46 protein-coding genes (1 of these 46 running past the window's edge) are annotated in these 57,671 nt (G+C 54.2%); 32 read left to right on the forward strand and 14 right to left on the reverse strand.

Annotated elements, in window-relative coordinates; translation table 11 throughout:
• Positions 1-382 precede the first annotated feature (382 nt).
• The 13 genes from LF95_RS22095 to LF95_RS22155 all read left to right on the forward strand — a co-directional run bounded on the left by LF95_RS22095 (position 383) and on the right by LF95_RS22155 (position 16,553).
• The gene (locus LF95_RS22095; protein WP_073957383.1) at positions 383-1,117 is read left to right on the forward strand and encodes a DUF4396 domain-containing protein; all 735 of its coding nucleotides are present in this window, start codon (positions 383-385) and stop codon (positions 1,115-1,117) included.
• A gap of 130 nt (positions 1,118-1,247) precedes the next feature.
• Positions 1,248-2,768 (forward strand): sigma-54-dependent transcriptional regulator, encoded by a 1,521-nt coding sequence (locus tag LF95_RS22100; RefSeq protein ID WP_083607899.1) that lies wholly within the window; start codon positions 1,248-1,250, stop codon positions 2,766-2,768.
• On the forward strand, positions 2,761-4,800 hold the full coding sequence (locus tag LF95_RS22105; RefSeq protein ID WP_073957384.1) for a sensor histidine kinase: 2,040 nt from the start codon (positions 2,761-2,763) through the stop codon (positions 4,798-4,800). The genes LF95_RS22100 and LF95_RS22105 overlap by 8 nt, the downstream gene beginning before the upstream one ends.
• A 165-nt stretch (positions 4,801-4,965) precedes the next feature.
• Positions 4,966-5,844 (forward strand): LysR family transcriptional regulator, encoded by an 879-nt coding sequence (locus LF95_RS22110; RefSeq protein WP_083607900.1) that lies wholly within the window; start codon positions 4,966-4,968, stop codon positions 5,842-5,844.
• A 121-nt stretch (positions 5,845-5,965) separates the two neighbouring features.
• Positions 5,966-7,120 (forward strand): TIGR03364 family FAD-dependent oxidoreductase, encoded by a 1,155-nt coding sequence (locus LF95_RS22115; protein ID WP_073957386.1) that lies wholly within the window; start codon positions 5,966-5,968, stop codon positions 7,118-7,120.
• Positions 7,117-7,935, forward strand: coding sequence for a phosphonoacetaldehyde hydrolase (gene phnX / locus LF95_RS22120; RefSeq protein ID WP_073957387.1), 819 nt, complete (start codon positions 7,117-7,119; stop codon positions 7,933-7,935). Before LF95_RS22115 ends, phnX begins: the two co-directional genes overlap by 4 nt.
• A gap of 36 nt (positions 7,936-7,971) precedes the next feature.
• Complete coding sequence (locus LF95_RS22125) at positions 7,972-9,105, forward strand: extracellular solute-binding protein (protein WP_073957388.1); 1,134 nt, start codon at positions 7,972-7,974, stop codon at positions 9,103-9,105.
• A 2-nt stretch (positions 9,106-9,107) separates the two neighbouring features.
• On the forward strand, positions 9,108-10,016 hold the full coding sequence (locus tag LF95_RS22130) for a hypothetical protein (RefSeq protein WP_083607901.1): 909 nt from the start codon (positions 9,108-9,110) through the stop codon (positions 10,014-10,016).
• Positions 10,007-10,873: an ABC transporter permease gene (locus LF95_RS22135; RefSeq protein WP_073957389.1), complete on the forward strand. Its 867-nt coding sequence runs from the start codon at positions 10,007-10,009 to the stop codon at positions 10,871-10,873. Before LF95_RS22130 ends, LF95_RS22135 begins: the two co-directional genes overlap by 10 nt.
• 4 nt (positions 10,874-10,877) lie before the next feature.
• Positions 10,878-11,918: an ABC transporter ATP-binding protein gene (locus tag LF95_RS22140; protein ID WP_073957390.1), complete on the forward strand. Its 1,041-nt coding sequence runs from the start codon at positions 10,878-10,880 to the stop codon at positions 11,916-11,918.
• The gene (locus LF95_RS22145) at positions 11,908-13,485 is read left to right on the forward strand and encodes a sulfatase-like hydrolase/transferase (protein WP_168173744.1); all 1,578 of its coding nucleotides are present in this window, start codon (positions 11,908-11,910) and stop codon (positions 13,483-13,485) included. The genes LF95_RS22140 and LF95_RS22145 overlap by 11 nt, the downstream gene beginning before the upstream one ends.
• A gap of 267 nt (positions 13,486-13,752) precedes the next feature.
• Complete coding sequence (locus tag LF95_RS22150) at positions 13,753-15,483, forward strand: OFA family MFS transporter (protein WP_083607909.1); 1,731 nt, start codon at positions 13,753-13,755, stop codon at positions 15,481-15,483.
• Positions 15,484-15,665: 182 nt separating this feature from the next.
• Positions 15,666-16,553, forward strand: coding sequence for a LysR family transcriptional regulator (locus tag LF95_RS22155; RefSeq protein WP_073957393.1), 888 nt, complete (start codon positions 15,666-15,668; stop codon positions 16,551-16,553).
• Between the two features lie 23 nt (positions 16,554-16,576).
• On the opposite strand, the gene LF95_RS22160 is transcribed toward LF95_RS22155, so the two are convergent.
• Positions 16,577-17,458 (reverse strand): LysR family transcriptional regulator, encoded by an 882-nt coding sequence (locus LF95_RS22160; protein ID WP_073957394.1) that lies wholly within the window; start codon positions 17,456-17,458, stop codon positions 16,577-16,579.
• A 101-nt stretch (positions 17,459-17,559) separates the two neighbouring features.
• On the opposite strand from LF95_RS22160, the gene gstA reads away from it, so the two are divergent.
• From gstA to pelG, 14 genes are all read left to right on the forward strand, one after another.
• Positions 17,560-18,174 (forward strand): glutathione transferase GstA, encoded by a 615-nt coding sequence (gene gstA / locus LF95_RS22165; RefSeq protein ID WP_073957395.1) that lies wholly within the window; start codon positions 17,560-17,562, stop codon positions 18,172-18,174.
• A gap of 218 nt (positions 18,175-18,392) precedes the next feature.
• Entirely contained in the window at positions 18,393-18,872 is a 480-nt protein-coding gene (locus LF95_RS22170) for a formate dehydrogenase subunit gamma (RefSeq protein ID WP_073957396.1), read from the forward strand.
• The gene (locus LF95_RS22175) at positions 18,869-20,425 is read left to right on the forward strand and encodes a formate dehydrogenase beta subunit (protein WP_073957397.1); all 1,557 of its coding nucleotides are present in this window, start codon (positions 18,869-18,871) and stop codon (positions 20,423-20,425) included. Before LF95_RS22170 ends, LF95_RS22175 begins: the two co-directional genes overlap by 4 nt.
• A 4-nt stretch (positions 20,426-20,429) precedes the next feature.
• Entirely contained in the window at positions 20,430-23,309 is a 2,880-nt protein-coding gene (gene fdhF / locus LF95_RS22180) for a formate dehydrogenase subunit alpha (RefSeq protein WP_073957398.1), read from the forward strand.
• Between the two features lie 157 nt (positions 23,310-23,466).
• Positions 23,467-23,691, forward strand: a complete 225-nt coding sequence (locus LF95_RS22185) for a formate dehydrogenase subunit delta (RefSeq protein ID WP_073957399.1) — start codon at positions 23,467-23,469, stop codon at positions 23,689-23,691.
• A 26-nt stretch (positions 23,692-23,717) separates the two neighbouring features.
• Positions 23,718-24,539: a formate dehydrogenase accessory sulfurtransferase FdhD gene (gene fdhD, locus LF95_RS22190; RefSeq protein ID WP_083607903.1), complete on the forward strand. Its 822-nt coding sequence runs from the start codon at positions 23,718-23,720 to the stop codon at positions 24,537-24,539.
• A 685-nt stretch (positions 24,540-25,224) separates the two neighbouring features.
• A complete protein-coding gene (locus LF95_RS22195) occupies positions 25,225-27,465 on the forward strand; it encodes a polysaccharide deacetylase family protein (protein WP_143182150.1) in 2,241 nt (746 codons plus the stop codon).
• 58 nt (positions 27,466-27,523) lie between these two features.
• Entirely contained in the window at positions 27,524-31,504 is a 3,981-nt protein-coding gene (locus tag LF95_RS22200; protein ID WP_073957401.1) for a tetratricopeptide repeat protein, read from the forward strand.
• A 96-nt stretch (positions 31,505-31,600) separates the two neighbouring features.
• Positions 31,601-33,154: a porin family protein gene (locus LF95_RS22205; protein WP_073957402.1), complete on the forward strand. Its 1,554-nt coding sequence runs from the start codon at positions 31,601-31,603 to the stop codon at positions 33,152-33,154.
• Between the two features lie 16 nt (positions 33,155-33,170).
• Positions 33,171-33,773, forward strand: a complete 603-nt coding sequence (locus tag LF95_RS22210) for a GNA1162 family protein (RefSeq protein WP_168173745.1) — start codon at positions 33,171-33,173, stop codon at positions 33,771-33,773.
• A 24-nt stretch (positions 33,774-33,797) separates the two neighbouring features.
• Positions 33,798-35,204 carry a hypothetical protein gene (locus LF95_RS22215; RefSeq protein ID WP_073957404.1) on the forward strand — a complete coding sequence of 469 codons (1,407 nt, stop codon included), beginning with the start codon at positions 33,798-33,800 and terminating at the stop codon, positions 35,202-35,204.
• Positions 35,201-36,319, forward strand: coding sequence for a tetratricopeptide repeat protein (locus LF95_RS22220; protein WP_073957405.1), 1,119 nt, complete (start codon positions 35,201-35,203; stop codon positions 36,317-36,319). The genes LF95_RS22215 and LF95_RS22220 overlap by 4 nt, the downstream gene beginning before the upstream one ends.
• Positions 36,316-37,839 carry a GT4 family glycosyltransferase PelF gene (gene pelF, locus LF95_RS22225; protein WP_073957406.1) on the forward strand — a complete coding sequence of 508 codons (1,524 nt, stop codon included), beginning with the start codon at positions 36,316-36,318 and terminating at the stop codon, positions 37,837-37,839. The genes LF95_RS22220 and pelF overlap by 4 nt, the downstream gene beginning before the upstream one ends.
• Complete coding sequence (gene pelG / locus LF95_RS22230; RefSeq protein ID WP_073957407.1) at positions 37,839-39,215, forward strand: exopolysaccharide Pel transporter PelG; 1,377 nt, start codon at positions 37,839-37,841, stop codon at positions 39,213-39,215. The genes pelF and pelG overlap by 1 nt, the downstream gene beginning before the upstream one ends.
• Before the next feature lie 84 nt (positions 39,216-39,299).
• On the opposite strand, the gene LF95_RS22235 is transcribed toward pelG, so the two are convergent.
• From LF95_RS22235 to LF95_RS22250, 4 genes are all read right to left on the reverse strand, one after another.
• Entirely contained in the window at positions 39,300-40,166 is an 867-nt protein-coding gene (locus LF95_RS22235) for an endo alpha-1,4 polygalactosaminidase (protein WP_215905738.1), read from the reverse strand.
• Positions 40,167-40,343: 177 nt separating this feature from the next.
• Positions 40,344-40,727: a response regulator gene (locus LF95_RS22240; protein WP_073957408.1), complete on the reverse strand. Its 384-nt coding sequence runs from the start codon at positions 40,725-40,727 to the stop codon at positions 40,344-40,346.
• Positions 40,728-40,863: 136 nt separating this feature from the next.
• Positions 40,864-41,790 (reverse strand): diguanylate cyclase, encoded by a 927-nt coding sequence (locus LF95_RS22245; RefSeq protein ID WP_073957409.1) that lies wholly within the window; start codon positions 41,788-41,790, stop codon positions 40,864-40,866.
• A 9-nt stretch (positions 41,791-41,799) separates the two neighbouring features.
• Positions 41,800-45,183 (reverse strand): response regulator, encoded by a 3,384-nt coding sequence (locus tag LF95_RS22250; protein WP_073957410.1) that lies wholly within the window; start codon positions 45,181-45,183, stop codon positions 41,800-41,802.
• Positions 45,184-45,370: 187 nt separating this feature from the next.
• On the opposite strand from LF95_RS22250, the gene LF95_RS22255 reads away from it, so the two are divergent.
• Positions 45,371-46,321: an NAD-dependent epimerase/dehydratase family protein gene (locus tag LF95_RS22255; RefSeq protein ID WP_073957411.1), complete on the forward strand. Its 951-nt coding sequence runs from the start codon at positions 45,371-45,373 to the stop codon at positions 46,319-46,321.
• A gap of 87 nt (positions 46,322-46,408) precedes the next feature.
• Positions 46,409-47,095, forward strand: a complete 687-nt coding sequence (locus LF95_RS22260; protein WP_073957412.1) for a molybdenum cofactor guanylyltransferase — start codon at positions 46,409-46,411, stop codon at positions 47,093-47,095.
• A gap of 209 nt (positions 47,096-47,304) precedes the next feature.
• Here LF95_RS22260 and LF95_RS22265 read toward each other — a convergent pair whose 3' ends face one another.
• The 6 genes from LF95_RS22265 to LF95_RS22690 all read right to left on the reverse strand — a co-directional run bounded on the left by LF95_RS22265 (position 47,305) and on the right by LF95_RS22690 (position 52,334).
• Entirely contained in the window at positions 47,305-47,823 is a 519-nt protein-coding gene (locus LF95_RS22265) for a DUF2478 domain-containing protein (RefSeq protein WP_073957413.1), read from the reverse strand.
• Positions 47,824-47,911: 88 nt separating this feature from the next.
• Positions 47,912-49,096 carry an AI-2E family transporter gene (locus tag LF95_RS22270; protein ID WP_083607910.1) on the reverse strand — a complete coding sequence of 395 codons (1,185 nt, stop codon included), beginning with the start codon at positions 49,094-49,096 and terminating at the stop codon, positions 47,912-47,914.
• Positions 49,097-49,287: 191 nt separating this feature from the next.
• Positions 49,288-50,010: an acetoacetyl-CoA reductase gene (gene phbB / locus LF95_RS22275; RefSeq protein WP_073957414.1), complete on the reverse strand. Its 723-nt coding sequence runs from the start codon at positions 50,008-50,010 to the stop codon at positions 49,288-49,290.
• Positions 50,011-50,269: 259 nt separating this feature from the next.
• Entirely contained in the window at positions 50,270-51,442 is a 1,173-nt protein-coding gene (locus tag LF95_RS22280) for an acetyl-CoA C-acetyltransferase (RefSeq protein ID WP_073957415.1), read from the reverse strand.
• 203 nt (positions 51,443-51,645) lie between these two features.
• Positions 51,646-52,104 (reverse strand): Lrp/AsnC family transcriptional regulator, encoded by a 459-nt coding sequence (locus tag LF95_RS22285; protein ID WP_073957416.1) that lies wholly within the window; start codon positions 52,102-52,104, stop codon positions 51,646-51,648.
• A 44-nt stretch (positions 52,105-52,148) separates the two neighbouring features.
• On the reverse strand, positions 52,149-52,334 hold the full coding sequence (locus LF95_RS22690) for a hypothetical protein (RefSeq protein WP_083607907.1): 186 nt from the start codon (positions 52,332-52,334) through the stop codon (positions 52,149-52,151).
• Here LF95_RS22690 and LF95_RS22290 point away from each other — a divergent pair.
• On the forward strand, positions 52,333-53,316 hold the full coding sequence (locus tag LF95_RS22290) for a hypothetical protein (RefSeq protein ID WP_083607908.1): 984 nt from the start codon (positions 52,333-52,335) through the stop codon (positions 53,314-53,316). The genes LF95_RS22690 and LF95_RS22290 overlap by 2 nt on opposite strands.
• A gap of 6 nt (positions 53,317-53,322) precedes the next feature.
• Here the strand turns inward: LF95_RS22290 and LF95_RS22295 are convergent, their stop codons facing one another.
• Entirely contained in the window at positions 53,323-54,414 is a 1,092-nt protein-coding gene (locus LF95_RS22295; RefSeq protein WP_252509861.1) for an alpha/beta fold hydrolase, read from the reverse strand.
• The gene (locus LF95_RS23070) at positions 54,374-55,606 is read right to left on the reverse strand and encodes a hypothetical protein (RefSeq protein ID WP_174561018.1); all 1,233 of its coding nucleotides are present in this window, start codon (positions 55,604-55,606) and stop codon (positions 54,374-54,376) included. Before LF95_RS23070 ends, LF95_RS22295 begins: the two co-directional genes overlap by 41 nt.
• Before the next feature lie 320 nt (positions 55,607-55,926).
• Between LF95_RS23070 and phaR the strand changes: the two genes are divergently transcribed.
• Positions 55,927-56,559, forward strand: coding sequence for a polyhydroxyalkanoate synthesis repressor PhaR (gene phaR / locus LF95_RS22305; protein WP_073957420.1), 633 nt, complete (start codon positions 55,927-55,929; stop codon positions 56,557-56,559).
• A gap of 160 nt (positions 56,560-56,719) precedes the next feature.
• Here phaR and LF95_RS22310 read toward each other — a convergent pair whose 3' ends face one another.
• Positions 56,720-57,049, reverse strand: coding sequence for a hypothetical protein (locus LF95_RS22310; protein ID WP_143182151.1), 330 nt, complete (start codon positions 57,047-57,049; stop codon positions 56,720-56,722).
• A 432-nt stretch (positions 57,050-57,481) separates the two neighbouring features.
• Here LF95_RS22310 and LF95_RS22320 point away from each other — a divergent pair, with 432 nt between their 5' ends.
• A protein-coding gene (locus LF95_RS22320; protein ID WP_073957428.1) for a helix-turn-helix domain-containing protein crosses the window boundary here: on the forward strand, positions 57,482-57,671 show its beginning. The gene runs 206 nt beyond the window's last position; the window shows 190 of its 396 coding nt (coding positions 1-190); it begins with the start codon at positions 57,482-57,484; the stop codon falls past the right edge of the window.

Below are 57,671 nucleotides of genomic sequence, written 5' to 3' on the forward strand. Positions count from 1 at the left end.
TCCACCTGTAAACACCTTTTTTGAAGAAATTTCGTTTTAATGACACTTTTTATAAAAATACAATATTATCAATAACTTAAAAATAGACAACATGGAGAGAAACCAGAGGCGCCACAGAAAAGCGCGAATGTTTGCAGGTGCTTGGCAATCAGAGGGTGAGGACTCTTATTTCAAGGTGATTCCCCTAGCCCCTTCATGGCCCAAAACAGCGTTTCAGCCCCTCCCGCAGGAACAACGCGCGCCGAATAGTCGTTATCAAATAATACGCCCCTTCAAACGTCCCCTGCTCCTGTACCGCCCTCACACGCATCCTCTGTTCTGCCATCACACCCCGCACCCGCTTCGACCTTGTCTTTATTTTTCCTGCCCCAAGGAGCCTGTCATGATTCCTGTCTGGCTACATATTATAGCCGCCCTTTCATTGGGGATGGGGCTGGTCAGTGCCCTTGTCATTATCGTCGCGGAAATACGTGATCCGCAGCATATGTGGATCATGAATGTTGTCTGGCCGCTTTTTGCCCTGTTTGCCTCGGTCGCGGCACTTTGGCTTTATTTCCGCTATGGGGTTCTGGCCTCGCATGGGGCCATGATGCCAGCGATGAAAAACAATGAAACACCACCCAACAAACGCTTAACCCCGTTTGGCATTATGGTGGCAAAGGGCACGGCCCATTGTGGCAGTGGCTGTGCGCTGGGCGACATCATCGCCGAATGGTTGGTGTTTTTTGTGCCCGCCATTGCAGTATGGCTGGGTTATCCGTCGTTCTTTTCAGAAAAAATGTATGCCACCTGGATTCTCGATTTCATTTTGGCTTTCGGTTTTGGTGTGGTGTTTCAGTATTTCACCATTAAACCCATGCGCGACCTGAGTGTATGTCAGGGCATTCTTCAGGCCATTAAAGCAGATACCCTGTCGCTGATTTCGTGGCAGGTTGGCATGTATGGCTTTATGGCCATCGCCCATTTCGTGATTTTCAAGGACCTGTTGGGGGCGGAACTGACGGTCGCCAGTTTTGAATTCTGGTTCATGATGCAAATTGCCATGTGGTGTGGTTTTGCCACCTCCTATCCGGTTAATATGTGGCTGATCAAAACCGGCGTGAAGGAGAAGATGTAGGGTATTCCCCACAGGCAGATAGGCCAGGATATACTTTGGCCGTTACACCCTATTCACTTGCCGGTTTTGCTTTTCCCTGCCGACTGATCTAGTCTGAAAAAAAACAAGATAAAATCAGCGGAGGAACGCCATGAGATCGACTGCGAAATGTGGCCCGGACAAGTCCGCGCATGTCTATACGCCGCTGCCCCCGGTCAGCCGGTCCCCGTCCGTTGAAAATCCGGCCCCGGTCCTGACAGGCGACACCACAGTCGCTTCACCTGATTCGACGGCCGATACGGATATCGCCAGCGGCCCCGGGCCGGAATTTGGCCCGTGGCTGGCACAGGCATCAATTTTGGTGGTTGATGATGAACCGGGCATGCGGAATTTTCTCGCCCGCACCCTGGGCCCGCGTTGCAAACGGCTGGAAGAGGCCGCCGACTGTAATGAAGCCTCGCGCAAATTGGACGAACATCATTTTGACGTGGTGATCCTTGATAATATCATGCCGGGCAAAAGCGGGGTGGAATGGCTGACCGAGCAGCGCGAGATCGGCTTTTTTGCCGATGCCATTTTAATGACCGCCTATGCCGACCTTGATACCGCGATCAAGGCGCTGCGCGCCGGTGCGGTTGATTTTGTCTTAAAACCCTTTCGGTCCAACCAGATATTAAACGCCGTTGCCCGCTGCCTGGACCGCATGCGCCTGCGCCGGGAAAACTATGTGCTGCGCCATGAATTGCGATCAACATCGGAACATGTGTTGTTGCGCGACAAATTAATTGGCTATTCCCCGGAAATTCAGGACATTCGCGATACCATTGCCCGTGTCGCCCCCTTGCCAACATCGATTTTAATTTCCGGTGAAAGCGGTACGGGCAAGGAAGTGACGGCACGTTCCATCCATGCCCTGTCAGACCGGGCGGACAAGCCCTTTGTCCCGGTGAATTGTGCCGCCATTCCAACCGACATGATTGAAGCCGAGCTTTTTGGCCATTTAAAGGGCGCCTTTACCGGGGCCAACCATGCCCGCGACGGCCTGTTTTTGCATGCCCAGGGCGGCACCCTGTTTTTGGATGAAATTGGCGAATTGCCGCTGGCGACCCAAAGCAAGCTGTTGCGCGCCATTGAAGACCGGCGCATTCGCCCGGTCGGGTCCGAACGCGAGGCTCCGGTTGATTTGCGCTTTATCTTTGCCACCAATGCCGACCTGGAAGCCGAGGTAGAGGCCGGGCGGTTTCGCGCCGATCTGTTTTATCGCATCAATGTCATGCAGATGCACATGCCCCCCTTGCGCCAGCGCGGCGATGATGTGCTGGAACTGGCTGCCCTGTTTATGAACAAGCTGGGCAAACAACTGGGCATGCCATTGGTGGCCATAGATGGTGCGGTGCGTGCAGGCCTGACCCGTTATAACTGGCCGGGCAATGTGCGCGAATTACGCAATCTGATTGAACGGTCATTAATATTGGGGCGTTTCCCGGCGGAATTTCGCAATAATGATTTACCACAAACCGATACGGGCGAAGATGAAACGCTGGACGAACTGGAACGCCGCCACATCATGACGATGCTGCACAAAACCGGGGGTAATCGTAACGAGGCCGCGCGCAGGCTGGGCGTTTCGCGCAAAACCATCGACCGTAAATGCGCCGCCTGGAATGACTAGGACCACCGCACCTTCCTCCCCCTCCCCGCCCGGATCAACGGGAGGGCGGTCTGTCCGGTTTCGGCTTTTGGCAATTGCCCTGCTGCCAACCCTGGTGATTTTGCCCCTGTTGCTGGGTTTCATGATGGCGCGCTGGAATGGCAAATTTGATGCCCTGCTAAGCGCCAAGGTGCATGGTGATCTAACCATCGCGCATCAATATTTCAGCCATATTCTGGAAAATACCGGCAAACAGATCGACGCATTGGGACAATCGGTTGCTTTTCGCGATGCCCTTTCAGGGCCGGACGAATCCCGGCATCTATCCTCTCTGCTTGATAAAAAACGTACAGAGATGGGGCTGGATTTCCTGTATCTTGTCACAACCGATGGCAAGCTGGATGGTGCCTCCCCCGCAACGGTCAGCCCCACAACCAACCTGAACTGGCCGGTGATCCAAACGGCACTGGCCGGTGGATCGCGCACGGCGGTTGATATTTTCCCCAATAGCGACCTTGCCGCCCTGTCGCCCGGCATGGCACAGCGGGCCCGCCTGAATTTGGTCGATACGCCCAACGCCGCGCCCACCAAGCGGAATATTGAAAGCCGGGGCATGGTCGTGCACTCGGCCAGCCATATTGAGACGGGCAACGGTGTGCAAGGCGCGCTTGTCGGCGGCATATTGCTTAACCAAAATCTGGTTTTCATCGATACCATCAATGATCTGGTTTACCGCAGCAGCAGCCTGCCCGACGGCAGCCAGGGCACCGCGACCCTGTTTTTGGATGATGTTCGCATATCCACCAATGTGCGCCTGTTTGAAAACCGCCGTGCTTTGGGAACACGGGTTTCAAAGGCCGTAAGATCCGCCGTGCTGGGGGACGGAAAAGTATGGCTGGATCGCGCCTTTGTCGTCAATGACTGGTATATTTCGGCGTACGAACCGATTACCGACAGTTTTGGCAAACGGGTCGGCATGCTGTATGTGGGTTTTTTGGAACAACCCTTTGCCCGCACCAAATATGAAAGCCTGATCCTGATTATTGTTGCCTTTTTGGCTGTGGCGACCATTACCGTGCCGGTGTTTTTGCGCTGGGCGCGGGGCATTTTCAAACCCCTGGAACGCATGACCCGCACCATTGCCCGGGTGGAAAATGGCGATTTGGGCGCACGGACAAACCTGCCCGCCGCGCGTGATGAAATATCGCATGTTGCCATGCACCTCGATGATTTGCTTGATCAGGTGCAGGAGCGCGACCGCCAGCTTCGCGACTGGAATGACGAGCTAAATGCGCGGGTGGATAAGCGTACCGCCGAACTGCAACAGGCCAACCAGCAGCTTGAGGCCACCACCAAACAATTGATCATGTCGGAAAAGCTGGCCGCCATTGGCGAAATTACCGCAGGCGTTGCCCACGAGATCAACAACCCCGTCGCCGTGTTGCAGGGCAACCTTGATGTAATGCGTAGCCTGCTGGGCGAACAGGCCGATATTGCCAAAACCGAAATCCGCCTGATGGATGAACAGGTTAGCCGTATTAATCAGATCGTCACCAAGCTGTTGCAATTCGCCAAGCCCGAGGAATATGCCGGTTTTGTTGAACGCCACGATGCCGGATCGGTGATTGATGACTGCCTGCCGCTGGTGCAACATTTGCTGAACCGCGCCGCCATCGAGGTCAAACTGACCCATACCGCCACCCGCCTGATTGTGATGAACCGGACAGAATTACAACAGGTGATTGTCAACCTGCTTGTCAATGCCATCCATGCGATGCCAGGCGGCGGCACCCTGTCCCTGATGGATCAGGATATGGCCCGGGATGATGAACCCGGCATCCTGATCACCATTGCCGATACCGGCACTGGCATGAGCACCGATGTGATCGAGCGCATCTTTGATCCGTTCTTTACCACCAAACGGCGTGAGGGCACGGGACTTGGCCTGTCAATCAGCAAAACCCTGATCGACCGACAGGGCGGCAGCCTTGATGTGGAGAGCACGCCGGCTGAGGGCACAACTTTCTATATCTGGCTGCCCGAGGCAAACTGACCGATACCCGCCATACATATACGGTCAGGCAGACTGAAGCAGACTCATAAAATTTTTGATAAAAAATACATCATTACCCACACGCCAAAGGCGTATTACGGCGTGCCCGCTTGCATAGCACGAAAACGCTGCCGATAATCGGGCTTACTATTATTATAAGAGGTTATGATGTCCCTTTCTCTGGCTCAGTTACGCGCTGTAGATGCTGTTGTACGGCATGGGCAAATATCACGCGCCGCCCAAAGTCTTGGTGTTTCACAGCCATCGGTCTCGAACTTAATCCAGGCCTTTGAAACCACCTGGAAGGTCCGTATTTTTGAACGGGATGGATACACGATCAACCTGTTGCCATCGGCCGAGGCCCTGATCGGGCAAATCCAGCTCGGCCTGCAGATTTTACAGGAAATCGAAGATACACTTGACGCCCGCAGCAACCGCGAAGCTCGCCATCTTGCATTTGGGTTTAGCGCCCATCGTTTGATCATGCCCGCCCTTGCCGAGTTTGTCCGAACTCACCCGGATATCAAACTCAGCACCCAAGGCAACCCGACAATGTCACTGATACAGGCCCTGAAAAAGGGCGACATTCATCTGGCATCGGTATCACTGTCCAAACCGGAACCCGGATTACACAATATCGAACTCGCCCGCAGGCCATTGGTCATTTATGGCAAAAAGGGCCACCCCCTGCTACAAAACGGTCCCCTTGTTCTTGGTGACTTGCACCAGCAGGCAATGGTGCTGTGGAACAAACAATCGGGCAGCCGGCGTCGTTTTGGCCAGCTTTGCGACAAGGCCAATGTCAGCCCGACCGTTAGCCTGGAAGTCAATACCATCGATGTTGCCTATGCGGCAGTTTCGGCGGGCATCGGGCTGGGTACTGCCATTGAAGGGGAAGTTCTGGCCGATGACCATATTGACGTGGTGCGGCTGGATGCCCGGGATGCCGAAATCGGCCACTATCTGCTGTGCCTGAAAGGGGCGGAAATGCGCCCACAGGTCGCCAACTTTATTGAAATCGCCAAAAAGTGCGCCGGGCTCTAGCCCGACTGGCGGCATTTGGGTACTTCAAAATTGTATAATTCAAAGTTATGAAATTTAACTTTCATAATAATGAAACGCAAAAGAGCTATTCTTTCCTCTCAACACAGTTTTGGAAGGAAAGATGGTTAAGCATTATGACCTTGCAGTTGTCGGGGCCGGGATTGTCGGCCTTGGCGTTGCGCTTGCGGCGGCTCAAAAAGGCCTTAGCGTAATTGTTATTGACCGTGACAAACGGGCAAATGGCGCCTCCATTCGCAATTTCGGCTTTGTTACGGTTACCGGGCAAAAGGCCGGTGCCCATTGGCAGCGTGCCCGCAAAAGCCGCGACATTTGGGCCGATATCGCCCCCAAGGCAAATATTCCTGTTCTGCAACATGGTCTTGTCCTTCCGGCCTACCGGACCGAAGCTGTCGATGTTTTGCATGAGTTCCTGCAAACCGAAATGGGCGCGGATTGCCATCTGATTGATACGAAAACTGCCCAGGAAAAAATCCCGCTACTGCGCCAAAGCGGCATTCAGGAAATCCTGTTCAGTCCGCATGAATTGCGTGTTGAAAGTGCATCGGCCATCCCGCAACTGCAAAAATGGCTGACAGAAGCCCTGAATGTTGACTTTTTATGGAATGCAACGGTCAAGGAAGTTACGGATCAAGGCATAAACTCTTCTGCCGGGCTTATTCGCGCAGAGAGTATTGCCGTGTGTCCCGGCAACGAATTTAGCACCCTGTTTCCCGACCTGATTGCCACGCACGATCTAAAAATTTCTACCCTGCAAATGTTGCGGCTTACGGCACCCAACATGCCGCACCTGCAATCGCCCGTCATGTCGGACCTTTCACTTGCCCGTTATGAAGGTTTCACCAATTTGGCATCATCAGGTGCCCTGCAAAACCGCCTGGACCAGGAATTGCCCGAAACACGCGAAGCCGGCATTCATCTGATTGCGGTTCAATCCGCCGATGGTTCGCTGATTGTCGGGGACAGCCATGTCTATTCCGATACGCCAGAGCCTTTTGCCTCGGGCAAGACCGAAGAGCTGATCCTTGAGGCATTCAAGGATGTAATCGATTTGCCCGATTACCGGGTCAGCGAACGCTGGACCGGAAGCTACGCCGCAGCCAGTGACCGGCCCATTCTGGTTGAACGCCCGGCTCAAAATATCCGCCTGGTGATTGTCACGGGCGGCACAGGAGCCTCCACCGGGCTGGCCCTTGGCGAACAAATCGTTACCGACCTTTTTGATCCCAACACCGAAACCACGGAAGCCCTGTCATGAGCAAACTTGTCGCCGCTGTTTTTGACTGGGCTGGCACTCTGGTCGATTTCGGGTCCCGTGCCCCGATGGGCGCCTTTGTTGATGTTTTTCGCCATTTTGGCGTTGAAATTTCCATCCAGGAAGCACGCGCGCCGATGGGCCGCGCCAAACGCGACCATATTGCCGCCATTCTGACCCAACCGCGTATTGCCCAGCTATGGCAAAAACAGCATGGCAAAATGGCTGACGATGCCGCAATTGACGCCATCTATGACATGTTCATCCCGCTGAACACCAAATCGGCCATCGAACATTCAGATGCCATTCCCGGTGCCGCCGAAACCGTTGCAGCATTGCGCAAACAGGGGCTGAAAATCGGCTCCACCACCGGTTATACCCGCCCGATCATGAAGGGGATATTACCGTTGGCACAACAGCAGGGCATCACGGTCGATAACCTGGTGTGTGCCGGCGAAGTCCCGGAAGGACGCCCCAGCCCTCTTAACATGTATAAAACTTTTCTTGATCTGGGTGTTTGGCCCGCCGGGCTTATCGTCAAGATCGATGACACCCCGGTTGGCATTGCCGAAGGCGTAAATGCCGGATGCTGGACGGTTGGCGTGACCCTGAGCGGCAACGAAACCGGCCTTTCCCTGCCAGAGCTTAATGCCCTTTCACCGGAACAGAAAGAGACCCTTCGCACGCAAGCCGGCAAGAAGCTGCGTGCCGGAGGTGCCCATTACCTGATTGATAGCGTCGCCGATTTACTGCCGGTGCTGGACAAAATCTCGCATCGCATCGCCTCAGGCGCACTGCCCGAGCATCCTGTTGCCTAAACGTGTTTGCCCTAACCCTTTCAGGAACTTTTCACCATGAATCCAAATTCCTTTACCCTAAGCCGCCGTAATCTTTTGAAACTGGGTGTCGCCACCGCCGGTGTTGCCACAGCCACTGCCGGTGTCAGCCTGCTTCCGAAAATCGCCTTTGCCAAATCCGTCATGGAAGACTGGTCAAAACCCTTCGACATTGAAAGTGCCCGCCGCGAAGCTGCGATCTACACCACCTATGGCATGCCCGACACCTGGGCCAATTATGGCGAGGTTCTCTCGCTCATGGCCAAGAAATATGACTATAAATATCAGCATATCGACACCGATATGGGCTCGATGGAAGAAATCCTGAAATATGACGCGGAAAAGAACAATCCCGTGGCTATTTCATCAGATATCGGGATTTTGTTTGGCCCAGTTGCCGATGAACGCAAAGTTGTACCGCCTTACATGCCGCCTTCGGCCAGCAAACTGCCCAAGGGCCTGAAAGGCAAAGAAGGCGGTTGGGTTGCCACATTTACCGGCGTTCCAGCCATGATCGTCAATACCGACATTATCAAAAATGTACCGGAAAGCTGGGAAGACCTGCTGAAACCTGAATTTACCGGCAAGGTAAGTGCCATTGATGCCTCGGGCATGGGCGGCACATCGATGGCAACCTTTATCGCCTGGGCCTATGCCTTTGGTGGGTCGGAAACCAATCTGGCCCCCGGTGCGGAATTTGCCCGCAAACTGCTCAAACAGATGTCCTCGGCCCCGACGACCACCCAGACCCTGGAACGCGGCGAATTGCCCATTCAGATTAAATATGACTTTAACTGCATCGCCCAGGCCAACGCCCTGAAGGCAAAAGGCGTCAATACCCGCATCATCATTCCGCAAGGCACAATTTATGCGCCTTCGGCCACCATGATCAACCGCTACAATGTCGAGAAAATGAACATCGCCAAGGTTTTCCTGGATTTTGTTCTTTCCGATGAAGCCCAGATCGCCTTTGCCAAATTTGGCGCACGGCCGATCCGCTGGGTTCTGGGCGACCTTGATTTGCCCGAAGAAGCCCGCAAGGACTGGTTGCCCGACGAACAATACGCCCATGTTCACAAGATTGAGGACTGGTCGAAAGTCGATGTCAAGAAATTGGCCCAGTTCTGGGTTGACGAAGTCGTTGGAGGCTAGATGTGTCGGTCGCACAATATGCGGCAGATAACGCAAAGCGGGGGCCGGAAACGGCCCCCATCTCGCCTTATCTGCGCTGGTTGACAAATTGGGGGCCGGCACTGCCCCTGATCATCATTGGCATTGTCATGCTTGTCGTGCCCTGTGCCCTGATGATCCGTCAAAGCTTTGCCCTGCCCGATGGCAGCGGCTTTACCCTGGCAAACTGGGTTTCGCTATTTGAAAGCCGATCGGCCAGAACAACCATTTTAAACAGCCTGTTATTATCATTCAGCGTCGCAACGATTGCCCTGCTGGTCGGCGGACCTTTAACCTGGATCATCTCGCGCATGACGCGCAACTGGCAGGCACTCAATCTTGGCCTTCTGACCGTTGCCAACAACTTTTCAGGCATTGGCCTGGCCTTTGGCTATGTCGCAGCCTTGGGAAGCTATGGCATGATCACATTGGCACTGAAAATGATCGGCATTGACATCATCCCGCCAGCCTCTTCGTCCTTCTGGGGCCTGACCATTGCCTATGAATATGGCATCGTGCCGATGTTTGTTTTGCTCACACTTCCATCAATGGCACTGATTCGCAATGAATGGTGGGAAGCCTGCCAGTGCTGCGGTGCCAATCGCTGGCAATTCTGGCGCTATGTCGGCATTCCGGTTCTTGGTCCCTTTTTGGGGGCAAGCTGGATTTTGTGTTTCACCTGGTCTATGGGGCTTTACGGCCTGCCTGTCGCACTTTTGGGGTCCAGTCGCCCGGCTTTCAACCTGATCACCCTGAAAATGAGCCGTTCCATGACAGGTCTTCTGCTTGGCAATCAGCAAATGCCGGTCCTGGCTGTCCTTCTCATGATCATCGCCATCTGTGCACTGACCCTTTATAAAATTATGCTAAAAAGGGCGGGAAAATGGCTGTAAACAGCATGGCTTCGGTTTCACCCAAACCGCACAACATTGGCATATCGCGCCTGTTTCCTGGCAGCATGCCGGTCTTTCTCATGCTGCTTATGGTCGCGGCCTATATCATTCTGCCAATGCTGGCGACATTTCTTTATTCCGTCTCCACCCGCTGGACAACCCATATCGTCCCGGATGGTTACACGCTCTCGCACTGGTTTGATGGCTTTGCCGACAACCGTTTTCGCGGGGCGCTGCTGCGCTCTCTCTGTCTTGCGCTTGTTGTTGCACTCGGCGAAATCATCCTCGTTGTCCCTGCCGTTTACTGGCAAAAGGTGCATAATCCCGGCATCAAAAACATTTTGCAGTTGCTCGCGGCCATTCCGCTGGCGATTCCCATTCTGGTTATTGCCTTTGGCCTGTTGCAGCTTTCTGGTGATTACATGCCTGCGGCACAGGGCACTATCGGCCTTGTTCTGATTGCACAAATCGCCATTGCCTTTCCCTTCGTTTACTGGGCGATTGACAATGCCATGTCTTCCGCCCGTGTCGAACACCTTGCCGAGGCGGCACGCACCTGCGGCGCATCAGAATTAAAAACACTTTGGCATGTCATCCTGCCAAATATCGGGCCGGGCATTGCCACGGGCACCCTTATGGCTTTTGGCACTTCCTTTAACGAAGTTCCCCTGACCCAGTTTCTGATCGGCAGTCGCTTTGAAACCGTTCAGCTTTATCTGCTCAACATGCTCAGAAGTTCGGACGCCGATTACAACATTCTGGCCGTCATGACGATCATCAATTTCGCGGTCACACTCGTGCTTTCGGTTTGTGTTGTCTGGCTCAATGCCGGTAACTTTGCCAAAAGAAAAGGATAACAAAATGACCACCCCGATCCGTATTCGTAACATCGGCAAAAGCTTCAATGGGAAACCGGCCCTAAAGGATATCAATCTGGATATTCCCGCTGGTGAAATGATCGCGCTGCTTGGCAGTTCGGGATGTGGTAAAACAACACTGTTGCGTACCATCGCCGGCCTCACACCACCCGATCACGGCAAAATCACCTTCGGCGAGACTGACGTTACCCGTCTTTCCGTGCAGCAGCGCCATATCGGGATGGTTTTTCAGGGCTATTCCCTTTTCCCCAACATGACGGTGCGCGACAATATCGCCTTTCCCCTCAAGGCCGCCAAAATACCGGAAAAAGAACGAAAAACCCGGGTAGATGAACTGTTACACCTGACCAAACTGACCGAACGGGCCGATCATCACCCCTCGCAGCTTTCCGGTGGCCAACAACAGCGCACCGCCCTGGCCCGTGCCCTGGCACCTAATCCCAGTGTGCTGCTGCTTGACGAACCCCTCTCGGCGCTGGATGCCATTGTGCGCGATCATTTGCGTGATGAAATCCGCCGTATTCAGCAGCAAATCAAAACCACGGCTATTCTTGTCACCCATGATCAATCCGAAGCCCTTGCGGTCGCTGATAGGGTCGTCATCATGCAGGCCGGGCAGATCGAACAGGTTGCCACCCCCGAAGAGCTTTATCACAAGCCATCGTCGGAATTTGCCGCACGCTTTATCGGCACCCGCAATGTCATTACCCTGATGCCATCAGACGGGCATGTCCGGCTTGATCCGTTTTTTTCGCGCGCTGTCGCCAAAAGCCAAAATCCGGTCTCCCTTTATGTCCGTGCCGAGGATATAAAGCTGTGTTCCCCCAATGAGGGCCTGCAGGCCAAGGTTGAGGCCCGCCTATTTCAGGGCCAGACAACACGGCTTTATGTCTGTGCCGATGGCCCCCACGGCCCCCTGGATTTGCGCATTGATGCGCCCAGCCGCGACATCAGCCATCTTAATGCCGGGGATGCGATTCATGTCAATTTCGAGCCCGAGGACGTCAATGTCTTTGCCAGCTAAAACAGTTCCGTCGCCGCGCGCCCTCGCAAACAGTCCACGCCCCAATGTTCTGTTCATCACCGTGGATCAATGGCGCGGCGACATGGGACCGGGGCAAAAGGCAGCAGTGCCAACACCGCATCTTGACGCCTTGTGCAATAACGCCACCTGCTTTACCCGGCATTACACCCAGGCTTATCCGTGCGGCCCGGCGCGGGCCGGGCTGCTGACCGGGCTTTACCCCCATAAACACCGCGTCATCCAAAACGGATCGCCGCTTGATGCCCAATATCGCACCCTGGCACAGGCCGCGCGCCATTCTGGCTACCGCCCCGTTTTATTTGGCTATACCGACACCCAGGCGGATCCCCGCACCTTAGAACCAACCGACCCAGCCTGGGCGGATGAAGAAGGCATTGCCCCGGGATTTGACGTACAATGCCTGTTAACCGCCCGCGCACAACCCTGGATCGCCGATTTGATCAAAAAGGGTTATCCCATTGCCAATCCCAAGGCAGGGCGGGATGGCATTTATCAAATGGCACCCTTTGGCACGTCAACCTGCATAAAAGCCGAAGATTCGGAAACCGCGTTTCTCACGGCTCAGGTGCTGGACCATCTCTCGGCCAACACACAGCAGCCATTTTTTATTCACTTATCCTATATTGCACCCCATCCGCCTTTTGCCGCCGCCAAGGAATGGCTTGCCAAAGTTTCCGTGCCGGATGCGAATAAACGTGAAAATCGCCCATCACATAGCGAAGCAATACGCCACCCCCTGATCGCATTTCACCATCGCACACAAAACCTGTCCTCTTTTGCGCCCAACATATCCGGCCCGGTTCATACGGCCAGTGAACAAACCCAAACCGCAATCCGCCATGCCTACGGCGCCCTGATGGCCGAGGTGGACCATCATATCGGCCAACTTGTTGCCCGGCTCAAAACACTCGATCTTTGGGAAAATACCATTATCGTCATTTCAGGCGATCACGGCGAACAGATGTTTGATCATGACTTGCTTGGCAAGGTGGGCTGGCACGATGCGGCCGCCCATGTGCCGCTGATCATGCGCGTTCCTGGCACAAAACCCGGACAGTCAATTGACCATTTCACCCAGTCGATTGATTTGTTTCCCACCCTTGTACAGTTGCTCAGGCTAGAACCCGATGTCAATCTTGACGGTAAAAGCCTGGTGCCGTTTCTCAACGGTTTACCCCCATCTGACTGGCGCGATTGCGTATTCTGGAGCCACGATTTCCGCAACCTTGCCAATTTGAAGGCCGAACAGCATTTCGGTTTGCCAAGCCGGTTGTGCAATTTCCATGTCGTGCGCACCAAAACCTTCAAATATGTTCATTTTCCAACCCTGCCGCCGGTGGTCCATGACCTGTCAAATGACCCTGGCGAACATCTCAATATCGCTGAAAGCGACAAAGGGCTGGCTCTGCGATATGAAGGGCTGGAGCGCCTTTTCAACATGCGCATCAGCTACGAAAATGAAATGCTGTCGTGCCTTCAGGCCCAAAACGACCATCTTCACGGCAATCGCCAATGCTGGGAATTTCATACATTTCCGCAAGACTGACCGCAACATGCTGCGCAGCATTTGACCCACACGCCGCGACAATGGACAAAATGTCCCTTTTGCCAATGATATTTCAAAAATAGTTGGACATTTTGTCCCGCTCGCAATCGGGCAATAGGGCAAAACAATCAGAATATTTCCAACAACACCGTCAAATCCCTGCCATAGCGACAAATGGCACGGGAATTGCGGAGGTATAGCGCCGGATAATGACGGACGCGGCCCATGAAGGCCGGAAAAAAGCAGAATACCGGGAGGAAAAACGGAATGTTTGATAGCCTTAAGAAGGAACATATCGTCGCGCATGACGATTTTAACCGCTGGAAGGTTCCGCCAGCATCCATCGCCATTCATTTGTGCATTGGCTCCGTTTACGCATGGAGCATTTTCAACCCGCCGCTGATCAAGGAATTTGGCGTGGTTGCGGCCTCGTCGGGGGACTGGGGCCTGAAATCCGTTGTCTGGATTTTCTCGGTTGCCATCGTGTTTCTGGGTCTGGCGGCGGCCTTTGGCGGCAAATGGCTTGAAGAAGTCGGCCCGCGCATGGTGGGCGTTGTTGCCGCGTTCTGCTGGGGCGGGGGCTTCATCATTGGCGGCATCGGCATTATGACGCACCAGCTTTGGCTGGTTTATCTGGGTTATGGCGCGATTGGCGGCTGCGGGCTGGGCCTGGGCTATGTTTCGCCGGTTTCCACCCTGATCCGCTGGTTCCCTGACCGGCGCGGCATGGCAACCGGCATGGCGATTATGGGCTTTGGCGGCGGCGCGATGATCGCAACGCCCATCAAGGAATCGCTGCTGGGCTTTTTCTACAAGGCCCCGCAATTTTTGGGTGCGGAAGGCACCGTCAACCTTGTCACCGAAGGCGGCAAACGCATGGCCGAAGTTGGCGGGCAGATGGTGGAAGTTGTCATCGCCGGTGCCGCACAGGTTGCCGCCGCCCCCGTGCCATTGCAGGAAGGTATTTATGTCGTGGGGACCGGCAATACCGGTGCGGCGGCCACCTTCTTTACACTGGGTGTTGCCTATTTCATCGTCATGATGATTGCGTCTTTTTCCTATCGTGTGCCGCGTGAAGGCTGGCTTCCGGCAGGCTGGACGCCCCCCAGTGCGGATACTGCCTCAAAACGCATGATCACGCATAAAAACGTCCATATCGATCAGGCGCTGAAAACGCCGCAATTTTATATGTTGTGGATTGTGCTGTGCTTTAACGTCACCGCTGGTATCGGGGTAATTGGCGTTGCCAAAACCATGATGTCGGAAATTTTCGGCAGCACCTTGCCGATGGTGGTCAATTCCAGTTTTGCCGCCACCTATGTGTTCATGATTTCGGTCTTTAACATGTGCGGGCGGTTCTTCTGGGCCTCGATTTCCGATTATATCGGGCGCAAAAACACCTATTACTGCTTCTTTATCCTTGGCATTGTCCTGTATTTGTCGATCCCCTATGCGGCAAGCCAGGTGAGCGTTAATCCGGTCGTGACATGGCTGATCATGTTCTATGCCGCGACGATGGTGATTTTCACCATGTATGGCGGCGGCTTTGCCACCATTCCCGCCTATCTCGCCGATGTGTTTGGCACCAAATATGTCGGTGGCATTCATGGCCGTTTGCTCACGGCATGGAGCACGGCTGGCGTGCTGGGGCCGCTTGCGATTACCCAATTGCGCCAGACTTCGGTAACAAATTCGATCAAGGATCTGGCAAGCCATGTTGACCCGGCGGCCTTCCAGGCCAAATTTGGTGCCGGTATGGACCAGCTTGACCAACTGGTGGCAGCCAAAACCGTGACCATCGGGCACCTGATGGAAATTGCCCCGGCGGGAACGGTTGATCCGACACCCAGCCTGTATAACACCACCATGTATGCGATGGCGGGTTTGCTGGTGATTGGCCTGATCGCCAATGCCCTGGTCAAACCGATCCATGACAGGCATTACATGGAAACCGAAGCAGACGAAGCCGATGCCGCCCCGGCAGCATCAAAAGCCTGATTATCAACGAAACGCGGTGATCCAGAGCGGGATCATCGCGTTTCATCTGCCGGGTTTTACGAAAATACCCCTATGACGGATAAGGTTTTGTTGCAGTTTTGCGTCCCAAATCGGTTAACCTGCCTGCAACAAAACCACCTTAAACGCACCGGTATGGTTACCATGACCGGGACGGGGCAAGAATGATCGACAAACTGGAAATGTTTATGGTGCTCGCCCGCGAGCAACATTTCGGCCATGCCGCCGAAGCCTGTGGCGTCACACAACCCACCCTTTCAAGCGCCATTCGCCAATTGGAAGAACAGTTGGGCGTGATGCTGGTACGGCGCGGATCGCGGTTTCAGGGGCTGACCCTGGAAGGCGAACGGGTGCTGGACTGGGCACGCCATATTGTGGGCAGTGCGCGGTCCATGCGCGATGAAATGCGCGCCATGCGCCTGGGCCTGACCGGCAAGGTCAAAATTGCCGTCATCCCCACCGCCCTTGCGATGGTGCAGGAACTGACCACCCCCTTTCGGGAAAAACATCCCGATATTACCTTTTCCATCCTGTCGCGCACATCGGGCGAAATTCGCACATTGCTGGAGAATCTGGAGGTCGATGCCGGCATCACCTATCTGGACAATGAGCCGGTAGGGAGGGTGACAAAAGTACCCCTTTATGACGAACGGTATTTGCTGGTTACGTCCATCCATGCCGATTACGGCCATAAGGACAGCATCACATGGCATGAGGCCAGCAAACTGCCGCTGTGCCTGTTAACGCCGGACATGCAAAACCGCCGTATTATTGATGGTCACCTGGCCGAGGCTGGGGCGGAAGCCAAACCAACCCTGGTTTCCGATTCCATGATCGCGCTGTTTTCCCATGTGCAAACCGGCAACTGGGCCAGCATCATGCCGGAAAAAATGATCGAGGCCTTTGGCCTGCCCGACCGCATTCGCGCCATCCCCATCACCGAGCCCGATGCCACCCATCAGATTGGTTTGATTGCGGTTAACCGCGAACCGGCAACGCCTGTGGTTTCCGCCTTGTTAAAAGAAGCCGCCAGAATATCCTCGCTGGTTTAAGGCGTTTTACCCTGAACAGCCTTTCAGGCGATACGGCGTTCCGCCATGTGCCAGAACAAGCGCGCAGCATGCGACATTTCATCGGGCAATGGCGCCCGCAACCCAAATTGGCGATAAAGCCCCGGATTGAGCCGCGCCGTTGCCAGACTTTTCTGCCCTGTCATCCTGTCTTGCCTCTGCAAGGCCGTTTCCGGAACGAGAGAAATCCCCTCGCCCGCCCCCACCAGGGCAATCGCACTGTTCCAGTCCCGGACACGAATGCGAATGTCCGACAATATCAGCCTGGCATCTGCCAGCAGGCTTTGCGCATGAATGTGGCATCCGCCTGTTGCCAGAACGAACGGCTGCCCGGCCAGATCAGCAAGGGAGACAGACTGCCGCCGGGCCAAATGGTGAGATCGCGGGAAAATGGCCAACCATTCATCCTGCCCCAGCAAGAGCGCATTATCCTGTGGTGCCGGGTTCAAAACCACACCCAAATCCACATGCCCCGCCGCCAGCAGATTTTCAATTTCAACGTCATCGCTTTCCAGCAAGGTAAGATGAATATCGGGATGCAGCACCCGAAACCGCGCAATCAGACGTGGCAATATGGTGGCATAAACACTGGCGAAAGCCGCAAGTCGAAGGGACATAAGCGGTTGCCCGGCCTCAATCGCGGCTTCTGTTTGAATGGCGTTCAAGTGGGTCATGGCACGTCGCGCGTGATCAAGCACCTTTTCGCCAAAGGCTGTCAAAAAAACACCACCTGACTGCCGAACCAGCAATTTTACCGCCAGATTTTCCTCCAGCCCGGCCATGGACTGGCTCATGGCCGACTGGGTAATGCCAATGCGCTGTGCGGCAGCCGTGAAGCTGCCCGTTTCCGCAATTGCAATCAGGCTTCTGATTTGTGTGATGTTCATATTAACAAAACTAATGAAATAAAAATTTTAAAGTAATTTGTCTTATATTACCGCCATCGTCAATATCGGAGGACGTATCCAAACACGACAAAGGTTCTGCCATGAAACTCTACTTCGCCCCCAATACCTGTTCGCTATCGCCCCATATCGTGCTGCAGGAAACCGAATTGCCCCACGAACTTGTGCGCGTGGATATGCAAAGCAAAATGATGTCTGACGGTGGAGATTATCGAAAGATCAATCCCAAGGGATATGTCGCAGCCCTGATGCTTGATGATGGCAACATCCTGACCGAAGGGGCGGCAATTGTGCAATATCTGGCGGATCAGGCACCGGAATCCGGATTAGCCCCAAAACCGGGCACATTTGAACGGGTTCGTTTGCAGGAATGGCTGAACTTCATTACCGGTGAAATTCACACCGGTTCCGCCCCGCTATTTAACAAAGCCCTGCCCGAGGACGTAAAATCCCATTTCAAAACGCGGCTGTTCGCCCGGTTTGACTTCGTTGAAAATCATCTTGCCGATAACGCCTGCCTGATGGGCGCAAATTTCACAGTCGCGGATGCCTATTTGTTTACCGTGCTGGACTGGATGCGTTTTTTTGAAATCGACCTTAAAACGTGGCCCCATATCAGGGCTTATATGGACCAAATCGCATTGCGGCCCTCTGTTGTGACCGCGCGCAAATGCGAGGCACAGTTCCCTGGCATTTAGGGAACAAAATCACCTTTAAGGGCATGAAAAACCGGCGTCATACACCCAAAGATGTATGATGCCGACATGCTTTCACCTGCTCACAGATAATAACATTAGTCTCTGTAGGGTTATGATAGGATTTTGCTATCGCGTAACGGGAACGCCCTATTGAACCCGGGGGCGGTTTTGCCGAAACTGGAAAAAATAAACAAAGACTGCTTTGTGAGAGAGGCTGCATGTCTTTATCTGTGACGTCCGAGGAAGTAACCACCCGGGTCGGTGCCATTTGTGATGGTCTGGCCGGGCTTGAAGGCCCGCTTTTGCCGATCCTGCATGAAGTGCAGGAAGAATTCGGCTTTATTCCCGAAGGGGCCCTGCAAACCATTGCCAAAAAACTCAATCTCAGCCGGGCGGAAGTCCATGGGGTTGCCAGTTTTTATCATGATTTCCGCGATAAAAAGCCCGGCAAGCATGTGATCAAAATCTGCCGGGCGGAGGCCTGCCAGGCAATGGGGGCCGATGCGCTGGCAAATCATGCCAAGCATAAGCTGAAAGTGGACTGGTCGGAAACCACCGCCAACCACAATGTGACGCTGGAGCCTGTATTTTGCCTGGGCTTGTGTGCCTGTGCGCCTGCCGCGATGGTGGATGGCAAAGTTGTGGGCCGGGTCAGCAAGGACCGCCTTGATCGCATTTTGAACGAGGTGGAATCATGACCATCAAAATTTATGTCCCGCTGGATTCCGGCTCGGTCGCCCTCGGGGCGGATGATGTGGCAAAAGCCATTGCTGCCGAAGCCATCAAACGCGACGAGGATGTCAAAATCATCCGTAACGGGTCGTTTGGCATGTATTGGCTGGAACCGATGATCGAGGTTGAAACCCCGCGCGGACGCCTTGCCTATGGCCCGGTCGCCCCGGAGGATGTGGATAGCCTGTTTGATGCCGGTTTCCTGACAGGGGGCGCGCATAAACGCTATCTTGGGCACACCCAGGATATTCCGTTCCTGAAAGGGCAAACCCGCCTGACCTTCCAACGCTGCGGCATTATTGACCCGATATCGCTGGAGGATTACCGCGCCAATGACGGATTAAAGGGGCTGGAAAATGCCCTGAACATGACCGACGAAGAAATTGTCAAGGCCGTTACCGATTCCGGCCTGCGCGGGCGTGGGGGTGCTGGTTTCCCGACCGGCATTAAATGGAACACGGTCCGCGAAGCCAAGGGTGAGCAGAAATATATCGTCTGTAATGCCGACGAGGGCGACAGCGGAACCTTCGCCGATCGCATGATCATGGAAGGCGAGCCGTTTGTTTTGATCGAAGGCATGATCATTGCCGGTTTGGCGACCGGGGCAACCAAGGGATATGTTTATACTCGTTCGGAATATCCCACCGCCATTGACGTAATGAACGAGGCGATTGAGGTCGCCCGTGCTGCCGGTGTACTGGGCGATAATATTCTTGGATCGGGCAAAACGTTCGATATGGAAGTCCGTATGGGTGCGGGGGCCTATGTGTGCGGCGAGGAAACATCGCTGCTTAACAGCATAGAAGGCAAACGCGGCGTGGTTCGTGCCAAGCCACCGCTTCCCGCGCTTGAAGGTTTCATGGCCCGGCCCACGGTCGTCAATAACGTGATTTCGTTATGTTCGGTGCCGGTGATCCTGGAAAAAGGGGCGGAATATTACCGTGATTTTGGCATGGGGCGGTCGCGCGGCACCATTCCCATCCAGATTGCAGGCAATATCAAACATGGCGGACTTTATGAAACCGCCTTTGGCCTGACCCTGGGCGAAATCGTCGATCAAATCGGCGGAGGTACCGCCAGTGGCCGCCCGGTCAAGGCGGTGCAGGTTGGCGGGCCATTAGGCGCCTATTTTCCCCGTGCCCTGTTTGATACGCCGTTTGATTACGAAGAATTTGCCAAGCGTGATGGCCTGATTGGCCATGCTGGTATCGTTGTGTTTGACGATAGCGTGGATTTGATGAAACAGGCCCGCTTTGCGATGGAATTTTGCGCCATCGAAAGCTGCGGCAAATGTACGCCGTGCCGTATTGGTGCCGTTCGTGGCGTTGAAACCGTTGATAAAATTGCCAAAGGCGAAGAACCCGAAGCCCAGATCGAGCTGTTGCACGATTTGTGCGACACGATGAAATTTGGCTCCCTTTGCGCCTTGGGCGGGTTCACCCCCTATCCGGTTTTAAGCGCACTGACCCACTTCCCCGAAGATTTCAAGCCCCACGGGCTTGATATTGCAGCGGAGTAAGAAAATGTCCCTGGTTACAGAGATTGATTACGGAACGCCTGCCGTTAAATCCGACAAAACCGTTACCCTGAATATTGACGGTTTTGACGTGACCGTGCCCGAAGGCACGTCTGTCATGCGCGCCTCAATGGAGGCTGGCATTCAAATCCCCAAATTGTGCGCAACCGATATGGTGGATGCCTTTGGGTCGTGCCGCCTGTGCCTGGTTGAAATTGAAGGCCGCCGTGGCACACCATCCTCCTGCACCACCCCCGCAACAGACGGCATGGTCGTGCATACCCAGAATGACCGGCTTAAAAAGCTGCGTCGCGGTGTGATGGAACTTTATATTTCCGACCACCCGCTGGACTGCCTGACCTGTGCGGCCAATGGCGATTGCGAATTGCAGGATATGGCCGGGGCCGTTGGCCTGCGCGACGTGCGCTATGGGTATGAGGGTGAAAACCACGTCAAAACCCGCCAGAATGGCGAAGAAAACCCGCGCTATATGGCGAAGGATGAAAGCAACCCGTATTTCACCTATGACCCCAGCAAATGTATTGTCTGTTCGCGCTGCGTGCGGGCGTGCGAGGAAGTCCAGGGCACCTTTGCCTTAACGATTGAAGGTCGTGGTTTTGAATCGCGTGTATCGCCCGGCATGCACGAAGATTTCCTGTCATCCGAATGCGTGTCCTGCGGGGCCTGTGTGCAGGCCTGCCCGACGGCCACCTTGCAGGAAAAATCGATCATCGACATCGGCCAGCCGGAACATTCGGTTGTCACCACCTGCGCCTATTGCGGGGTGGGCTGTTCGTTCAAGGCGGAAATGCGTGGCGATGAACTGGTGCGCATGGTGCCCTACAAGGATGGCAAGGCCAACCGGGGCCATAGCTGCGTTAAGGGCCGGTTTGCCTATGGCTATGCCAGCCACCAGGACCGCATCCTTAACCCGATGATCCGTGAAAATGTAAACGACCCGTGGCGCGAAGTGTCGTGGGAAGAGGCCCTGACCTATACGGCCAACAAGTTCCGCAGCCTGCAGGAAAAATATGGCAAGGAATCGATTGGCGGCATCACGTCATCACGTTGCACCAACGAAGAAACCTTTTTGGTGCAAAAGCTGATCCGTGCCGGTTTTGGCAATAACAATGTCGATACCTGTGCCCGTGTTTGCCATTCGCCCACCGGCTATGGCCTGAAAACCACCTTTGGCACATCGGCCGGTACCCAGGATTTTGACAGTGTCGAACATACCGATGTTGTTATCGTCATTGGGGCCAACCCGACAGACGGCCACCCGGTTTTTGCATCGCGGCTGAAAAAACGCCTGCGTGCCGGGGCCAAGCTGATCGTGATTGACCCGCGCCGGATTGACCTTGTGCGCTCTCCGCATATCGAGGCGGCCGCGCACCTGCCGCTGCGCCCCGGTAGCAACGTTGCGGTGCTGACCGCCCTAGCCCACGTCATTGTTACCGAAGACTTGTATGACGAGGCCTTCATTCGCGAAAAATGCGACTGGTCCGAATTTGAGGACTGGGCGGCCTTTGTCGCCGATGCAAAAAACAGCCCGGAGGAAGTTGAAAAAATTTCCGGTGTTCCGGCCGATGAAATGCGCAAGGCCGCCCGCATTTTTGCCACCGGCGGCAATGGCGCGATTTATTATGGCCTTGGTGTTACCGAACACAGCCAGGGTTCCACCACCGTTATGGCGATTGCCAACCTGGCCATGGCAACCGGCAATATTGGCCGCCCCGGTGTGGGGGTAAACCCGCTGCGCGGGCAAAACAATGTGCAGGGGTCGTGCGATATGGGGTCTTTCCCGCACGAACTGCCGGGCTATCGCCATATCAGCGACGATGGTGCGCGCGATATTTTTGAAAAACTGTGGTCGGTTAAACTGAACGACGAGCCGGGTTTGCGCATTCCCAACATGCTTGATGCCGCTGTTGAGGGCACATTCCGTGGTATTTACATTCAGGGCGAAGACATTTTGCAGTCCGACCCGGACACCAAACATGTCGCAGCCGGCCTTGCCGCAATGGAATGTGTTGTCGTTCATGACCTGTTTTTGAACGAAACGGCCAACTACGCCCATGTGTTTTTGCCCGGTTCGACATTTTTGGAAAAAGACGGCACCTTTACCAATGCCGAACGCCGCATTAACCGCGTTCGCCGGGTGATGAAGCCAAAAAACGGTTATGCCGACTGGGAAGTGACGCAAAACCTTGCCAAGGCAATGGGGCTTGACTGGAATTATACCCATCCATCCCAGATCATGGATGAAATTGCCGCCACAACGCCCAGCTTTGCAGGGGTTAATTATGACCTGCTGGAACGCGAAGGCTCGGTTCAGTGGCCGTGCAATGAAAAGGCCCCGCTGGGCACACCCGTTATGCACATCGGTGGCTTTGTTCGTGGTAAAGGGAAATTCGTGGTCACGGAATATGTCGCGACCGATGAAAAAACCGGGCCGCGTTTCCCGTTGCTGCTGACCACCGGGCGTATCCTGAGCCAGTATAATGTTGGCGCACAAACACGCCGCACCCAAAACAGTGTCTGGCACGAGGAAGACCTTTTGGAAATCCATCCGCATGACGCCGAACAGCGCGGCATTCGCGATGGGGACTGGATCCGCCTTGCCTCCCGCTCCGGTGAAACCACATTGCGCACCAAAATCACCGATCGCGTGGCCCCCGGGGTGGTTTACACAACCTTCCACCATCCCGGCACGCAGGCGAATGTGATCACCACCGACTTTACCGACTGGGCCACCAACTGCCCGGAATACAAGGTCACGGCGGTGCAGGTTTCTGCCTCCAACGGGCCGACGGAATGGCAGATAGAATATGATGAACAGGCCAAGCAGGCCCGGCGCATCCTGCCTGCCCCGGATGCCGCCGAATAAGATATGATCGTCGGTTTGGCGGGCATCACCGCGATGCCCGCCAAAACCGTTTCATTGCTGGCATAGCTTGCCATAGCGCAAAATATGCGTAATGCCCTTTAAAACACGCTACAGCGTTCTATCTGATGAACCTGCTTTCTGGCCGGAGAAACCACCCATGAAGCCCGAAAAACTCGTTTATATGGCCAACCAGATTGCCACCTTTTTCAAATCCCAACCGGCGGAAACCGCAGTGCCCGGCGTTGCAGGACATATCAATGATTTTTGGGAACCGCGTATGCGTAGCGCACTGTTTGCCCATATCGAAAAAGGCGGCGAGGGACTTGACCAACTTGTTCTGGATGCGGCCCCGCATATCCGCAAGGTCAAGGAACCCGCCTGATCAACCCGAAACTGGTGCACCCCAAAATGGCATCCATCCCGGCCCCAAAACCCACCGGCAGCAATGACATGATTGACAATCGCAGCGCTGATCCTGCGGTTGCCATCACCGATCAGGATGCCAGCGAGGATGCCCTTTTTCTCCAACCCGAAGTCCCCGCAGCACTGGTATTTAACGGCAAATCCCATGCTGTGATGATGACATCCCCCTATGACCTTGAGGATTTTGTTACCGGCTTTTGCCTAAGCGAAGGCATCATCACCGATATTTCGCAAATCCGAATTCAGGATATACGTGCCACCCTGCGCGGTTACGTGATCGAGGCGAAACTGGACGAAGATTGCATCGACGCCTTAAGCGAGCGGCAACGCACCCTGGAAGGCCGGTCCGGCTGCGGGTTATGCGGCGTGCAATCGCTCGAAGCCATCCCGGCGGAGGCCCCGCGCAAGGTTGCACCTGGCAACATGCCACAAAAGGTGGTTCTGTCCGCGATTGATGACCTGCCAAACTATCAAAGCCGCAACAAGGCCGGTGGTGGATTACTTCATGCCAGCGCCTTTGCCGATGCCAACGGCAAAATCCTGCTCACCCGCGAAGATATTGGCCGTCACAATGCCCTGGATAAGGTTTTGGGGGCCGTTGCCCGCCAGAGCATTGATCCCGCCGGGGGATTTGTCCTGATGACCAGCCGCTGTTCCTATGAAATTGTGACCAAAACCGTGCAATGCGGTATTGGCGGCCTTGTCACACTTTCCGGACCAACATTAACCGCGGTCAATCTGGCACGGCAGGCGGGATTAACCCTTATTTGCCGCGAAAGGCGCGGCCTTTTCCGCCGGTTTTCCTAACCGCGGCTGCATCTTTCCCACGACAATTTTCCATCACGCATAGCAGCAGCATATTTCGTTATATGCTTGCTGCACGGGAAATATTAAAGCGATTTGTCTTTAATTTTCACCATTATGTTTGTGTTTGGCGGCGCGTTTGGCAAGGCACAGCGTGCAGAGCAATGCGGGCATCGGTCAAACGGTGTAACGCCGCGAAACGTCGCCGAAAACAAACCCTTGGGGCCGGGATAACCTTCCGCCCCGCAGCGTCAAGACCCTCGAATATAGCGCCGCTACGTTCTTCGGTCCGTTGTTCCTCGCCGGATAGAAGGTTTTCTCCAGCAGAATGGCGCAAATTAAAGACAAATCGCTTTAAAAAACCAAAATTCCTGAAGCGAGTCCGCTCCAAGGAAAGAAGCCTCACTATTGGTTGCATTTTAGCACCAACAGGGCAACTCAAGGGAAAGGAAAGTGATCCATTTAAAAAACCGTTTTGGCGAATGTTTCGTAAGAAATTATATCAGACCGAAAACAGTTGGGCATTTACTGCCATTTTCTCAAATACAAGACAAAATCCGACCCAGATCAAAGCCAAAGCGCCAATTTGCCCTGTAAAAACCTATACAAGAAGCGTAAAAGACTAGACTGAGAGTTTAGTTTATTTTTTTTGAATGCACGGACAAAGCTGTAAAATATGAGTGTGCTTTTGGCTTCACTTTTAAAGTTTCTTCGACTTTGTTTTATCTGTTTTCTTGTACTGATCCCGTTATCAACGGCTCAGGCGCGCCCTGTCTCGCGCGAGATTGCCTCGGTTTACTATTCACCACAAGACATCAGCCCCTTTTACACCCCTGGCCATGCGCTGGCGGAAACCGTCCTGAATTTTCTGGGCTTGACCGTTACCCATTTTGATATCAGCCAGGGACTTCCCCAATTTGATGATCCCCATGAATTTCGGGGTATCCTTGTCTGGATGGAAATTGACCGGCTGCCCGACCCCGAGGGTTTTCTGAAATGGCTTGATGCACAAATGGATGCAGGCACCAAAGTTGCCATTCTGGGAGACTGGTCCTTTTTGCTGGATATGCAGGGCAAAAATGTTTCTGTGCCACTGGTCAACCGCGTCCTGAACCGCTTGGGCGGGCAATATGACGGGGACTGGGAACAGTTTACATTTGATTACAGCATCAATCATCTCGATCCGGACATGACCGGATATGAAAGCGAGATCGTCAAACCGTTTCCACCATTTTATGGGGTTACGAAGGCTGAAAGCGGCTCTACGCCGTTTGTGGTTGCAACCCCGCCGCAATCGGATAGCAACTTTCTGCTTGGTGCCTTTGGGCCGTCCGGCGGATTTGTTCAGGATGGTTATGCCGTACGCACCGGTCGGAACGAGCATGACCGAAAATGGATCCTCAATCCGTTTAAATTCTTTTCCAGGGTTTTCCAACTCGAAGACTTCCCCAAGCTCGATACCACAACCCTGATGGGACGACGCATTTACTATTCCCACATCGATGGTGACGGCTGGCGCAATATCAGCGAAATTCGCGGTGATAATGACCAGCCCCTGCTCGATACCGAAGTCGTCTATCGCGACCTGATCAAACCCTATCCGGACCTGCCGGTGTCCGTCGCTCCCATTGCCGCCGATCTGGATCCGGCCTGGTATGGCACCAAACGGACCCAGGATATCGCGCGCAAACTCTTTGCCCTGCCCCAGGTCGAAGCGGCCTCGCATACCTATACCCACCCTTTTCAATGGAGTTATTACAAAAATTATTCCGCCAAACGCGAAGAACGCGACTTTGGCGCGAAAACAACCAATATTTCCGGGCGGGTTCTGGAATTGCTTGGCGTTGCCAAAGATGTGGATGCCTCGGACACGGGCTTGCAAAAAAGCTATGATCTGCCGCGCGCCTATATCAAACGGCCATTTGACCTTCATCAAGAAATTGTCGACGCCGCAAACTATATTTCCACCTTCTGCCCACCGGGCAAAAAGGTGGAACTGCTTCAATGGTCGGGCGATACCTCGCCTTTTGAAGCGGCCATTGCCATGGCCGACAGCATCGGCCTGCCCAACATCAATGGGGGCGACAGCCGCTGGGACCCTGATTATCCGTCGCTGGCCTGGGTAGCCCCTGTGGGCATGCGGGTTGGGAAGCATATCCAGATTTATGCGTCGAACAGCAATGAAAACACCTATACGCATTTGTGGTCGGATCGGTATTTTGGCTTCCGCTACCTTGCCAATACAATTGAAAATACCGAAAGCCCCATTCGGCTGCGCCCCTTTAACATTTATTATCACATGTATTCGGGCGAAAAGGTTGCCAGCCGCAATGCCGTGCTTTCCAACCTGGAACTGGCACGCAAATCAACCATCATTCCCGTTGCCGCCAGCCGCTACGCCCGTATCGGCAAAGGCTTTTTCACTGCCGAAATTGAAAAAACCCAGGACGGTAACTGGCAAATCCGCAATCGTGGCGAGGCGGGCACGGTCCGGTTTGATAACGACAAACACCTCACCGTCGATTTTGACAATTCCTATGGCGTGATCGGCCAGATCCACTATCAGGGCAGCCTGTATGTTGCGCTGGATGAAGCGATTGATGAACCCGTGATTTCGGTCAAAACCAGCACGGCGGAAACGCAGTATCCTGTTGCCCGCCAACCCTACATTATTTCCAGCCGCTGGCGGGCCTGGGATTTACAAAATTCCGACGGCACACTGCATATGAAAATACAGGGGTTTGGCAAAGGCGAAATGCAATGGCGAACCGCCCCGCAAGCGACCTACAAATTAACGGTGCCCGCCCGCAACGATCAGCCCGAATGGTCGCAAACCGTTACGGCGGATGCCAAGGGCATCCTTAATTATGTCGTCCCGGTTGACGCTATTCCGGGGGCGGAACTGACCCTTGAACCTGTGACAGATTAGGCCATCAACCGTGCGTTTGGGGACAATCAACTTAACCAGTCTGGGGATCATCTTCACGATGACCGGTGCCGTTATTGCAGCGGGCATCATGATGGTGCCGTCCAAACGCGAACTCGCCAATATCTATTTTCGCGACAAGGATTTTGTCAAAGCCCGCAATTTTTATGAAGAAGAATATGACGATGGCGACCGCAACATTGACGTATACGGTGCGCTGTCTCGTATCTATCTTCAGAATGGTGAAATTGACCGCGCCATTAAACTGTTTGAAGAACTGCACCAACGCGAACCGGATTCCATTCGGATTCTGACCGATCTTGGCACACTTTACCAATATGCCCAGCGTCCGAATGACTATACCAGAACACTGGAAGAACGGCGCAAACTGGACCCGACCGAGGCCGTCCTGCGCGATCTTTCAAACATATACAACTTCAATGGCCGCTATCGCGATCAGATCGATGTGCTCCATGAACTGGTCGAACGCGGCTGGTCCACCACCAACGACCTGATCTCGATTGTCTATCTGTATGCCAGCATCGGTCAGCCGCAAAAGTCGCTCGATTTCATCGAAGACCTGCTTTCGCGACCCAACGGTTTCACACCGACCCTGGCAGAACTCAAGCTCCGGCTGCTTTTTGATGCCAGGGACCTGAAACAGGCCAGCGAATTTTCAGCCGAATGGATGCGCAAAGAGCCAACCTTTGCCACCGCCCAGAAAATTGCCAACCTTTATCAGGCACGAACCAAAAACCCGCAACTTGTGGCGGTACTTGAAACATTGCGCGGCGTCGTTCCGCAAAAAATCGAACCGTTGGAAGTAATATATGCTGCAGCCCTGCTTGATGCGGGCCGCATTGCCGAGGCACAAAACGTTCTGGCATCCTATATCGCCACAAACAGCCTGAGTGACAACGGCTGGGGCGTTGCCATCCGGATCGCCATCGGCTCGGGCAACCTGACCGAAGCAGCAGACTACACAACCCGTCACCCCGATGCCTCCACGCCGGACCTGATGTCATATGGGCTGGAAGTGGCATTAAACCAGAACGACCTGAAAAGTGCCGCTATTTTTGCCGCACAAATCCCTCAGGATGTCCGCGAAAATGCACCGGTATTGTGGGCGCGCTATGCCGTCTTGCGCAAGGACCAGCCAGAAATCGCCAAATGGATCAAACTGGCACTGGCACAAAAGAAAATGGCCTTTGCCAAGCGTTATGACCTGGCGATGCTGCTAAACCAATTGGGCCGTACCGCCGACCTGTTACCGGTTCTGGACGACCTGGCCCGCACATCCCCGGCCAATGGCGACCTTTTCAGCATTGCCAGTCTGTATGTTGCGCTGGGCCAGGCTCAACATGGCCTGAATGAATTACAACCTGTTCTTGAGAACAACCCGGTATTACGTAATCAAGCGGCCCTGGCATTGCTTAATGCGGCAACCGGGCGCGGTGATCTGGCACAAAAATGGCTGGCATCGGCCAATGACAGCGCCCTTGATGCGGACCTTCTTTCAACCCTGTATGATGCCGCTACTCAGGGCAAAGCCTATGGTTTTGCCGAATTGCTGGCCCGCGAAATCGCCCATCGCCAGCCCGGCATGGAAAACCGTCTGCTGGTGCTTCAGGCCATTTGGCAACAAAAGGATATGGCGCGCCTGGATGCCGCACTTGACGACCTGCCACCCGCCAAAAGTCTGTCACCTGCCGATGCGACACAGTTGGCGCAATTCCTGACCGATATTAACCGCCCGGCCCGCGCCTATGATATTGCAGGAGCCTTCAAAGCTGATTTTGCCACCCATACCGACCTTGCCGATCTTTGGGTTTCGGCCGCCCTTGCCACCGGACATATGAAAGAGTTGTATGATACCGTCTCGGCCCTGGGGCTTCCGTCGGGGAAACTGTCGCTTGCCACCTTTACCGCCTATATCGAGGCGGCATCGACCCTCAACAAAACCGCCCTGCTGCATGATGACATTCTTGCCCGCTATGGCGAATTGCCCGACTGGCTACGTTCCCTGCTGATCGACCGCGCCCTGGATCAGGGCGAAACCGTTTTTGCCCAGTCCTATTTGCAACGCGAACAGAACCTGCGCGATGGCGAATTCTGGTTCTATCTGGCAAGCGCACGGGCAGCTGTTGCCAGCAACAAGTTCGATCAGGCGCGCACCATGCTGCAAAAATCACTGCAGCATCTTGATAACAGCACGCCACAGGCATTGCTGCAAATGACGCGCCTTTGGCAAGTTATTGGTGCCCCGGCACCCCAGGATACCCCTGATGTGACACCGGCAATTGCAGCAGCAAACAATACAAATGCAAATACCAGCACCACCGGGACATCCAAACCGGCAGCCAGCGGGCTGGATGCTCCGGCGACTGCCGCGATTAACCAAATCCTCGATGCCCTGCAAAAAGCCAAAACACTTGATGATGCCAGCCTGCCCGAAACCGCCCTGCTGTTTCGCAATATGGGCCGTCGTGCGGATGGCTTGGCCTTTATCAATCAGGTTGCGTCCGAACCGCGCAGCTATAATGGCAAACTGGCCGATGCCATTTTGGCAATCACGGCAAACACGCCGCAAAAAACCCGCGACTGGATTGCCAACTACGACTGGCAGGTTGACCAGATTGGCGATCTGGCAACGCTGCAAAGTCTTGCCAACCAGTATGGCGATGTCACCACCGAACGGCTAACCGCCCAAAAGCAGTTTGACCTGGTGCCAAACAACCCGGCCTTCCGCTTTGCCCTGGCCGACACCCAATTGCGCAGTGGCAATTACAGTGCGGCACTGGCACTGGCAAAGAATCTACCGCTCAGCAATCCCGATTATCGCAACCTCTATACCGAAGCCCTGCGTCAAAGTGTCAATGCAGGTGGACCTGGCCGCAAGGAACTGGTCACATTGCTGGCACAGGACCTTCATGACAGTACCGAACCACGCCAGACCCAATTGCTTTATGATCTGATCGGCCTTGCAGCCTATGATACGGTTCTGCCGCAATTGGCCGCGCGTGCAGGCACGTCAAACGAATGGAGCAATTATTACGTCGATGCGCTGTCTGCCCTGGGTCGCCAAAAAGAAGCCCTGGCCTATCTGGCAAAACGGGCAGATACACCGGGGCTGGCAAATAGTGAACGCCAGGAAATTGCCTTCCGCCTGCTGGCCGCTGGCGAGAAAAAACCGGCCACACAAATTTTCCAAAAAGTAGCGGCAGAAACCGGCCCCAACAGCGATGCGGCCAAAAACCTGCTTTATTTGTGGGGGCCGCGCCTGACCGAGCCGCAAGCAGACTGGGTTGCTGAACGCATCGCCAAAAGCAGTGGCAAAACCCGGCTGGCATGGCTGGAAATTGCCGGAAATACCTTTGCCCCGGCGCGTGCGGATAAAATCCTGTCACAATATGCTGACCAATATGAAACCAACCCGGAATTTGTCTCGCAACTGATCACGACCTATCAGCAAAACGGCAACCGGGCGGCCATGCTGGGGCTGATTGACAGCCAGCGCAAACTGGCATTGAACGATCCAAAACGTTTAAAAATTCTGCTTGCTGCCGCACAGGCCAACAATTTTCCAAGCCAGGCTCAGCAGATTGCCGAACGTTTAACCGTTATTGACCCCAGTGCCCCCGAACCATTTCGCATCATGGGGCAGTTTGCCTTTAGCCGTGAACAGTTTGACAAGGCACGGGCCTATCTTGAACGCTATCTCGCGCTGGCGGCATCTGGCGATTTTGAAACCTATTACCAGCTTGGCGAAGCCAACGACCGGCTGGGCCGGGAAAAGGCTGCCCGCCAAAATTATCGGACATCGCTGGATTTGCTCAAAACCCGGCAAAACCCGACATTCTATATGCGCCATCTTGAAGGGCTGCTGTTGCAGCGCCTGCAACGCTATGACGAGGCCATCGCCATCTTTGAACAATTGCTGCGCGAAAATCCGGGGGATGATGGTGTGATTGCCGATATTGCCGAAACGCGACTGTTGCAACAATCCCCACAGCGGGCCTTGCAACAAGTGCGTCAAAAATAGCCGTTTCTTAAGGAACACCGGGCATCATTGTTACAATCAGGGGCGAAAAAGGGGAACAGTTTGGGCAAGGCAATTTCGCGGACCGGAATATTAGGAATGGCGCTGTTTGCCGGTATTACCGGCCTGGGGGCCCATGCCCGCGCCGAAGTCACAAATGCCAGCATTACCAGCAATGGCACCCGTGATTTCAGGATGACACTGGACCTGCGCAATTCGCCGGACAATGCCGTTACGACCAACGGCCGGGAACTGATTGTCCGTTTTTCAGGCCCGATTGGTGATTTTGACCTGAACGGTCTGCTTGGCAAATATCCCGAACAGGTTTTAACCGTACAGACCAGCTATGACGTGTTGCTGATGCAAATGTCCTTTGATGGAAAATTCGAGGTTTCACAAAGCAAAGACCGCCTTGTGGTGGAATATGCCCAACCGGCAACCGCCGATAAAGCCCCAATGGCCCCGACGGTCCGCGCCCCCTTGAGCACGGCAGAAAACCGCGCCGCCGAAATGCGCCGCGACATCATTGAAGCCCGCGCCCGAATGGAACTGGGCCAATATGGCCATGCCCGCGAAATTCTGGCAAACGTGATCAAAACCAACCCTGAAAATATCGAGGCCCGAAATGCTCTGGCCGAGGTTGAATTTCGCAGTGGCAACTGGCGCGAAGCCGCCCGGCAATATGGCCGTGTCATTGTGCAAAACCACGACCCGGCCATCGTGCGCGCGCGCCAGGACATTTTGAAACAGAACGGAAATTTTATTGGTGCCGGTGCGCAATATCAAAGTAATGGCAGCAGCAACACACAAATTGTCGGCACCGTGAATGGCCGGGCCTTTATTCGCAATGATCTGTTGCTGGCACTGGATGTAGAAAACCGCCATATCGACGCTGACCCGTTTATCAAGCGCGATGGCCGCAACAGCGGTTTTACCGGCGAACGGCAAAAAATCGCCCTGCGGCTGGATCAGGAAATATCATCGCGTACCATTATGCAATATCGCGGTTACGCCACACAAAAATCGCCCGGTATCGGTGCTGAATGGCAATATTACATCCTGCCTGGTACAATCTCGCTCGGCGCGGATTACCACCAGCCCTATTGGGACCAGACCAGTGCTGTGGTGCAATATGGCACGCGCGATGCCGTTTTGGCCAATTACGACGTCACACAAATCGACAGTTGGGATTTTGGCATTGGTGCGTCACTAAACCGTTATGGCCTGGACGGAGATCAGGATCTGGCGCGAACCTGGCGGCTGGAAGGTTATATCCGCGACAATTTCGATATCTACAATTTCCCGATTTTCGCGGGCTACCGGCTGGATGCAGAATACCCGCTGGACCAGACCAGCAAAACCGACCAGACCGGGGCGGATTTTCGCCCGCTTGATGTCACTCGGCGCGAGGTACATGAATTTTCAATCGGACATGACATTCGCCTGGCCGATTATCTGACCCTGTCAGGTGGCATTGCCTATAGCTATGACCGCTTTGGCCAACAGGGTTTCGGGTTTTCCGGCGCACTGATCGGCAACCTTGCCGACCAGTATGAAACAACGCTGTCATTCGGCCACACGGCAAATTCATCAAACAGTGTCGGCAGCAGCGGTTCCACCTTTATCGGCATTTCCATCAAACAATATTTCTAGGACGGAAAAGGACACCATGATGAAACATCAACATTCCAGTTGGCGGGGCCTGGGCAAAGCCATTGCAGCAGCCATGCTTGGCCTGTTTGTTGCAGCCTGCAGTACCGGCGACCGCCAGATCATAACGGCAACCACCCCGGTTTCCTTTGCCCAGGGAACCAGCATTGCCGTCATGCCGTTTGATAACCTGACCAGCAGCGAGGAAGCCGGCCAGGTTGCGTCCTATCTTGCGGTTAGTGCATTGCGCGCCAATACCACCCTTGCCGTTCAGCCCGAAAGCAATGTTGCCCAAACATATGATTCACTCAATGTCCAGGGCACAGCCAGTGCCGCTGTTGGCTCTCACAGCACTGTTTCGGCCCGCCAGCTTGGCGAAATACTGGGTGTTAAATATGTTCTGACCGGCAGCGTATCGGAATATGGCTATCAATATGGCCTGCGCGAAGAACCGTCCGTCAGCATGAATATGCGCCTGATCGATATCACCACCGGCGCGACCGTCTGGAGTGCCAGTTCCGGTATTGTCGGCCAGGGAACCTTTGCGCGTGACAGTGTCAGCATCATTGCTCAGCGCCTGGTCAACCAGATGGTTGCCAATATGACCCGGACCACCAATTAACCTTTCTGATCGGTAAGATACACAATGCCCCGTCCCGGTATCATTGACGAACGCGAACGCAAAAATGTCGAAGCCACCCGGCAAAGCGCCAGCAGCGCCGGGTCGGATTTGCGTTTGTCAGCCTTCGTCGAACTGGCCGTTTGCATGGCCCTTTTTCTGCTTGCTGATATCGTGTTCGGCACAGGCAACCGTTTCTGGGATATTGCTCCCCATCCCTTGTGGGCGGTGGTCATTGTGCTGTCGGTTCAATATGGCACCACGGCCGGGCTTATTGCCGCTATTGCCTGCAGCATTGCCCTGTTTAGCGGGCATTTGCCACAGCAAAATGTCGATCAGGATTATTACGATTACCTGCTTTTTATCGGCTGGCGCCCGATTTTATGGATGCTGACCAGCCTGTTTCTAGGGGAATTGCGCCGCCGCCAACTGGTGCAAAACGCCGAATTGCGGGCTCAGGTTGCACAAACGGAACTGCGCGAGGAAACCCTCGCCAAGGCCTATGCCTCGACGATGGAACGGGTCAACTTTCTTGAACGGCAAATTGCCACCCAGGCCCAAACCGTGTTGACGGTGTTTCGTGCAGCACAAAATGTCGAACGTCTGGAAGTGGGCGATGTCATTACCGGGATCGAAAGCCTGGTAACGGAAGTCCTGGCGCCAACAAAATTTTCAGTCTTCGTTCCCAGCCGCAACAATCTCGATGCACTGGTCTCGCATGGCTGGGAAAAACCCACCGAATTTTCGCGGCAAATTCCTGGCAACAGCACTCTTTATGCCACCTTAATGGGCGAACAGCGCATTTTGATGGTCACGCACAAGGATGATGCCGCCATTCTGGGGGACGATGCCATCCTGGCCATTCCGGTGCAAAACAGCTCGACCGATGAAATCCTTGCCGTCATCCGGATCGAGGAAATCGATTTTGACAAACTCAACAGTTCACTGCTGATTAATGCCAATCTGGTGCGGCAGTGGCTCAGCAATGCCTTTGCCAAGGCCGAAACCTATGAAAACTCGGCCTGGGTCAGCGAAGATGGTGCCAGACGTTCCGTGGTTTCCAGCCAGCTTTGGCCCTCCCTTTCCGAATGGCTTTTCCAGGTGTGTCGCCGAAACAAACTGTCGCTTTGGCAACTTGACGTGGGCAACCAGACAACCGGTGTCAGCACCGAAGAAGCCCTGCGCGTGACCGACCGGGTTGCACGCGGTTTTTCGCGCGAATTACGCAATACCGACCTGGTGTTTCAGCGTGACGGACGTGAAACCGGCGTCATCATTTCCATTTTGCTGCTGGGTACCCACCGCGAGGGCATCGAAATTGTCAGCGCCAAACTGGAAAATATTTTGCGCAACAACAGTGACACAACCATTCGTGACCTCACCATCACCAAACGACCGATTTTCGACCCGGCAGAGGAAAAATCGGCGTCATGAACACTCCTGCGTCCGCATCCCATAATGCCGCCATTGACGATGAAACCGCCCCGATTTATCAGGCGCGGCCTTTGTCTGCGCATATCTGGGTGCTGATCATCACGCTTTTGTCCATTGCGATGTCGGTCGCCGTTTTCTTTGCCTTTGCCACATCAATGTATCCCTGGCCCATCCTGGCGGGGCTTCATGTCGCATCAGCAGTCGTTCTGGCGTTATTATGTTACTGGAAGGCCCGCAAAAGATATTTCATTCGTGAATATAGCGTGCTGGCGGCGGGCTATCTGTTTTGTGGTTTTCTGGGGGCAGCAGGGGGACTGCTTCTGGTCATCATTTCCATTCTAACCCGCAACGATACCTGGCGGTTTCGCGAATGGTATATGGCTCTTTTCCCTGCCGATCATGCCAGTTCCGCCGAAAACCTTTACGGCCAGCTTATTTCCGGCAGCCGCACCGTGGGCCCCGAACACAGCGTCACCGTTTATACCGATCTGATGCAGGAAGCCGATACCGAGGAAAAACTGGCAATTGTAACCCTGGTATCACGCTATTTCCGGCCCGATTTTGCCAATGTCATTATCATGGCCATGAATGATGACGACCCGACGGTGCGCGTTCTGGCGGCCTCGGCAAAGGCGCGCATTGAAAACCGCTTTTTGGCAAATGTGCTGAAAATTCAGGACACCATTCGCAAGAAACCCGATAATTTCGACGCCAAAATGGCACTGGCAACCCTGTATGACGATTATGCCTTTACCGGCCTTCTGGACCGCGAACGCGAAACCGAAAACCGTAAACTGGCCCTTGAAACCTATGAACAATGCCGGCGGGAAAAGCCCGATGACGCCACCCCGCCCTACCGCATCGGTCGCCTGCTCAACCGGCAGCGTGACTTTGTTGCTGCAGCCAACATGTTTGAAATCGCACTTGAACGTTCCAGCAACAAACAGGCGATTGCCAGCTGGCTGATCGAAGCCAACTACAACGCCAAAAACTATGACCGCGTGCACGAATTAATTGCCCTTCATTTCCCCGAAACGACAACGTCACAAAACCAGGTCGTCAGCCCGTACCGGCTTGAAAGCATGGCAATGTGGCAGAAAGGCTCTGGCGAATGACGTCCTTGAAAACGCGCGAAGCCGATATTTGCCTGTTACTTGAAGGGACCTATCCCTATGTCGCGGGGGGTGTTTCAAGCTGGGTGCATGATATTGTCAGCGCCATGCCGGACATCACCTTTGAAATCGTGGCTATTCTCGCCCAGAATACCGGCGAATTTGTCCGTAAATACAAGGTGCCCGACAATGTCATTGGCATCCGGCATCTTTATTTGCATGAATTGCCCGAAGGACGGTCATTCATCTGGCGAAAAGGCAAACTACGCCACACCACCCGTTCCCTGCTCGATTTTTTGAATTCCGGCAAGATCGACAATTTCGCCAGCTTTAATCAGGGGGCGAACGATTTGAAACTTGGCAAAAAAATCCTGCTTAACAGTTATCCCGGCTGGAACTTCCTGCGCACCTTTTATGACGAAAATTTCGCCGCAACCTCGTTCCTTGATTTTTTCTGGAGCTGGCGGATTCTCATTGGCGGTATTTTGGCAACCACCCGCTTCAACCTGCCCAAGGCCCGCTGTTATCATGCGGTTTCAACCGGTTATGCCGGCTTGTTGGCAGCGCGTGCAAAACTCGAATATCAGCGCCCGGTAATACTGACCGAACACGGCATTTACACCAATGAACGCCGCATCGAAATTGCAATGGCCGACTGGCTTTATCAAAACCCGATCCCCGATTACGACATCAAAAGCCTGGAAAAGGACGTTCGCGCCCTATGGCTGAAGGGTTTTTCGGCCCTGTCAAAAACCTGCTATGCCGCCTGCGATGAAATCATCACCCTTTATGAAGGCAACCAGATTTTGCAATTGCGCGATGGTGCCGCCCCGGAAAAAGTACGGGTCATTCCCAACGGCATCGATTACGAGAAATTTTCCGCCATCAAACGCGAAAAACAGGACAAAGCCTGTATCGCCCTGATTGGTCGCGTGGTGCCGATCAAGGATATCAAATCCTTCATTCGGGCCATTCACATCCTGACCCGTGAAACCCGCAATTTTGAAGCCCTGATTTTGGGGCCAACCGACGAAGACAAGGGATATTTCAACGAATGCCGCGAGATGGTTGAACATCTGGGGCTGGAGGATGTGGTGATTTTTGGCGGGCAGGTCAATATTGCCGAATATCTCGGAAAAATCGACGTCCTGGTCTTAAGCAGTGTTAGCGAGGCGCAGCCCCTGGTGATCCTTGAGGGCGGGGCGGCAGGTATTCCGACCGTTGCCACCGATGTCGGAGCGTGCCGTGAAATGCTGTATGGGCAGTCCGATGAAAGCCCGGCTTTGGGGCAAGGGGGCATTGTGGTGCCGGTCGCCAACCCCAGCGAAATGGCAAAGGCCCTGGCGCAAATCATCACATCCCCGGCCACCCGCGATAAACTGGGTGAAACCATTCGCAAACGGGTGGCAAACCAGTACAACAAGAAAAACGTGCTGGGCCTGTATGACACATTATACAAAACCGGCCGTGATGCCCCTGATGGTTATAACGGGCCTCTTCTTCGCACAGAAGGAAACAACTGATGGCGGGCATTGGCTTTACCCTGCGCAAAATGACGAACCGGGGCGACCTGTGGGGCATCATGCAGGCCTATTCCTATTCCGCCATCCTGTCCTCCGGGCCGTGGCTGTTTACCATTCTGGCCCTGGTCGGCATTACCTTTCTGGCGCGTTATCTGGTGTCCTGGGATGACCTTTTGCTGTTTCGCACCATCATCACCTATAATTTTTCGTTCTCGCTGGTTTTTTGCGGCCCCATCGTCATGGTGGGCACCCGCCTTCTGGCCGACCAGATCCACGAAGACACGCTGCACCGCGCCCCATCGCTGCTGTTTTCCATGATGCTGGCCTATGTGCTGGTGGTAAGCGCCCCCATGATCTGGCTTTATGGCTATGCCACCGACATGACACCGGCCCAGCGCGCCGCCGCCATTGCCGGCGGTTATCTGATCGGCCTGATCTGGACCGTTGTGGTCTTTGTCAGCGCGCTTAAAAACTACGCCTTCGTTTCGGCGATCTTCTTTGCCGGGATGGTGCTGGCCGTTTTTGCCTGCGGGTATTTGCTGGGGGATTATGGCGCGACCGGATTGATGTGGGGGTTCAATGCCGGCTTGGCCCTGATTTTATTTGGCCTGCTAGGCTGGATTTTTGTCGAATATCCCGCCCTGGCACAGGACCTGGCCTTTCTACCCCGCGAGGGGCAGCGTTACTGGATCCTCGCGATTAGCGGCCTATGCTACAATATCGCCATATGGGTGGATAAATGGGTGATGTGGCTGCGAGATGGCAATGTCGATATCGTGGCAGGCATTTTGCGCACCGCCCCCTATTACGATTCCGCAATGTTCCTGTCCTATCTGTTCACCATTCCGATTTTTGCGGTGTTTTTCGTGAATATCGAAACATCGTTTTTTGAAAAATATAATCGATTCTACAAATCGTTCCAGAAACATGCCACCTACATGACCATCGACAGCTATCAGCGCGAAATCGTCAATTTCACGCTGCTCAGTCTCCGAAATCTGGCGGTATTAACAGGGCTTCTTGCCATTCTGATCGTGCTTTCCGCCCCCTTCATCCTTGAAACCATGAATATCCCGTTCAAGGAAATCGGTGTTTTCCGCTTTGGCGCGTTGGGGGCCTGCCTGCATGTGCTTGCCATGTTTGCGATGGTGTTTTTGTCCTATTTCGATTTTCGCAAACCGGTGATGCTGCTTAACATCATTTTCATGGTCGCCAATTGCACCTTTACCTGGCTTACCGCCGACCATTTTGTGCTGCACGGAATGGGATATTTTCTGGCTTCCGCCCTCACCTTCAGTCTCGCAATGATCTTGCTGGTCCATAACCTCAAACGTCTGGCTTATGGGGCATTCGTCACCAATAACCCGTCGGTCTGACCCGGCTTATCTGTACCCATTTACGCCGCGCCATCACGGCTAAAGGCCAGCATACGGTGCATTGCAAATTAAAGACAAATCGCTTTAGGGAGCGCAATAATAATAATTTTTGCCATCCAGTGCCTGGCTGGCATTGATGCCCTGAAATCCCAAATGGCGCATTTGGCGGCAAAAGGCCGAAATTGCGGTTTTACGGGTCAGATATTCAATGGCGAATACCGGTTTATGCTGCGCAACATAAGGTGCAAAATAATCGGCATGTTCATAGGTAGCCGGGCTTTCGGTAATCGCAAAATCCAGCACGTCTGCCAGATCATGGACCATATCAGGTGCGTTTTTCTGGCCAATGGTCAGGCCACGTTTATGCGCCTCAAGCGCCATCCAGCGGGCGAACCGCAAGGCATCTTCGCGCGTCAGGTTAAAGCCGGTTTCGGTCAGATAACCGTCAATATTATCGGGATCAACCCCCAAAAATCCCTTGGCCTGGCACAGGTCCAATCGTGCCGTGATGATGGGTGCCAGGCGGGCTATCTGGCGGATATCGAGCCACTTTTCCCCCGGCCATCCCTCGTAATCCCGGCCCAGCACTGATTTGGGATATTTGGCCGCATCCGGCCGCCAGTCTTCATAAGAACCGGCACTCATATAACAGATCGGATACATCCCGGCATCACGCCAGCGTGCAACCTGTCTGGCATCCACATCGAACAGGTCAACATCAATCACCCGGGTCCCGGTCGGGGCAGTAACTTTGCCCTGCAATTGCAAAAAAAACCGCGCATCGGGCACAGCAATCGGTTTCACAATAATTCTGGCGGCATCACTTGTGCTCCCCCCCGCAGACTGTGCCACCACCTTATCCAACGTGCCTGCCCCGTCAGAGGCAAATCCCGCTGCCTGAACAGGTTTAAGGGCAGCGGCACCGGCCATTAAACCCGCGCACATAGCCATTGCCGCACATCCCCGCAACGTCTGACGATATCGTCGATTTCCCGCACCAGCGAGATTGCGCAACGGGCGGGGAAGGAAATGCCGCATGTAACTGTTTTTTCCTGCAAGAAAGGGGAATGCTGATTGTAAAACGAAAATGCCTGCTGGCGTATATCGCATTATCGCGCACAAATTCCTTTATTGGGATGGCTGCAACAATTTTTCAATTGTTCCCGTCAGAATACGGACATCGATCGGCTTTGGCAGGAAAAAATCAAATCCGGCCTGATTGATCGCATCACTATTCTCAACTTCATCGGCAATTGACAGGGCAATTGCCGGAAACCTGTTCACGCCGTCACAATTACGCATATGCGAAACAAAATCAGCACCAGTCAAAGCGCCTTCCAGATAATAGTCCGCAATGACAAGGTCAAAGCTATCCCGCTGCCACGCTCTCTCGGCCTCGTCATAACTTGCTGTAATTGTTACCTGATATCCTTCTTTGCGCAAAATAGCCTTTAACAGCGACTGGGTAATCGGTTCATTTTCGAGAACCAGAATCTTTTTACCGTCACTCATTTTTTCTAACCATCCACTCCACAACGCAGTCCAGCCCTTACGGGCTTGTCTTTATGGGGTTATCCCAAATGTGTTTTGCACACATTTATCAATAGGTCTTAGATGGTTGCGGTGACAGTAAAAACCAACAGGTCTTTTAAAGATTTGAATTAAAAAACGCGCTGTCAAATTTTACGACCATGTTGCGCCGGTCATTTTTGGCGCGATACAGCGCTTTATCGGCCTGTTCGATCAGGTGCTCATAATGATCATCAACCGGAATTTGGCTGGCCACACCTGCGCTCATGGTCAAAAATCCATAAGGACTCCTGGCATGAGGCAACTTCATTTCCAAAAGCTCGGTCAGCAGATTTTCTGCCACCGACGCCGCCCATTTCACAGGCGCGCCCGGCAATAACAGGACAAATTCCTCGCCGCCATAACGTGCGACAAGGTCGCTGCCACGTTTCACCGCCGATGACAGCAGCTTTGCAACAGTTTGCAAATACTGGTCGCCCACGCGATGGCCCTGCGAATCATTCAGTGTCTTGAAAAAATCGACATCCAGAAACACCAGTGACACCGGCCTTTGCAAACGCCACGCACTTTGCCATTCACGACGCAAAACAGTTTCAAATTCAAGCCGGTTGGAAATTCCCGTCAGCCCGTCAATACGCGATTGGCGGCGCAATTTATCGGTGGCCTGCTTCAGCGACAAATGTGTTCGCACACGGGCCTGCACAACATCGACATGGATGGGTTTGCGAATGAAATCAACCGCACCGGCATTCAGGCCGCGCGCTTCGTCATCGGCACTGATACGCCCGGTCACAAATATGACGCGTGCACCAGAATCCATCGGGTGCAGTTGAATCTGCCGACAGACATCAAAGCCGTCCATATCAGGCAGCGAAACATCTAATAAAATCACGTCAAATTCGTGCTGACTGACCATTTTAAGGGCTTCCGCACCACTTTTGGCGAACATCACCACGTCGTAATTTTCAAGCGCAGAAGCCAAAACGCGAATGACGATCGGATCGTCATCCACAATCAGAATACGGCCACCTTCGGCATCATACATAAACAATCTCTATTTCGCGACTTCCTCAATCAGCGCAGCTGCCTTCTCAAAATCCAGCGCCTCGACATGCGCCCTGATTGTGGCAAAGTCCCCGCCCGACAACACCCCAAGTAATTCATCCTGATCTTTGTCGATGATGCGCAACGCTGCAAGGTTATTCGTCGAAAGGGCGAACTTCAGGCGTTTCAGCGCATCGTTTTCCGATGCTCTACGCACCGGAAAGTCGTTATCAACCTGGTTCTCATGTTCCGGTACTGTTTTGCCAAAGGCCACCAGCGTTGCCTGCAAGTCGCTTAGGAATTGCGGAAAAATCGCGCCGATATTCTCCTTCTCACCCCGCAAGGCCAGGGCTTCAAGTGTCGCGCAGTCATCGGCCAAACGCACAGCACCCACCGCCCCGGATGCCCCTTTCAGGCTATGGGCGCGTACTTTCAGGGCCTTCAAGTCATCCGCGTCACGCAATGTCACAAATTCGTCGGCAATATTGGCATAAAGCGCACTGAACTGGGCAGAGAGCGAGTCATAAAGTTCTTCGCTTCCGCCAAGCATCTCAATCGCCTGCACACGGTCCACAACGGGTTTGTCATTGATCATCATCGGCTTGAGTCCATCAGTTGCCCCAAAGGAGGACGTTTCACTAAAGGTGGACGACGAAGGCAATATTCCAGCTGTATCTTCGTTGCTGCTATCGCCCGACTTTTCTCCGGCTTCATTGGCACCTGGAATCGGGATAAATGCACTGTCCTGCGGGGCTGTATCGCCAGGTGTAATCTCCATATCGCGGTGATACATTGCCAAATCACGAATACGGCGGATCATGTTTTCCGCCTTGAACGGTTTGCTGATGAAACCGTTCATTCCCACGGCAAAGCATTTTTCGCGATCAGATTCAAACACCCCGGCGGTCAATGCAACAATCGGCACGGTCTGGTTCCACGGCATTTTGCGAATCTCGCTGGTTGCCTCCAGTCCATCCTTTTTGGGCATCTGAAGGTCCATCAGCACCAGGTCAAAGTCACGGCCACGCTCGCGCATCACATCAACCGCTTCCTGCCCGTCACCGGCCAGCGCAACCAGCGCCCCTTCATGCTCAAGAATATGTTTTGCCACTTCCTGATTGATGAAATTGTCATCCACCACCAACAGGCTCAATCCCTTGAGTGTTTCGGTTCCAATCGTCTGGCGGGTGTTTTCCTCGACCACATTCACATCGTTCTTTTGCAAACGGGACGGGCGGGTTTGCGCCGTGACCACGGCATTAAACAGGGCAGATTCCGTTACCGGTTTTAAAAGAATGCCATCCACACTGCTGATCGAGGAATGACGCAGCAGCTCGTCTTTTTCACCGGCCGTGACCATCACGATAATCGGCATGGCCGATTGTGCCAATCGTGCCCGGATTTCATCGCTGGCATGAACACCATCAAGGCCCGGCATCCGCCAATCCATCAGCACGAGGTCAAAATAGCGCCCCTGCTGGTGTTTTTCCTCGATCATGGTGACGGCTTCCTCGCCGGAATGCACGACTGTTGTTTCCCAACCCAGATTCTGGCTGGTTTTTGCCAAAACCTCGCGCGCCAGCGGGTTATCGTCCACGATCAGGACCTTTAATTTATCCTGGGTTCCCCCCAGCGATACATCTTCTTTCTTGGCAATTGTGAAGGGCAAAACGACGCGGAAAGTACTACCTACACCGCGCTTGCTTTGTACCGAGATTTCGCCTTCCATCAACTCCGTCAGGCGATGGCAAATCGAAAGACCAAGCCCGGTGCCCCCATATTTGCGACTGGTCGAACTATCGGCCTGTTCAAAGGGTTTAAACAGATTGGCGACTTGCTCGTCATCCATGCCAATACCGGTGTCGCGCACTTCAAAAACCAACGAGATCCGGTCTTCATCCTTGCGCAGCAAATCCACCGAAATCAGCACTTCGCCACGATTGGTAAATTTAATGGCGTTGCCGGCCAGGTTGATCAAAATCTGTTGCAATCGAAACGGATCGCCCAAAATGTGACGAGGCACACTTTCGCCCACCGAAATCAGCACTTCGATATCCTTGCCCGCCGCATTGACCGACATGATCGTGGATAACGAATTCATGATTTCCTGAAGCGAGAAAACCGTCTTCTCAATCCGGACTTTTCCGGCCTCGATTTTGGAATAGGTCAGAATATCGTCAATAATGCCCAGCAGAAACTTGCCGGAATCGGAAATCTTGCGCACATAATCCTGCTGTTCGCGGCTCAGGCTGGTATAGCCCAGCAAATGCAAAAGCCCGATAATCGCATTCATCGGCGTTCTGATTTCATGGCTCATATTCGCCAGGAAATTGGTTTTAACCAGCGCCAGTTCTTCAACCTTTGCCGCTTCCTCGCGAATTTTAGCATTCAGGCGCGAAAGTTCGTCAAAATTGCGCTTTTGCAAAATGTCGTAATAAACAAAGGCCATACACCCCAAAACAGCCAGCAAGAACAGCACAATCGAGCCAATCAGGGCGGCCAGCTCAAACAGCTTCCAGCCTTTCAGGGCCAGTTCTAACGGCCGCGTCAAAACAACGCTGACCTTGCCCCCCAAAACCGGACGGGCCGAAACCATCAAAAGATTACCATCCCCATCCTTGCGGATATCGGAAACAATGGAATTGGCGACAACGCTATGCGATCCAAGGTCATTATAGGTAGCAGGTTGCCCCGTGCCATTGGCTGCAAACGGAATTTTGCCAATCAGTTCGCCCCGGTCATTCATCAAGACAAGACCGTCATCGGGCAGCATCACCCGATGCAGCGGCTCCAGGATCGCCTTTGGATCAATTACCGCACCAATAACGCCGCTAAAATTACCATTGGTATCAAAAACCGGCGCCGAAACCAGAACCTGCCACTGGCCGTCAACCCGGCTTTTGGTCGGACCGTCAAAATACCAGGGCTCCTCTCCACCCTTCAGGAAATAGGCGATGTTGGGATTGTCTTTTACATTCACCGCAGGCGGTACCGGGCTGCGCGACGACAAAACAAGGTTGCCCTCTTTGTCCGCAACACCTAACACCCGGATCAGCTCCAGGCTCTCGGCGGCCTGGCGCAACAATATATACCCTTCACGTTGGGAAAACTGCCCACTGCCAATTTTATCGGCCAAACCGTCCAACACAGCTGCCGACAAGCGGGTGCGCTGCTCGAACTGGTCAGAATAACTCTTGAGCATAGCATTCAGGTCGGAAAACGCCGTTCGCTTGGCCTGGGCATCAAGCTCGACTCGCACATAAATGTTAAAGCCGATTAGAAACCCCGCAATCAGAACCAGAAACGCCCCAATGAACAGGCGTTTGTTCTTGTTCAGCCTGGTCTTGTCCCGATCCGCGCGGGGAATATCTGCTTTCAAGGTCTCAGGCGTCACTTTTCAAACCCTGCATTTCTGGTTCCGGTCGTCCGTCCCGTCCGGCTTTTCTTATACCCAAGGATACGTTTAATTCTTGAAAACCTCCAATGCTTTATCACGTAAAATCGCCAAACAGCATGCAAATTCCGTCTATTAACGTGTTAAACTAGCCTAATCGGGATCACAGTCATACCAGGGGGCCGCGATGGCAACATACCTAATTACCGGCGGCGCAGGGTTTATTGGCTCTCATCTCGCTGACAGGTTACTGGCCAATGGCGACAAGGTGCGTGTTCTCGATGATCTTTCTACCGGCCACCGCGATAACCTTGCCAAAGAAGCCGAGCTTATGATCGGCAGCATCTGTGACCCCGATGCCGTCCGCGACAGCATGGCGGGATGCGACGGTGTTTTTCACCTGGCCGCAGTGGCATCGGTACAAAAAAGCATCGAATGCTGGGCACAAACGCATCAGGTCAATTCTCAAGGGGCGGTGACTGTTTTTGAAGCCGCAAAAAACGCCGGAAAAATCCCCATCGTATTTGCATCTTCAGCGGCAATATATGGCGATAACACCGCCATTCCGCTTCCGGAAACCGAAACACCCCGGCCCATTTCCTTTTACGGTGCCGACAAACTGGCAAACGAGGTTCATGCCGGTTTGGCGGCATCGGCTTATGACATGCGTTTTGCCGGGTTGCGGTTTTTCAATGTTTATGGCCCGCGCCAGGACCCATCTTCACCCTATAGCGGCGTGATTTCGATTTTCGCCAACCAGGCCCTGTCGGATCAGCAATTGCACATTTACGGCACCGGCGAACAAACCCGCGACTTTGTATTTGTGGCCGATGTCGCAACCGCATTGCATCAGGCAATGGCGTATTTGCAAAGCACAGCCAAGGGCTGCTTCATAACGGCCAATGTCTGCCGCGGGCAGGAAGTTTCCATTCTCGACCTTGCCCACGAAATCATCCGCCTTGCCGGGCGCAGCAATGAACCGGCCTTTCATCCTGCCCGCCAGGGCGATATCCTGCGATCCAGCGGCGACCCGTCCCGCCTGCATCATGATATCGGCCATGTTGCCAATATTTCGCTGCAGGATGGATTGCGTGCCCTGCTGGACTGGGAAGAAAGCCGCCGGGCGCAGGCAAAATAATTTATGTCTGCCATCGGGGATCACTCTGCCCAGCCACACTATAATAATCGTGAATAATCGTGAAATATCCCAACCATGCCGCATTCCATGCCCCCCCAAATCGCCCCGAATATTTCGCCCGTTTTTACTGGCCTTGTACTGGCGGGTGGGGCGGGCACACGCATGGGCGGCAACAAACCTTTTCGCATGCTCGGGCCACGACCACTTGTGGATTATGCGCTCTCCAATGCCCGGCGCGATTGTCCCCATGTCCTGATTGCCAGTAACGAAGACCCGCAAAAATATGCTGCATGGGGCTGCCCGGTAATTGCCGACCACCCCCATGCGGGGCTGGGGCCACTGGGAGGTATCCTGGCAGGATTAAAACACTTGCCCAATGGCAGCAACTGGCTGGCGGTTTATGCCGTTGATTGCCCTATTGTGCCAGCAGGCCTTCCAGCAATACTGCATCGGGCCATTTGCCAACTAAATGATAACGCAACGCCCGCCACACAGAACCGGGTTCTTGCCGCCCATGCCCGTTATTGCGGTCGCGACCATTATCTGGCCTCGCTTTGGCACCGGGACATGGCCCCGGCAATCTTCGCCCTGCTGGCACAGGACCAACGCCGCGTGCGCCAGGCCCTGATGGCGGGAAACGCCCGCACCATCGAGTTTCCCGTGCCAGATGACGCCACAATGGCCGACCTGCTTTTTGCCAATATCAACCAGTGCGAAGATATTGCCCGGTTTGAAAAGACCCTGCCTGGAAATCTGCCCGAAAAGCTGCGTTAGAGCACGTCGCGTTTAATCTGCACCATTTTGCCGGAGACAGTCTTCTGACGCAGTGGGGCGGAAGACTGTCTCGGCCCGAAGGGTTTGATTTTGGCGACGTTTCGCGGCGTTACACCGTTTGACCGATGCGCCGCATCGCTCTGCACGCTGTGCCTTGCCAAACGGTTCGCCAAAACAAACAAAATGTCACAGATTAAACGCGACGTGCTCTAAACCGCCTGCAAACGATATTCGTTGCACCAGAAATAAATGCTGTCTTCATCTGCGGCGAGTTCGGTGGCTTCCCCGCCGGAAAAGGCATCAAATGCCGCCCGGTTTAACGGATTTACCCCCAAAAGAACCGGCACATCCCGCATCAGCATTTGGGCGATCAAATCACGAAATCCGCGACCCTGGGCTTCATGCTTGCCAAATTTGTTAATCACCAGCAAGTCAATATCCGGGCGGTTTTCCAACGAGACCCCGACCGCAGCAACCGCCTCTTCCAGTGCGGCAACATCAAGGCGGCAGCCCCGGGATTCATTGCCCAGTTTCTGGGAAATATCAAATTGCGCCCCATTGGGCAGAACCTGCACCAGCATGTCACAATGCCGGGCCCCTTCACGTTCGGCATTCACTTGCACGACACCGGCAAGGTTGGCGCCCTCGGCAATCAGGCGACGGGCCACATTTTCAAGCAGGCGGTCAACCTGCCCGCGTTCCTGCACCGGAATAAATGCAAATTTCATCTCTGCCCCATTTCACATCTGTGACAGGAAATTATTGGCATGGTGCCCGCTGTCCTGTCCAGTTGCAAAACGAACGGGCAACGCGCAATCAAGCGCTTTCGGCAGGTAAGTGTTTTTCACGCGCGCCGAGAAATTCACTTAATCCTCCCAGCCCGTCTACATGATGCGACAAAACCTTGATGATGATCAGCACCGGCACGGCAATAAAAATGCCAACAGCACCCCACATCCAGCCCCAAAAGGCAATTGCCAGAAACACCGCCACCGAATTGATCTGCAAGCGCCGCCCGACCAGCGAAGGTGTCACAAGCTGCCCTTCAATGGCAGTACAGGCCATATAAATGGCCGGCGGCACCAATGCCGCCCCCAGGGTCGGCAGGGACACCAGCGACACAACAGCAACAATGCCAATCCCCACCAGCGCGCCCAGATAGGGCACAAAATTCAGCAGGGCTGCCGCCAGCCCCCACAAGACCGGGTTGGGCATATCGGTAAAGGACAGGCCCACCGCCACACATATGCCCAGGCAAACATTGATGACAAACACCGTCAGCAAATAGCGCGAAATTTCGCGTTCAATATCCTTGGCAATGCGCAGACCGCGCTTTTTATCCTTGAATGTCGGCAGGGCCTTGATCAGTTTTTCGTAAAACATATCGCCAGATGCCAGCATCAGAAGCAATAATACGATTGTAAGTCCAATACCGCCAAAAATTTCCGGCGCGCCCTGAGCAGCCTGATTGAGAAGGTTGGGTTCCTTCACCACAACTTCCTGCACATTGGACTTGGGATCCTGCCGGGTTGCCTTTTCAACCTTGCGCTGGGCTTCCTGAATATTTTCAATCGTCCCGGCCATTTCAGCAAGCTTAAGCTGCAACCGTTTTTCAATGCGCGGGGCATCATCAATCCAGTGCGAAATCGGCGCGCTCAGCCAATACCCCCCGGCAAAAACACTGGCGGTCATGGAAAAAACCAGCACAAAGGCCGTCACCGGTTCGGGAATACCACGGCGGAAAAACCAGCGTACAACCGGCGATAAAATCAGAGAAAACAACCCGGCCAGCACCACCGGCAATAACAGGCTTTGGGCAAAATACAAAACGCCGCACACCGAAATAACAAACAGACCGATAATCGAAACCGTTACCATGCGATGCGCGCTTAACGTACTCATGGCCGTGCCTGATGCCTGGTCTTCCATCTGCTTTTCGGTCTGTTTTTCCGATGCACTCAAAGAAGCGCCGCGCAAATAAAATCGTGCCTTTTTACTCATTATGGCCGCCCGCCTGCTTTGATGCCGGAATTCTGGATAATCAGCATAACGACGGGCACACCGCACTTGTTCCACAATCCCCCACCCCGCCGCATCCAACTGCACAAACAACAACACCCCGGACATGCCGGGGTGTTGCCGATATCAAAACAAATCATCTGGCGGTGTTACGGGACCACAGGATGGAACCATTACCCCATATGCTGCCCGCCATTGATGGACAGGCAAGACCCGGTAATAAAGCCCGAATTCGGCCCGGACAGATACAGCACGGCCTGGGCAATTTCATCGGCCTCGCCAAGGCGCCCAACGGGAATTTTGGCAATAATGCCTTCCAGCACCTTTTCAGGCACGGCCGCCACCATGTCGGTATTGATGTAACCCGGCGCAATGGTGTTGACCGTAATGCCCTTGCGCGCCACTTCCTGTGCCAGGGCCTTGGTAAAGCCATGCACACCGGCCTTCGCTGCCGAATAGTTGGTCTGGCCCATTTGCCCGGCCTGCCCGTTGATCGAGGAAATGTTAATCACCCGGCCATAACCGCGTGAACGCATGCTGTCCAGCACGGGCTGGGTCATATAAAAAAGCGAACTCAGATTGGTTTCAATGACGGCCTGCCAACCATCAACCGACATTTTGTGCATAAAGCCATCGCGCGTGATCCCGGCATTATTGACCAGCACATCTACCTGTCCCAGTTCAGACTCCACCTGCTTAATACCCTGGGCACAGGCTTCGGGGTCCGCTACACTCCATTTAAAGGTCGCAATACCCGTTTCTTCGCTAAATTTACGGGCGGCGTCATCATTTCCGGCATAGTTTGCCGCCACACTGAAACCCGCATTTTTAAGTGCAAGGCTGATCGCCTTGCCGATACCACGGGTACCACCAGTAACCAGTGCAATCTGGGTCATTGCAGACCTCCCTAGAAACAGTTTCTAAAATCGATCCTGTTTATACAGAACCGCGTCCTTACCGGGTTCCTCTGTCGAATCAGGATGCTTTCACCTTAATCTTAAAGATAAAATTGATCCTTGATTTCAATCAGGGGATGAAACCCCAAAAACCAGCAACACCCTACTGGCCCAATCGCGCCAGGCTTGTTTTCCTTTTATGGCGCCTTTCGCAATGCGGGGCGAAACAGGGTATGCGCCCCATCCCGCCCCCTATCATTTATCGTTCAACACACAGGGCAATACCCATCCCGCCGCCGATGCACAGGGTCGCAAGGCCCTTTTTGGCATCGCGTTTCTGCATTTCGTGCAGCAATGTCACAAACACGCGCGCGCCCGATGCGCCAATCGGATGGCCCAGGGCGATGGCGCCGCCATTCACGTTTACCTTATCGGTATCCCAGCCCATGTCGCGGTTCACGGCAATGGCCTGGGCGGCAAAGGCTTCGTTTGCTTCAATCAGGTCAAGGTCAGATGCGCTCCAGCCTGCCTTTTCCAGCGCCTTGCGCGATGCCGGGATCGGCCCGCTGCCCATGATCGACGGGTCAACACCTGCCGTGGCCCAGCTTTTGATTTTCGCAAGCGGGGTCAAACCGCGCCGTTTGGCTTCCTCGGCCGACATCAAAACCAGGGCAGCAGCCCCGTCATTAATGCCCGATGCGTTACCAGCCGTTACCGTGCCTTCCTTGTCAAAGGCCGGGCGCAGCTTTGCCATCGCTTCAACCGATGCACCATGACGCGGATATTCATCGACATCAAAAACGGTTTCACCCTTGCGGTGCTTAATGGTGACAGGCGCGATTTCATCGGCAAAGCGGCCTGATTTCTGTGCGGCTTCGGCCTTGTTTTGCGAGGCAACGGCAAAGGCATCCTGCTCTTCGCGGCTGATATCCCATTTCGAGGCAACGTTTTCGGCGGTATTGCCCATGTGATACCCGTTAAAGGCGCACCACAGGCCGTCCTTGATCATGGTGTCGATGAATTTGACATCGCCCATTTTATGACCATCGCGCAAATGCGCCACATGGCCCGAAAGGCTCATATTTTCCTGGCCGCCCGCGACAACAATGGTGGCATCACCCGCCATGATCTGCTGGGCCGCCAATGCCACGGTCCGCAGGCCCGACCCACAAACCTGATTGATCAAAAAGGCGGTTGCCCCTTCGGAAACACCGGCCCCCAGTGCGGCCTGGCGGGCCGGGTTCTGGCCTTCACCGGCAGTCAAAACCTGCCCCAAAATGACTTCGTCCACGGCATCGGCTTCAACGCCCGCGCGCTCCAGGGCCGCCTTGATCGCGATGGTTCCCAGCTCGTGCGCAGGGGTACCAGAAAGCGTGCCATTGAATGCACCAATTGGTGTGCGTGCGGCACCAACAATTACGACCTCGGTCATCAAACCCTCCGAAACATTTGTTTTGCGTTTACCTCCGGCCCGTTCGCTTAGTCGATCGAACCAGTTTCTGATCTTATCGCGCTACAGTGAAAAGCCAAGCATTGATACATGACTCTTTAGTACAGGGCGCAATGCTATCCGCTCCCACTCTTTTGCCATCCAGTGCCATCCGGGAGCCTGTAAGCGAGATAAGCAGCCAAAGGTCAAAACGCTACTCCCGGATCATCCTTTACCGTTTGAACCGCGATATAGGTCCGAAACCATTCGATATTCGGATCAGCGTTAAACAGCTCGTCACTCAGGGCCAGATATTCATCCATGTCGCGCATATATAATGTCAGCACGCAGGACACTTCGCCCGTCACCATAAAACATTGCCGCACCGCCGAAAGCTTGTGCACTTTTTCGATAAATTCCTGGCGATGCTGCGGCCCGTGCCGGGCAAATTCCAGGGTGATCACCGCACTTAACGGTCGCCCCACCAGTGCGGGGTCAATAATCGCCACCGTGCGCGCAATCACCCCGTCCCGGCGCAGTTTCGTCACCCGGCGCAAACAGGCAGAGGGCGAAAGCCCCACCATGTCCGCCAGCTTGTGGGTGGATATGTCCGCATCGGCCTGCAATTGTCGCAAAATACGAACGTCAATCTGATCAAGCTCCATCCCGGCCTCCCTTGATGATACCGCCCGCCCCAAGTTACACCATTTCAGCGCATTTCAACAAAAATACGCTGAAATAATGCAATATAACGCCTTAAAACGCCGCCCAAAAACAGAATTTCCCGATAATCTGGCACACGAAAAACAAAAATCGCAACGCACCAGCCCCAGGCCGGGCTGGCCGTTGCATGTTCCTGAAACGCAACCACCTCTCTACCGATGGGACCTTTCATGCCGCCCTATCTGAACTCGCTTTTTACCCGCGCACGCCGCCTTTTCATTACACTGGCAAAGGTGATGGTGCCCATCATGCTGGCCGTGCGTGTTGCCGACGAATTGGGCCTTGTCGAGATGGCATCGGGTATCTTAACCCCGATCATGTCGCTCATTGGCATGCCGCCAGAAGCCGGGCTGATTTGGGCGAGTTGCCTTTTCATCAATATTTACGGTGCGGTTGCCGTGATTGCCGGGCTGGCTCCGCATCTCGATATGACATCGGCTCAACTCAGTGCCCTTTGCGCCATGATGCTGTTTGCGCATGGCATCCCCGTCGAGCAGGCCGTGGTGAAAAAGGCCGGGGCCAGTTTTTGGGCAACGGCAGCCTTGCGTATTTTTACCGCCCTGTTTTACGCCGCCTTCATCACCTGGATCAGCCGCCATACCGGCTTTCTTGCCGAAAAAATCGATCTGTCCTGGATGGCCGCCAACAGCAGCGATGCGGTCCGCCAAACCGGCTGGGCCGGGTGGTTCACCTGGGTGGAAGGTACATTTTATTCGCTGGTTGCCAGCTTTGCCATCATTGCCGGGCTTCTGGTTTTGCTCGATATTCTGGAAAAAACCGGCATCACCGATCGCTTTACGACGGCCCTTTTGCCGGTTTTGCGTATTTCCGGCCTGTCGCGGGATGCTGCCCCCGTCACCACCATCGGGATATTGCTGGGCCTCACCTATGGCGGCGCGCTGATCATTGACGAAGCCCGACAAAAGAACTTTCCGCCGCGCACCCTGTTTCTGTCGCTTTCCTGGCTGTCACTGTCACATTCCCTGATCGAGGATACCGTCATCATGCTGGCCCTGGGGGCGAATATCTGGGTGGTTCTGGTCGGCCGGGTGGGGCTGACCCTGATCATCATGATCCTGCTGGCCCGCCTGACGCGCCGCTGGCAGGCCGCGCCCGCCCATTCGTTTGACCAGCAAACGCAAGGAGCCGACTAACGCCACCTAGCTTTCTGCCAGCCAATCCACCACAGGCTGCCAGGTCGAAGATTGCGCCCGTGAACCGACCATCATGCCGATATGCCCCGCTGCCGGTCGGTGGGCAGTACGAATATTGGCATCGATTTTGTCATACAGGGCCAGCGCGCTTTCGGGCGGCACGATACGGTCATTTGCCGGGATCACGGCCAATGTTGGGCAAGTGATATCTGCCGGATTGATCACAATATCATCAATCGCCCACTGCCCCTTAGCCGGACGGTTTTCCACATACCAGCCAATCAGGCAATCAACGGCCACATTGCGCGTTAACGGCACACCGTCATTCAGCCAGTCTTCAAGGGCGACAAAATCTTCTGCCCGTGCAGATTGCGGGTCCATTGCAGCAAAACGGCGAAACTTCTCGCCAATCATAAAGGGATCCAAGCTGGCAAACAGGGTTTGCAACACATCGACCGGCAATTCGTCATGCACCGAAAGCATATGCGGCAGGGTCGGTGCGAAGGCTGCGGCAATCCGGGCCTGGGTAGGCCCGGCCGCCATAAAATCCCACGGCGTTGCCAGCAAAACCAGCCTGGATACCTGGGCGGGGTCCAAAAGGCAGGCTGCCATTGCCAGCACCCCGCCCATGCAATACCCTACCATCAGTAACGGCCTGCCATTGAGCTCCGCCATATCCTGCAGGGCCATCACCAGCCGCCCGGCAATAAAATCATCCAAGCCAAAGTCCCGCTCGTCCGCACCGGGATAACCCCAGTCAAGCAAGAGTGGTCGATACCCCTGTGCTGCCAAAAACCGGGCAAAACTCCTTTTGCGATTCAAGTCCAGGATGTAACCGCGATTAACCAGTGATGGCACCAGCAAAATAGCCCCTTTGGGGCTTTGCCGGGCCGGGGCACCATAATCATAAATCCGGCTGGCCCCTTCCTGCCAGATCACGGGCATATCATCCGCCCCGCGCTGATAGGGATGGGCCTGATACCGGCGAATGCCATCCTGCAGGGCGGAATGCTGGGCAAAAGCCGCCCGGTCAACCGCCTGGCCCATCACATCATTGCTATGCGGGCTCATCTCCTGACGCAGGCTCTCGGCCGCCATCGTCAATTCCGGCTTCCAAGGCATCAATTGTTTCCGAAAGAGCGGCAATGCGGCGCGCGAGCTCAGCCAACTCGTCATCTCGACCGCCAGGTGCATGGCCAGCGGTCGAGGCCCCGCGCGACGGATCTGTGTTTTGGCCTGGCTTTTGTCGTTCTCGCCCATTCTCGTCCCCAGTGCTGGCTTTCGCCCCGTTGTGATCATATGCCGCCCCGGTCCGGGCGATGTTTCCATCCAAGCTTAAGTCTGTCTCTGTCTCTGTCTCTGTCTCTGTCTCTGTCTCTGTCTTTGCATCACCAAGCGCCCCAAAGGAACCTGCAGGATCAGAGCGGGCAGAAGAACCAGAAGAAGTAGCAGGCCCGGTCTGCGCCACACCGCTTTGGCCCGAATGATCCGGCTTTTCATCCCGATGCGATGTTGCTTCTGATCCGGCGGGCTCCCCTGAATCTTCGTCTATTGCCGGACTACTTTTTACATTCCCAGTCCGGGCAGCGCGATTGGCCTTGGCAGTATCAGATTTGGCAGGACGCGAACCGGGCGCGGGTTTTAAAAACGGCGCGGAAAATTGTTGCATCATTGCAGCCGGATCAAACGCCAGAGGTATTTTCATCGCCGTTAAATTTGGCCCAAACGGAGTCGTCGCGCCAGAATTGGCCGTCGCTTTATTTTCCGCCTCGCTTGTTGCCGTTCCCGCCCCAGGCGCAAACGGATTTTGTACCGGTGCCTGCCCGGTTGCCAATTGTCCGATCAATCGACCCCAGGCCTCAAACCCCTCGGCAAGGCGGGATGTATCCGCCCCCAAACCGGCATATAACCGGCCAATTGCACTGGCGGCATCACTGCCCCCGGCTGTCGCAGCGGCCTGGACACGCCATAAATCCAAAAACCGTTCTGCCAATTCATCAGGGTCAGTCGGTTCCTCGGGCACTGTTGCCCCTTGATCTGTCTTGGTCTTGGTCTTCTTCTCCGCACGTGCCGCGCTCTGATCTGCTGCATTTTCAAGCGGATCAGCCCTGGTGCTGTGCGTCGATGCCGGATCCGTTAATGCAGGATCTATTTGCCCTGGCTGTGTGGCCTGATCACTGATGGCCTGCTTTGCAGCCCGACGTTTGCGCGATGTTTTACCTTGTTTGGCCGATGCTGCCGTTTTTCGGCTGTGCGGACCCGTCCCTTTGCTCTTGCGCTGATCCGTCATGGCCTTTTCCCAACCCCGTTTCATCCTGCGCGGTGTCGCTGCACGTCTTTTCACCGGTTTCCACTATAGGACGATACCGGTTGAGAGAAAATCAAATCCCGTTTTGCGCGGCAACACGATAAAAACACACCCTCTTTTGCAACGCACGCAACGTTGAATACTGGACAGGTTTGCAATTAAGCGGCACTCTTGCAATTGGCATTAGCAATTGCAGCAGGCAATATGCTGCGCCACAAGACATATTGTGCGCATAGACGATCACGACAAAAAGCCGGTTTGCAAACCGCACGTCGGGGCAACAGGGAAGCAGGGAACACGCCATGACCACGAAAAACACCAATGATCCGGATCGCGTTGTCATTAAGAAATATGCCAATCGGCGCCTCTATAACACCGCGACCAGTTCATATGTCACGCTTGATCATCTGGCCCAGATGGTCAAGGACAATACCGATTTTGTCGTTTACGATGCCAAAACCGGCGATGACATCACCCGCCCTGTCCTGACCCAAATCATTGTCGAGGAAGAAAACAAGGGTCAGAACCTTCTGCCCATCAGCTTCCTGCGTCAATTGATCGGCTTTTATGGTGACAGCCTGCAAGGCCTGCTGCCCAGCTATCTTGAACAGGCCATGCGCTCGTTTGCCCATAATCAGGAACAGATGCGCGATTACATGCAGGATACCATGCACGGCATGTTCCCCTTTGGCCAGTTCGAGGAAATGAACAAACAGAATATGGCCCTGTTTGAACAGACCATGAAAATGTTCTCGCCCTTCCTGGCCAAGGAACAGGAACGCGCGCAAAATAACGGTACCGCGCCAAGTGGCACGCCCCGCCCAACCGCGCCCGATGCGGCCAAGCGCGATGCCTCCCTTGATGAATTAAAATCCCAGCTTGAAGCCATGCAAGCACAGCTTAACAGCCTAGTTGAAAACAAAAACCGCAAATAAACAGACCATCAACAAACGGACGCGCCCTTTAACGTTACCGCCCGTTCAGTTGTTATAAGGCGATCAAACAGCCCCGGAGCCGGTTCACCGTCCCCGGGGCTTTATTTTGCTGTGCCCATCACCCCTGCCGTACTCCGGCAATGCCCAATCTCATTCGGCATTAATCCTGCATAGATTTTCCCTTAAATGGCGATTGATCAAGATCCGGCGATTCGACCGGCAAAATTTGCCCTGCCTGCGCGAAATTCTCCTTTGCAGAGGCGCGACGCGGGCAAAATTTGCAGATGAAAAACAGGATTTTGCGCAAAACCATCCTGATCGACATTAAAAACAAAGGAATGCGCAACTCAAAGGCTTCAAAAAATTGTGATTTAAACCTGCAAGACAAGATAAAAAAATGGCTCTTTCCGCTCCTCTTGCCTCCGCTATTCGCCCTCTTGCAACCGGCAGTGCCGGCACACATGGCGCGCGCGGAATCCGGGTTGAGCATGCTGCAGCGCCGCATAAAAATCTGGCGATAAATCAAGGCGGAGGGCCGTGGTTAGACTATCATTTCCCGGGTGGCAGCAGCGCCTTTCTGGCGCAACTTTTGGGTCAATTATTGCCCGCCGAAATCTCAACGCAACCTGCGATCATTCAAAAGGCGCATGTCAGCTATGCAGCATTTTTCACACCCTATGGGTCAGAAGCCTCCGTGTTTTTTTCGCCCATCGGACTAGACAACGACACGCCAATTGACCTATATACCTAGCTTCCTTCGGTTCGTTGAGAACGATATCTGACTCCCAGTCAGACTCCTGCCAGATCAGAATCCTCGTTAAATCAAGACTGACAGATATGGCAGGATGGTGCATTTATGACGCCAAACAACGACCGGGGTGGGAACCTTTATAACTGGCGGTTGATAACGGATAACAATGCAATGAATGCAATTTCCCCCAACGAAGAACCCAAACGTGCCAATCGTGCGACCGATACCGATCGTTATGTCGGTCAACGCATTCGCGAACGCCGCATCATGCTCGGCTTCAGCCAGCAGCAGATGGCGGACCTGATCGGTGTCACCTATCAGCAGGCTCATAAATACGAACGCGGCATTAACCGCATTTCTG

The sequence above is a fragment of the Thalassospira sp. TSL5-1 genome (assembly GCF_001907695.1).
In the GTDB taxonomy this organism is placed as follows: domain Bacteria; phylum Pseudomonadota; class Alphaproteobacteria; order Rhodospirillales; family Thalassospiraceae; genus Thalassospira.

Excerpts from the sequence above, each read along its gene's own strand:
- LF95_RS22095 (WP_073957383.1), top strand. The coding sequence starts at position 383 with ATGATTCCTGTCTGGCTACATATTATAGCCGCCCTTTCATTGGGGATG.
- LF95_RS22100 (WP_083607899.1), top strand. The coding sequence starts at position 1,248 with ATGAGATCGACTGCGAAATGTGGCCCGGACAAGTCCGCGCATGTCTAT.
- LF95_RS22105 (WP_073957384.1), top strand. The coding sequence starts at position 2,761 with ATGACTAGGACCACCGCACCTTCCTCCCCCTCCCCGCCCGGATCAACG.
- LF95_RS22110 (WP_083607900.1), top strand. The coding sequence starts at position 4,966 with ATGATGTCCCTTTCTCTGGCTCAGTTACGCGCTGTAGATGCTGTTGTA.
- LF95_RS22115 (WP_073957386.1), top strand. The coding sequence starts at position 5,966 with ATGGTTAAGCATTATGACCTTGCAGTTGTCGGGGCCGGGATTGTCGGC.
- phnX (WP_073957387.1), top strand. The coding sequence starts at position 7,117 with ATGAGCAAACTTGTCGCCGCTGTTTTTGACTGGGCTGGCACTCTGGTC.
- LF95_RS22125 (WP_073957388.1), top strand. The coding sequence starts at position 7,972 with ATGAATCCAAATTCCTTTACCCTAAGCCGCCGTAATCTTTTGAAACTG.
- LF95_RS22135 (WP_073957389.1), top strand. The coding sequence starts at position 10,007 with ATGGCTGTAAACAGCATGGCTTCGGTTTCACCCAAACCGCACAACATT.
- LF95_RS22140 (WP_073957390.1), top strand. The coding sequence starts at position 10,878 with ATGACCACCCCGATCCGTATTCGTAACATCGGCAAAAGCTTCAATGGG.
- LF95_RS22150 (WP_083607909.1), top strand. The coding sequence starts at position 13,753 with ATGTTTGATAGCCTTAAGAAGGAACATATCGTCGCGCATGACGATTTT.
- LF95_RS22155 (WP_073957393.1), top strand. The coding sequence starts at position 15,666 with ATGATCGACAAACTGGAAATGTTTATGGTGCTCGCCCGCGAGCAACAT.
- LF95_RS22160 (WP_073957394.1), bottom strand. The coding sequence starts at position 17,458 with ATGAACATCACACAAATCAGAAGCCTGATTGCAATTGCGGAAACGGGC.
- gstA (WP_073957395.1), top strand. The coding sequence starts at position 17,560 with ATGAAACTCTACTTCGCCCCCAATACCTGTTCGCTATCGCCCCATATC.
- LF95_RS22170 (WP_073957396.1), top strand. The coding sequence starts at position 18,393 with ATGTCTTTATCTGTGACGTCCGAGGAAGTAACCACCCGGGTCGGTGCC.
- LF95_RS22175 (WP_073957397.1), top strand. The coding sequence starts at position 18,869 with ATGACCATCAAAATTTATGTCCCGCTGGATTCCGGCTCGGTCGCCCTC.
- fdhF (WP_073957398.1), top strand. The coding sequence starts at position 20,430 with ATGTCCCTGGTTACAGAGATTGATTACGGAACGCCTGCCGTTAAATCC.
- LF95_RS22185 (WP_073957399.1), top strand. The coding sequence starts at position 23,467 with ATGAAGCCCGAAAAACTCGTTTATATGGCCAACCAGATTGCCACCTTT.
- fdhD (WP_083607903.1), top strand. The coding sequence starts at position 23,718 with ATGGCATCCATCCCGGCCCCAAAACCCACCGGCAGCAATGACATGATT.
- LF95_RS22200 (WP_073957401.1), top strand. The coding sequence starts at position 27,524 with ATGACCGGTGCCGTTATTGCAGCGGGCATCATGATGGTGCCGTCCAAA.
- LF95_RS22205 (WP_073957402.1), top strand. The coding sequence starts at position 31,601 with ATGGCGCTGTTTGCCGGTATTACCGGCCTGGGGGCCCATGCCCGCGCC.
- LF95_RS22210 (WP_168173745.1), top strand. The coding sequence starts at position 33,171 with ATGATGAAACATCAACATTCCAGTTGGCGGGGCCTGGGCAAAGCCATT.
- LF95_RS22215 (WP_073957404.1), top strand. The coding sequence starts at position 33,798 with ATGCCCCGTCCCGGTATCATTGACGAACGCGAACGCAAAAATGTCGAA.
- LF95_RS22220 (WP_073957405.1), top strand. The coding sequence starts at position 35,201 with ATGAACACTCCTGCGTCCGCATCCCATAATGCCGCCATTGACGATGAA.
- pelF (WP_073957406.1), top strand. The coding sequence starts at position 36,316 with ATGACGTCCTTGAAAACGCGCGAAGCCGATATTTGCCTGTTACTTGAA.
- pelG (WP_073957407.1), top strand. The coding sequence starts at position 37,839 with ATGGCGGGCATTGGCTTTACCCTGCGCAAAATGACGAACCGGGGCGAC.
- LF95_RS22235 (WP_215905738.1), bottom strand. The coding sequence starts at position 40,166 with ATGGCTATGTGCGCGGGTTTAATGGCCGGTGCCGCTGCCCTTAAACCT.
- LF95_RS22240 (WP_073957408.1), bottom strand. The coding sequence starts at position 40,727 with ATGAGTGACGGTAAAAAGATTCTGGTTCTCGAAAATGAACCGATTACC.
- LF95_RS22245 (WP_073957409.1), bottom strand. The coding sequence starts at position 41,790 with ATGTATGATGCCGAAGGTGGCCGTATTCTGATTGTGGATGACGATCCG.
- LF95_RS22255 (WP_073957411.1), top strand. The coding sequence starts at position 45,371 with ATGGCAACATACCTAATTACCGGCGGCGCAGGGTTTATTGGCTCTCAT.
- LF95_RS22260 (WP_073957412.1), top strand. The coding sequence starts at position 46,409 with ATGCCCCCCCAAATCGCCCCGAATATTTCGCCCGTTTTTACTGGCCTT.
- LF95_RS22265 (WP_073957413.1), bottom strand. The coding sequence starts at position 47,823 with ATGAAATTTGCATTTATTCCGGTGCAGGAACGCGGGCAGGTTGACCGC.
- LF95_RS22270 (WP_083607910.1), bottom strand. The coding sequence starts at position 49,096 with ATGAGTAAAAAGGCACGATTTTATTTGCGCGGCGCTTCTTTGAGTGCA.
- phbB (WP_073957414.1), bottom strand. The coding sequence starts at position 50,010 with ATGACCCAGATTGCACTGGTTACTGGTGGTACCCGTGGTATCGGCAAG.
- LF95_RS22280 (WP_073957415.1), bottom strand. The coding sequence starts at position 51,442 with ATGACCGAGGTCGTAATTGTTGGTGCCGCACGCACACCAATTGGTGCA.
- LF95_RS22285 (WP_073957416.1), bottom strand. The coding sequence starts at position 52,104 with ATGGAGCTTGATCAGATTGACGTTCGTATTTTGCGACAATTGCAGGCC.
- LF95_RS22290 (WP_083607908.1), top strand. The coding sequence starts at position 52,333 with ATGCCGCCCTATCTGAACTCGCTTTTTACCCGCGCACGCCGCCTTTTC.
- LF95_RS22690 (WP_083607907.1), bottom strand. The coding sequence starts at position 52,334 with ATGAAAGGTCCCATCGGTAGAGAGGTGGTTGCGTTTCAGGAACATGCA.
- LF95_RS22295 (WP_252509861.1), bottom strand. The coding sequence starts at position 54,414 with ATGGCGGCCGAGAGCCTGCGTCAGGAGATGAGCCCGCATAGCAATGAT.
- LF95_RS23070 (WP_174561018.1), bottom strand. The coding sequence starts at position 55,606 with ATGACGGATCAGCGCAAGAGCAAAGGGACGGGTCCGCACAGCCGAAAA.
- phaR (WP_073957420.1), top strand. The coding sequence starts at position 55,927 with ATGACCACGAAAAACACCAATGATCCGGATCGCGTTGTCATTAAGAAA.
- LF95_RS22310 (WP_143182151.1), bottom strand. The coding sequence starts at position 57,049 with ATGCTCAACCCGGATTCCGCGCGCGCCATGTGTGCCGGCACTGCCGGT.